The 47,864-nt window shown below is 64.4% G+C and carries 42 protein-coding genes, 2 pseudogenes and 2 riboswitches; of the genes and pseudogenes, 14 read left to right on the top strand and 30 right to left on the bottom strand.

Going from position 1 to position 47,864, the window contains the following annotated elements:
* Positions 1-205 precede the first annotated feature (205 nt).
* From dmpG to M5G11_RS12805, 4 genes are read right to left on the bottom strand one after another with little or no spacing between them, the layout of a single operon-like run.
* Positions 206-1,204, bottom strand: a complete 999-nt coding sequence (gene dmpG, locus M5G11_RS12820; protein WP_273913476.1) for a 4-hydroxy-2-oxovalerate aldolase — start codon at positions 1,202-1,204, stop codon at positions 206-208.
* A 13-nt stretch (positions 1,205-1,217) separates the two neighbouring features.
* Entirely contained in the window at positions 1,218-2,126 is a 909-nt protein-coding gene (locus tag M5G11_RS12815) for an acetaldehyde dehydrogenase (acetylating) (protein ID WP_273913477.1), read from the bottom strand.
* A gap of 15 nt (positions 2,127-2,141) precedes the next feature.
* The gene (locus M5G11_RS12810; RefSeq protein WP_273913478.1) at positions 2,142-2,933 is read right to left on the bottom strand and encodes a fumarylacetoacetate hydrolase family protein; all 792 of its coding nucleotides are present in this window, start codon (positions 2,931-2,933) and stop codon (positions 2,142-2,144) included.
* The gene (locus M5G11_RS12805) at positions 2,930-3,757 is read right to left on the bottom strand and encodes an alpha/beta fold hydrolase (protein ID WP_273913479.1); all 828 of its coding nucleotides are present in this window, start codon (positions 3,755-3,757) and stop codon (positions 2,930-2,932) included. The genes M5G11_RS12810 and M5G11_RS12805 overlap by 4 nt, the downstream gene beginning before the upstream one ends.
* A 154-nt stretch (positions 3,758-3,911) precedes the next feature.
* On the opposite strand from M5G11_RS12805, the gene M5G11_RS12800 reads away from it, so the two are divergent.
* Positions 3,912-4,685, top strand: coding sequence for an SDR family oxidoreductase (locus M5G11_RS12800; RefSeq protein ID WP_273913480.1), 774 nt, complete (start codon positions 3,912-3,914; stop codon positions 4,683-4,685).
* Positions 4,682-5,161 (top strand): SRPBCC family protein, encoded by a 480-nt coding sequence (locus M5G11_RS12795; RefSeq protein WP_273913481.1) that lies wholly within the window; start codon positions 4,682-4,684, stop codon positions 5,159-5,161. The genes M5G11_RS12800 and M5G11_RS12795 overlap by 4 nt, the downstream gene beginning before the upstream one ends.
* 169 nt (positions 5,162-5,330) lie before the next feature.
* On the opposite strand, the gene M5G11_RS12790 is transcribed toward M5G11_RS12795, so the two are convergent.
* From M5G11_RS12790 to M5G11_RS12715, 16 genes are all read right to left on the bottom strand, one after another.
* The gene (locus tag M5G11_RS12790) at positions 5,331-5,717 is read right to left on the bottom strand and encodes a steroid Delta-isomerase (RefSeq protein ID WP_273913482.1); all 387 of its coding nucleotides are present in this window, start codon (positions 5,715-5,717) and stop codon (positions 5,331-5,333) included.
* A gap of 2 nt (positions 5,718-5,719) precedes the next feature.
* Positions 5,720-6,922 (bottom strand): acetyl-CoA C-acyltransferase, encoded by a 1,203-nt coding sequence (locus tag M5G11_RS12785; protein WP_273913483.1) that lies wholly within the window; start codon positions 6,920-6,922, stop codon positions 5,720-5,722.
* A 24-nt stretch (positions 6,923-6,946) separates the two neighbouring features.
* Entirely contained in the window at positions 6,947-7,405 is a 459-nt protein-coding gene (locus M5G11_RS12780; RefSeq protein WP_273913484.1) for a MaoC family dehydratase, read from the bottom strand.
* 2 nt (positions 7,406-7,407) lie between these two features.
* Positions 7,408-8,190 (bottom strand): SDR family oxidoreductase, encoded by a 783-nt coding sequence (locus M5G11_RS12775; protein WP_273913485.1) that lies wholly within the window; start codon positions 8,188-8,190, stop codon positions 7,408-7,410.
* 17 nt (positions 8,191-8,207) lie between these two features.
* Positions 8,208-9,401 (bottom strand): acyl-CoA dehydrogenase family protein, encoded by a 1,194-nt coding sequence (locus M5G11_RS12770; RefSeq protein ID WP_273913486.1) that lies wholly within the window; start codon positions 9,399-9,401, stop codon positions 8,208-8,210.
* The gene (locus M5G11_RS12765; RefSeq protein WP_273913487.1) at positions 9,398-10,570 is read right to left on the bottom strand and encodes an acyl-CoA dehydrogenase family protein; all 1,173 of its coding nucleotides are present in this window, start codon (positions 10,568-10,570) and stop codon (positions 9,398-9,400) included. The genes M5G11_RS12770 and M5G11_RS12765 overlap by 4 nt, the downstream gene beginning before the upstream one ends.
* 1,203 nt (positions 10,571-11,773) lie before the next feature.
* Positions 11,774-12,649, bottom strand: coding sequence for an SDR family oxidoreductase (locus M5G11_RS12760; protein ID WP_273913488.1), 876 nt, complete (start codon positions 12,647-12,649; stop codon positions 11,774-11,776).
* 23 nt (positions 12,650-12,672) lie between these two features.
* Positions 12,673-13,821 carry an acetyl-CoA C-acetyltransferase gene (locus M5G11_RS12755; protein ID WP_273913489.1) on the bottom strand — a complete coding sequence of 383 codons (1,149 nt, stop codon included), beginning with the start codon at positions 13,819-13,821 and terminating at the stop codon, positions 12,673-12,675.
* A 22-nt stretch (positions 13,822-13,843) separates the two neighbouring features.
* Complete coding sequence (locus M5G11_RS12750; RefSeq protein ID WP_273913490.1) at positions 13,844-14,899, bottom strand: acyl-CoA dehydrogenase family protein; 1,056 nt, start codon at positions 14,897-14,899, stop codon at positions 13,844-13,846.
* A 10-nt stretch (positions 14,900-14,909) separates the two neighbouring features.
* A complete protein-coding gene (locus M5G11_RS12745; RefSeq protein WP_273913491.1) occupies positions 14,910-16,076 on the bottom strand; it encodes an acyl-CoA dehydrogenase family protein in 1,167 nt (388 codons plus the stop codon).
* 10 nt (positions 16,077-16,086) lie between these two features.
* Positions 16,087-16,842, bottom strand: coding sequence for an enoyl-CoA hydratase family protein (locus M5G11_RS12740; RefSeq protein ID WP_273913492.1), 756 nt, complete (start codon positions 16,840-16,842; stop codon positions 16,087-16,089).
* The gene (locus M5G11_RS12735) at positions 16,829-17,923 is read right to left on the bottom strand and encodes an NAD(P)H-dependent flavin oxidoreductase (protein WP_273913493.1); all 1,095 of its coding nucleotides are present in this window, start codon (positions 17,921-17,923) and stop codon (positions 16,829-16,831) included. The genes M5G11_RS12740 and M5G11_RS12735 overlap by 14 nt, the downstream gene beginning before the upstream one ends.
* A 2-nt stretch (positions 17,924-17,925) precedes the next feature.
* Positions 17,926-18,798 (bottom strand): enoyl-CoA hydratase, encoded by an 873-nt coding sequence (locus tag M5G11_RS12730; protein ID WP_273913494.1) that lies wholly within the window; start codon positions 18,796-18,798, stop codon positions 17,926-17,928.
* A gap of 39 nt (positions 18,799-18,837) precedes the next feature.
* Positions 18,838-19,641: a CoA-transferase subunit beta gene (locus M5G11_RS12725; protein WP_273913495.1), complete on the bottom strand. Its 804-nt coding sequence runs from the start codon at positions 19,639-19,641 to the stop codon at positions 18,838-18,840.
* Between the two features lie 12 nt (positions 19,642-19,653).
* Positions 19,654-20,535, bottom strand: a complete 882-nt coding sequence (locus M5G11_RS12720) for a CoA transferase subunit A (protein WP_273913496.1) — start codon at positions 20,533-20,535, stop codon at positions 19,654-19,656.
* A gap of 11 nt (positions 20,536-20,546) precedes the next feature.
* Positions 20,547-21,446, bottom strand: coding sequence for a VOC family protein (locus M5G11_RS12715; protein ID WP_273913497.1), 900 nt, complete (start codon positions 21,444-21,446; stop codon positions 20,547-20,549).
* 100 nt (positions 21,447-21,546) lie between these two features.
* On the opposite strand from M5G11_RS12715, the gene M5G11_RS12710 reads away from it, so the two are divergent.
* Positions 21,547-21,762: a hypothetical protein gene (locus tag M5G11_RS12710; RefSeq protein ID WP_273913498.1), complete on the top strand. Its 216-nt coding sequence runs from the start codon at positions 21,547-21,549 to the stop codon at positions 21,760-21,762.
* 421 nt (positions 21,763-22,183) lie between these two features.
* Here M5G11_RS12710 and M5G11_RS12705 read toward each other — a convergent pair whose 3' ends face one another.
* From M5G11_RS12705 to M5G11_RS12695, 3 genes are all read right to left on the bottom strand, one after another.
* Positions 22,184-23,308 (bottom strand): LLM class flavin-dependent oxidoreductase, encoded by a 1,125-nt coding sequence (locus tag M5G11_RS12705; protein WP_273913499.1) that lies wholly within the window; start codon positions 23,306-23,308, stop codon positions 22,184-22,186.
* Positions 23,309-23,437: 129 nt separating this feature from the next.
* Positions 23,438-24,622 carry an acyl-CoA dehydrogenase family protein gene (locus tag M5G11_RS12700; protein WP_273913500.1) on the bottom strand — a complete coding sequence of 395 codons (1,185 nt, stop codon included), beginning with the start codon at positions 24,620-24,622 and terminating at the stop codon, positions 23,438-23,440.
* 168 nt (positions 24,623-24,790) lie between these two features.
* Positions 24,791-26,116 carry a sigma-54 dependent transcriptional regulator gene (locus M5G11_RS12695; protein ID WP_273913501.1) on the bottom strand — a complete coding sequence of 442 codons (1,326 nt, stop codon included), beginning with the start codon at positions 26,114-26,116 and terminating at the stop codon, positions 24,791-24,793.
* 326 nt (positions 26,117-26,442) lie between these two features.
* On the opposite strand from M5G11_RS12695, the gene M5G11_RS12690 reads away from it, so the two are divergent.
* Positions 26,443-26,709 (top strand): hypothetical protein, encoded by a 267-nt coding sequence (locus M5G11_RS12690; RefSeq protein ID WP_273913502.1) that lies wholly within the window; start codon positions 26,443-26,445, stop codon positions 26,707-26,709.
* A gap of 115 nt (positions 26,710-26,824) precedes the next feature.
* Here the strand turns inward: M5G11_RS12690 and M5G11_RS12685 are convergent, their stop codons facing one another.
* Genes M5G11_RS12685 through cobW form a run of 4 tightly spaced genes read right to left on the bottom strand, consistent with a single transcriptional unit; the run spans position 26,825 to position 33,335 of the window.
* On the bottom strand, positions 26,825-27,457 hold the full coding sequence (locus tag M5G11_RS12685; RefSeq protein WP_273913503.1) for a vWA domain-containing protein: 633 nt from the start codon (positions 27,455-27,457) through the stop codon (positions 26,825-26,827).
* Between the two features lie 32 nt (positions 27,458-27,489).
* The gene (locus M5G11_RS12680; protein ID WP_273913504.1) at positions 27,490-28,497 is read right to left on the bottom strand and encodes a magnesium chelatase ATPase subunit I; all 1,008 of its coding nucleotides are present in this window, start codon (positions 28,495-28,497) and stop codon (positions 27,490-27,492) included.
* A 2-nt stretch (positions 28,498-28,499) separates the two neighbouring features.
* Complete coding sequence (cobN, locus tag M5G11_RS12675; RefSeq protein ID WP_273913505.1) at positions 28,500-32,261, bottom strand: cobaltochelatase subunit CobN; 3,762 nt, start codon at positions 32,259-32,261, stop codon at positions 28,500-28,502.
* A gap of 3 nt (positions 32,262-32,264) precedes the next feature.
* Positions 32,265-33,335 carry a cobalamin biosynthesis protein CobW gene (gene cobW, locus M5G11_RS12670; RefSeq protein ID WP_273913506.1) on the bottom strand — a complete coding sequence of 357 codons (1,071 nt, stop codon included), beginning with the start codon at positions 33,333-33,335 and terminating at the stop codon, positions 32,265-32,267.
* Positions 33,336-33,433: 98 nt separating this feature from the next.
* A riboswitch (cobalamin riboswitch) is annotated at positions 33,434-33,631 on the bottom strand.
* Positions 33,632-33,687: 56 nt separating this feature from the next.
* Positions 33,688-33,913: riboswitch (cobalamin riboswitch) on the top strand.
* 99 nt (positions 33,914-34,012) lie between these two features.
* On the opposite strand from cobW, the gene M5G11_RS12665 reads away from it, so the two are divergent.
* The 8 genes from M5G11_RS12665 to M5G11_RS12630 all read left to right on the top strand — a co-directional run bounded on the left by M5G11_RS12665 (position 34,013) and on the right by M5G11_RS12630 (position 43,149).
* Positions 34,013-34,198, top strand: a complete 186-nt coding sequence (locus M5G11_RS12665; RefSeq protein ID WP_273913507.1) for a CbtB domain-containing protein — start codon at positions 34,013-34,015, stop codon at positions 34,196-34,198.
* Between the two features lie 11 nt (positions 34,199-34,209).
* Positions 34,210-34,896, top strand: coding sequence for a CbtA family protein (locus M5G11_RS12660; protein ID WP_273913508.1), 687 nt, complete (start codon positions 34,210-34,212; stop codon positions 34,894-34,896).
* The gene (locus M5G11_RS12655) at positions 34,896-35,321 is read left to right on the top strand and encodes a cobalamin biosynthesis protein (RefSeq protein WP_273913509.1); all 426 of its coding nucleotides are present in this window, start codon (positions 34,896-34,898) and stop codon (positions 35,319-35,321) included. Before M5G11_RS12660 ends, M5G11_RS12655 begins: the two co-directional genes overlap by 1 nt.
* Positions 35,322-35,348: 27 nt before the next feature.
* Positions 35,349-36,095, top strand: a complete 747-nt coding sequence (cobM, locus tag M5G11_RS12650) for a precorrin-4 C(11)-methyltransferase (RefSeq protein ID WP_273913510.1) — start codon at positions 35,349-35,351, stop codon at positions 36,093-36,095.
* Positions 36,096-36,164: 69 nt separating this feature from the next.
* Positions 36,165-36,410: a DUF1272 domain-containing protein gene (locus M5G11_RS12645; RefSeq protein ID WP_273913511.1), complete on the top strand. Its 246-nt coding sequence runs from the start codon at positions 36,165-36,167 to the stop codon at positions 36,408-36,410.
* A 349-nt stretch (positions 36,411-36,759) separates the two neighbouring features.
* Positions 36,760-38,994: a FepA family TonB-dependent siderophore receptor gene (locus tag M5G11_RS12640; protein ID WP_273913512.1), complete on the top strand. Its 2,235-nt coding sequence runs from the start codon at positions 36,760-36,762 to the stop codon at positions 38,992-38,994.
* A gap of 248 nt (positions 38,995-39,242) precedes the next feature.
* Positions 39,243-39,857, top strand: coding sequence for a response regulator transcription factor (locus tag M5G11_RS12635; protein ID WP_273913513.1), 615 nt, complete (start codon positions 39,243-39,245; stop codon positions 39,855-39,857).
* A gap of 7 nt (positions 39,858-39,864) precedes the next feature.
* Entirely contained in the window at positions 39,865-43,149 is a 3,285-nt protein-coding gene (locus M5G11_RS12630; RefSeq protein ID WP_273913514.1) for a transporter substrate-binding domain-containing protein, read from the top strand.
* Here M5G11_RS12630 and M5G11_RS27600 read toward each other — a convergent pair.
* From M5G11_RS27600 to gntR, 3 genes and pseudogenes are all read right to left on the bottom strand, one after another.
* A pseudogene (locus tag M5G11_RS27600) lies at positions 43,146-43,565 on the bottom strand (methyl-accepting chemotaxis protein); the annotation flags it as partial. The gene M5G11_RS12630 and the pseudogene M5G11_RS27600 overlap by 4 nt on opposite strands.
* Before the next feature lie 117 nt (positions 43,566-43,682).
* A pseudogene (locus tag M5G11_RS27595) lies at positions 43,683-44,465 on the bottom strand (PAS domain-containing protein); the annotation flags it as partial.
* Positions 44,466-44,555: 90 nt separating this feature from the next.
* The gene (gene gntR / locus M5G11_RS12615; RefSeq protein ID WP_273913515.1) at positions 44,556-45,575 is read right to left on the bottom strand and encodes an HTH-type transcriptional regulator GntR; all 1,020 of its coding nucleotides are present in this window, start codon (positions 45,573-45,575) and stop codon (positions 44,556-44,558) included.
* 207 nt (positions 45,576-45,782) lie between these two features.
* Between gntR and M5G11_RS12610 the strand changes: the two genes are divergently transcribed.
* Together M5G11_RS12610 and M5G11_RS12605 are read left to right on the top strand one after the other, a co-directional pair.
* A complete protein-coding gene (locus tag M5G11_RS12610) occupies positions 45,783-46,322 on the top strand; it encodes a gluconokinase (protein ID WP_273913516.1) in 540 nt (179 codons plus the stop codon).
* Between the two features lie 100 nt (positions 46,323-46,422).
* Complete coding sequence (locus M5G11_RS12605) at positions 46,423-47,775, top strand: GntP family permease (protein WP_273913517.1); 1,353 nt, start codon at positions 46,423-46,425, stop codon at positions 47,773-47,775.
* Positions 47,776-47,864: the final 89 nt, after the last annotated feature.

Below are 47,864 nucleotides of genomic sequence, written 5' to 3'. Positions count from 1 at the left end.
TTGTGATTTAGAATTTTCGCATTGATCTTAGCTTGGCCAATTGGGCGCCATCATAGCGCCCGAAGAAGGTGTCCAAAATCATTAGGCCAGTTCAGCCTTGCCGGCGATGGAGCGCGCAGCGGTCCCGATTGGCAAGGCTTTGCTGGCAAGGCCAGCTCCCACAAACGGTCCCGATTCCCCACAAATAGAGGGTGTTCCGCCACCGTCAGGTTGGATAAATCCCCCGCGCCCGCGACCAGGTCAGCGCCAGGTCCTCGATCATGTCTTCCTGCCCGCCCACCGTCCCGCGGCGTCCCAGTTCCACCAGCAACTCACGGGCAGACACGCCATATTTCAGCTCCGCTCGCTTGGCAAACAACAGGAACGAGCTATAAACCCCCGCATACCCCAAGGTCAACGCATCGCGGTCCAGGCGGATCGGATGGTCCATCATCGGCACCACCAGGTCTTCGGCCACATCCATGATCCGGTACAAATCCACACCACTGTGCACGCCCATGCGTTCAAGCACCGCGACGAACACCTCCAGCGGCGTATTGCCCGCCCCCGCCCCCAACCCGGCCACCGAACCATCAATACGCACCGCGCCAGCCTCAATGGCCGCCAGCGAGTTGGCAATCGCCATGCCCAGGTTGTGGTGGCCATGGAAACCCACCTCGGTGCCCGCACTCAACCCCGCGCGCAACACCCCGATCTTCTCGCTGACCTCACCCGGCAGCATGTAGCCCGCCGAGTCGGTGCAATAGATGCAATTGGCGCCATAGCTTTCCATCAACCGCGCCTGCTCCAGCAGCTTCTCGGCGCTGACCTTGTGCGCCATCATCAGGAAGCCGACCGTATCCAGGCCCATCTTCGCCGCCATGCCGATATGCTGCCCCGACACATCCGCCTCGGTGCAATGGGTCGCCACGCGAATGGTCGAGACGCCATGCTCATGGGCCATGCGTAGATGGTCCAGGGTGCCGATGCCCGGCAGCAGCAACGCCGACACCTTGGCCTGCTTGAGCAGGGGGATCACCGCCGCGAAGTACTCTTCGTCACTGTGCGCCGGCAAGCCGTAGTTCAACGAAGCTCCGCCCAGGCCGTCACCATGGGTGATTTCAATCAGCGGCACACCCGCCGCGTCCAGGCCAGTGGCCACCGCGACCATCTCGTCCAGGCTGATCTGATGACGCTTGGCATGCATGCCGTCGCGCAGGTTCATGGCGGTTATCCCCTCAGCGGACAGGCAATTGCAAAGAGCCCTTGAAGGCTTCTTCGGCGAACATTTCGGCAGTGCGCAAGCCTGCCGCAGTCATGATGTCGAGGTTGCCGGCTGCCTTGGGCAGGAAGTCCCCCAGCCCTTCGACCTCGACAAAGATCGACACCTTGCGCCCATCAAACACCGGGCCGTTGATCAGCTTGTAGCCAGGCACATAGCGCTGCACCTCCCGGACCATGCTCAGCACCGAGGCGCGGATCGCCTCCTGGTCGGGCTCGTCGTCAGTCAGGCAGTGGATGGTGTCGCGCATCATCAGCGGCGGCTCGGCCGGGTTGATCACGATGATCGCCTTACCGCGCCGCGCCCCGCCGATCTGCTCCACCGCGCCGGCCGTGGTGCGGGTGAACTCGTCGATGTTCTGCCGGGTGCCGGGGCCTACCGAGCCCGAGGACACCGTGGCAACGATCTCGGCATAACCCACCGACTGGATGCGCGACACCGCCGCGACCATCGGGATGGTCGCCTGGCCGCCGCAGGTCACCATGTTGACGTTCATCGCCAGGGTGGCCGCATGCTGTTTCAGATTGACCGGCGGCACGCAGAACGGGCCGATGGCCGCCGGCGTGAGGTCGATCATGATCACCCCTGCCGCGTTGAGCTTGCGGCTGTTCTCGGCATGCACATAGGCGGAGGTGGCATCGAAGGCGATGCGGATATCGTCGTCCAACACATGCGGCATCAGCCCGTCGACGCCCTCGGCCGTGGTCTTGATGCCCATCTCGCGGGCACGCTTGAGCCCTTCAGACTCGGGGTCGACGCCGACCATCCAGACCGGGTCGATCCACTCCGAACGGCAGATTTTCATCAGCAGGTCAGTGCCGATATTGCCCGGCCCGATGATCGCAGCCCTCAGTTTCTTCTTCATTTGTTACCTCGCGGATCAGGCACGGAACGACACCCGGGCACTGCCCAGGCCATCGATGGTCAGGGAGAAGTGATCGCCGGCCTGGGCAGGCTCCAGCGGCACCAGCGAGCCGGAGAGAATGATTTCCCCAGCCTTGAACGGAATGCCGAAGGCGCCCAGGGTGTTGGCCAGCCAGGCCACCGCCGTCAGCGGGTTGCCCTGCACGGCCGAGCCCAGGCCTTCACTGATGGGTTCACCATTCTTGAACACCTGCATGCGCAGGTTGGGCAGGTCGAGCTCGCGCGGGTCGACCTGGGCGTCACCCAGCACGAACACGCCGCAGGAGGCGTTGTCGGCCACGGTGTCCTGGATGCGGATGCGCCAGTCATGGATGCGTGAATCGACAATCTCGAAACACGGCATCACGTATTCAGTGGCCGCCAGCACATCGGCTTCGGTAACGCCGGGGCCGACCAGGTCATGCTTGAGCTTGAAGGCGATTTCGCCTTCGGCACGCGGTTGGATCAGGCGGTTCTGCGCCAGGGAGATCTGCGCGTCATCGGCGAAGGCCATGGCCTCGGTGATGAAACCGAAGTCCGGCTGGTGCACATCCAACATGCGCTGCACGGCGGCCGAGGTGACACCAATCTTCTTGCCGACGATGCGATCACCCGCCGCTACCCGGCGTTCGATGCTGTACAGCGAGATATGGTAGGCGTCCTCGATGCTGATCTGCGCCCAGCGCTCGGTCAGTGGCGCCAGGGTGCGCCCGCTGAGCAGTGCCTGGTACAACTCCTCGCCATAGTGGCGACGCAATTGCTCGCTCATGCGCGTGCCTCTGCGAGGAACGCCAGGCATTCGCGGTTGAACAGTACGCGGTGCTCGACCATCACCCAGTGCCCACACTCGCTGAGCATGACGAAACGGATCCGGCTGCATGCCTCAAGCATGGTCTGTGCACCCGAGGCCGGGCAGAACTTGTCGTTCATGCCCCAGAAGCCAAGAATCGGGCATTGCAGTTCGCCCAGCCGCGCGGCCAGGTTGGGCACTTGCATGCTGGTGAGTACGCAGGTGGGTTGCTGCTGGACCACCGCTACGCGCTCTTCGATGGTTTCATCGCTGATCAACGTCGGGTCGAACAGCTGCAGGCTGAGCAGGCGGCGCATGCCGGCGGCGTCCTTGAGCTCGCCTGCCGCAAAGGCTGCGCCCATCTTCTGGATGCCTTCCATTTGCAGGTAGTACTGCTCCTTTTCCATCAGGCCACCGGGGGCCATCAGGATCAGCCGGCTGACCCGCTGTGGCTGGTCCAGGGCCAGCTTGATGGCTATCGCCCCGCCCAGGGAGTTGCCGACCAGCACGCAGCGCTGGATATCCAGGGTATCGAGCAGGCCGCTCAGGGCATTGACGAAGAAATCCAGGCTGTAGACCGTTTCGGGCTTGGATGAAGCGCCGTAGCCCGGCAGGTCCGGGACAATCGCGCGGTAGCCGGCCTCGGCAAACTGCGGGTAGTTCAGCTTGAAGTTGCTGTGCCCGCTGGCCCCGGGGCCGCTGCCGTGGATGAACACCACCGCCTCGCCTGTGCCAACGTCCTGGTAATGCAGCTGCAAACCCTCGGGCAGCGTGACCACGTGCCCTTGCGCGGATGCGCCCATGAGGTGTTCTCCCGGTGTGTTGTGGTACCGGGATTATTCAGCGGGGCCTGCGGGGCAACATCGTCCGACAGGACTACTAGTCCCTTTGGACGTTGGCCCTGGCCCGGCGCCTGCCTAGCATCGCGCTCATTAACCTGACGAACACGAGGCGCGCATGCACGACCCTATGGATTTTCGCGGCAAGGTGGTACTGGTCACCGGGGGTGGCAAGGGTGTCGGGCGCGGTATCAGCCGGCGCTTTCTGGAGTGTGGCGCTGAAGTGGTGATCTGCGGGCGCCAGGCGCCGGCCACCCTGCCGGCAGCAGCGGGCCGCGAAGCGACGTTCCTGCCCTGCGACGTGCGCGAGTTCGACCAGGCCCGGCAGTTGATCGAGGCGCTGATTGAAGGCTTCGGACGGCTCGACGTGCTGGTCAACAATGCCGGCGGCGCGCCGTATGCCGAGGCCGCCAGTGCCTCGCCGCGCTTCAGCGAGTCGATCATCCGCCTCAACCTGCTGGCCCCGTTGAACCTGTGTCAGCTGGCCAACCGGGTAATGCAGGGGCAGCCGGAGGGCGGCGCGATCATCAATATCTGCAGCGTCAGCGCCACGCGCCCCTCCCCCGGTACGGCGGCCTATGGCGCGGCCAAGGCGGGCCTGCTCAACCTGGGCCGTTCGCTGGCGGTGGAGTGGGCGCCCAAGGTGCGGGTCAATGCGGTCACGGCGGGGTTGATCCTCACCGAGCAGGCGGCGTTGCACTATGGCGATGACAACGAGCTGGCCCAAGTGGCGGCGACCATTCCGTTGCAGCGCCTGGCGACCCCGGAAGACATCGGGGACACCTGTGTGTACCTGGCCTCGCCACTGGCGGCCTATGTCAGTGGTGCAGACATTGCGGTGCATGGCGGTGGCGAGCGGCCGGCGTTTCTTGATGCGGGGAAAGCCCAATGAAGGTTGCCAGCCACAGTGTCGTGGTTGCGCTGAGCCCGGCGCAGGCGTGGAAGAAACTCAAGGACCTGAGCCTGGCGCCGCACTATGTGCCGGGGCTCACCGGGCTGCGCTTGCACCCGGGTGTGCGCGAGGGTGTCGGGGCGAGTCGGCGGGTGTTTCGCAAGGGTGGGCAGTGGCTCGATGAGAGCGTGGTGCAGTGGCAGGATGGCGAGGGCTTTGTGCTGGTGTTGCACAAGGCCAGTGGTGGCGCGCCGCTGCCGTTTCGCCAGGCGAGCTTTCACTACAGCCTGAAGGCGCAGGGGCAAGGGACACGGATCACTACCAGCCTGCATTACCGGCTGCGCGGTGGGTGGTTGGTGGAGCGCTTGTTGCGCGCAAGCTTTGCCAGGGTGGTCCGGCAGATTGGCGAGAACCTGGGGGCCTATTACGAGAGTGGGCAGACCCAGAATGTCGATTACCTGAACGCCAACAGCTGAAACGGTGACTGCTGCGCAGTCAATCGCCGGCAAGGCCGGCTCCCACAGAAATCACCAGCACTGCTGACACTGTGGGAGCAACTGCCTTGCACAACGTTGTAGCCGCTGCCGACAGGCTGCGCTGGAGCCCGTGAGGGGTCCCAAAGGCGGCGCGCAGCCTTGCGGCGGGCTAACAAACGCTCAGGTTCACCTCACTCCAATACGCCTTCATGCTCACAATCCGGCCCTGCCCATCAAAGCTCATCACATCGATCACATCCAACGCACACGGCTGCCCTGCCCACTGCATCTGCACCCGAAACGGCACCGCCCCGCTGCCATTGTGCGTCGCGCGCACCGGCCCGGTCTGCACCGCCGTTACCTTCCCCGCCCCCAGCCCCTGGCGGTAGAAATCGGCAATCTCGCCAGCCCCCTTCAGCGGCGCATTGCCCACCGGGTCTTCGACCGTCGCATCCTCGGCATACATCCCGAGAATCCCGTCAATGTCCCCGGCATCCACCAACTCGACATAGCGCGCCATCGCAGCCTGGATATTCTTCGGCGAAAATACGTCCATGCTCACGCCACCTCGAACAATGCGGCGGCGCCCATGCCACCGCCAATGCACATGCTCACGACCACATAGCGCAAACCACGTCGCTTACCCTCGATCAAGGCATGCCCGACCATCCGTGCACCCGACATCCCGAACGGATGCCCAATGGCAATCGCCCCGCCATTGACGTTCAAACGCTCATTGTCGATGCCCAGGGTATCGCGGCAATACACCACCTGGCAGGCGAACGCCTCGTTGATCTCCCACAAGCCGATATCCGCCACCGTCAAACCATGGCGCTTGAGCAGCTTGGGGATCGCATACACCGGGCCGATACCCATTTCGTCGGCGTTGCAGCCCGCCACCGTGATCCCGCGATAGATCCCCAGTGGCGCTAGCCCACGTTGCTCGGCCATGCGCGCACTCATCAGCACCGAGGCCGACGCGCCATCAGACAGCTGCGAGGCATTGCCCGCAGTAATGCTGCGCCCCGTGCCGCTCCACTGGCCGCCCGGCCATACCGGCTCCAACGCTGACAGGCTTTCCAGGGTGGTATCGGCGCGATTGCATTCATCCTGCAGCAGGGTCACGGTCTCGTAGCGGGTTTCGCCGCTGGCCTTGTCGAACAGCGCCTTGCGCATGGCCAGCGGTGCCAGTTCCCGGTCAAACAACCCGGCTGCCTGCGCCAAGGCCGTACGCTGCTGGCTCTGCACGCTGTAGAGGTCCTGCTCCAGCCGCGAAATGCCGTAACGCTGAGCAACCACCTCACCGGTTTCAATCATCGGGATATAGGCGCGCGGGTCGTGCTCCAGCACCGCGCTGGACTGGTTGCGGTAGAGGTTCTTGTGCTTGTTCTGCACCAGCGAAATGGACTCCAGGCCCCCGGCGACGGCAATCTCCAGGTCACCACAGAGGATGCCCTGCGCCGCCACGGCAATGCTCATCAGCCCCGACGCGCACTGGCGCTCGACTGCCATGCCGGACACCGACGTCGGCAACCCCGCCGCCGTCGCGCACAAGCGCCCCAGGTTGTAGGACTGGGTGCCCTGCTGGGCCGCTGCGCCGATGATCACATCGTCCACTTCTGCCGGGTCGATGCCTGCGCGGCGCACCGCCTCGCGCACCACATGCCCGCCCAACGCCGGCGCTTCAGTGTCGTTGAAGGCACCGCGAAAGGCCTTGCCGATCGGGGTGCGCGCAGTAGAAACAATTACCGCTTCTTTCATGTTCGAATCCTCGAATGCCTGCACTCAGGCGGGGTAATAGCGGCTGATGGTGTCGGCCACGCAGCCTGGGCGGTCCTGGCCTTCAATCTGCACGGTGACGCGGATTACCGCCTGCACCGCACCGTTGAGCGTTTCGGTACTGACCAACGTCGCACTGCCGCGCACCTGCGAGCCCACCGGCACCACGGCCGGAAAGCGCACTTTTTCGCAGCCGTAATTGACGCCCATGGCAATGCCACGCACGTCGACGATCTGCGGCAGGAACAGGTTGACCAGCGCCAGGCTCAGGTAACCGTGGGCAATGCAGGCACCGAACGGCCCGCTGGCCGCGCGCTGCGGGTCGACGTGTATCCACTGGTGATCACCACTGGCCTCGGCGAACAGGTCGATGCGCGGCTGCTCGATGTGCAGCCAGTCGCTGACCCCCAGTTCTTCGCCAACGGCGTCATGCAGGGCCAGCGGTGTCGCGAACACACGGGTCATGTTCAGGCCCTCTGGCTGGAGACCGACAGCACTTCGCCGGTCATGTACGAGCTGTAGTCGCTGGCCAGGAACATCATCACGTTGGCCACCTCCCAGACTTCGGCGGCGCGGCCGAAGGCTTCGTTGGCCGCCAATTGCTCAAGCACCGCCTGCGGCGCCGAGCGGGCGAGGAAGTCATGCAGGGCAATGCTTGGGCTGACCGCGTTGATGCGGATGCCATGGCTGGCCGCCTCCACCGCCGCACAGCGGGTCAAGGCCATGACCCCGGCCTTGGCCGCCGCGTAATGCGACTGCTCCTTCTGCGCCCGCCAGCCCAGCACCGAGGCGTTGTTGACGATGGCCCCGGCGCGGCGCTCCATCATGTGCGGCAGCATGGCGCGGGTCATGCGCATGGTGCCGGTGAGGGTCACGTCGAGTACCCGCTGCCATTCCGTGTCCGGCATGTCCACCAGCGCGCGGGAGCCGCCCAGGCCTGCGTTGTTGATCAGCACGTCGACCCCTTGCAGGTCGCGCTCGGCACAGGCCACCAGGCGCTGCACCTGGGTTTCGTCGGTGACGTTGCACAGCTCGCCGAACACCTGCTCGAGCCCCGTGGCCTCGCGAATTTTCGCCACTGCTTCACGCACGCGACCTTCGTGGATATCGCTGATCATCAGCGCCCGGCAGCCTTCCTCGGCTGCGCGCATTGCCGCCGAAAAACCAATACCGGAACCGGCAGCCGCGGTAATCAATACCGACTTGCCGCGCAGCAGGCCGTGGCCCGCTACATAGTGGGGGGTAGACATCGAATGACTCCTTGCGATCAGGGGCGCAGGCGCGGTTCCCGGGGCATGCCCAGGGCGCGCTCGGCGATGATGTTGCGCTGGATCTCGTTGCTGCCGCCGTACAGGGTGTCGGCGCGGCTGAACAGATACAGCGATTGCAGCCGGGTCAGCTGATACGGCGCGGCCTCGAGCAGTTCCGCCTCGGGGCCCAGCACGTCCATGGCCAGCTTGCCGAGGGCGGCGTGCCAGCTGGACCAGAACAGCTTGTAGATGGTCGCTTCCTTGCGCAGGGAACCGTCCTGCGCACCGGACAGCATGCGCAGCGAGTTGTAGCGCATCACCCGCAGCCCGCACCACGCCTCGGCCAGGCGCTGGCGCAGGACCGGGTCACGGGCGGCGCCGTTGGCCTTGGCCACGGCGATGATCTCGTTCAGTTCGTTGTGGAACTGCATCTGCTGGCCCAGGGTCGAGACCCCGCGTTCAAAACCCAGCAGCGCCATGGCGATCTTCCAGCCATCGCCGGGCTGGCCGATGATGTTGCTGGCGTCGGTGCGGGCGTCGTCAAAGAACACTTCGTTGAATTCCGAGGTGCCGGTCAATTGCTCGATCGGGCGCACGCTGATGCCGGGCTGGGCCATTGGCACCAGCAGGAACGACAGGCCACGGTGCCCGACGCTGCCGGGTTCGGTGCGGGCGATGACGAAGCACCAGTCCGATTCGTGCGCCAGCGAGGTCCAGACTTTCTGGCCGTTGATCAGCCAGTTGTCTCCTTGTTCATTGAGGCTCGCGCGGGTCTTGACGTTGGCCAGGTCAGAGCCTGCGCCCGGCTCGGAATAGCCTTGGCACCAGAAGTCCGTGCCATTGACGATGCCCGGCAGGAAGCGGCGTTGCTGCTCGGTACTGCCAAACGCGGCAATCGTCGGGCCGGCCAGCCCTTCACCGATATGTCCCATGCGGCCGGGGCCGCCGGCGCGGGCGTATTCTTCGTGGAAGATCACCTGCTGGTTGATCGACAGGCCTTTGCCACCGTGTTCCGGCGCCCAGCCCACGCAGGTCCAGCCGCCTTCGGCGAGCTTGCGTTCCCAGGCTTTGCGTTCGTGCGGGTACATATGCTCGTCGCCCGGGCCACCGCGAAAGCGCAGGGTTTCGAACTCACCGCACAGGTTGGCGGCCATCCAGTCGGCCACTTGCTGGCGAAACTGCTCGTCCTGCTCGCTGAAACTGATCTTCATGGCTGCTCCCCGATAATCAGGCTGGCGATCCGTTCCAGGTGCCAGGCGGGCGCGCCGAGGTAGCTTTCACTGGCGCGGGCGCGTTTGAAATACAAATGCGGGTCGTACTCCCAGGTGAAGCCGACACCGCCATGCAGCTGGATCGACTCCTGCGCACAGTGGAAGTACGCCTGCGAGCACTGCGCCTTGGCCAATGCGGCGGCCAGCGGCAGTTCGCGGGCGACTTGGGCATCGCCCTCCGGGTCGAGCACTTCCTGGGCGACGCAGGCGGCGTAGTAGCTCGCCGAGCGCGCGCACTCGACCTGCAACATCATGTCGGCGGCGCGGTGTTTGATGGCCTGGAAGCTGGCGATGGGGCGGCCGAACTGCTGGCGTTCCTGCATATAGGCCACGCTCAGGTCGAGTGACTGTTGCGCGCCACCCGTCTGCTCCGCAGCCAGGCCGATGCAGGCCAGTTGCAGCACTGGCTCCAGCGCCTGCCAGCCCTCACCGGCCTGGCCCAGCAGCGCGTCGGGGCCGAGGTACACGCGGTTGAAGTGCAGGCGCGCGAGGCGGCGGGTCTGGTCCATGGTGGGTAACCATTGGCGTTCGATGCCGGGGTTGGCGGCTTCGACGACGAACAGGCTGATGCCCTCCTCCCCGTGGCTAGCGGGGGTGCGGGCGGCGATGATCAGCAGGTCGGCGGTGTCGCCATCGATCACCTGGCCGTACAGGCCGTCCAGCACGAAACCGTCGCCTTCCTTGCTCACGGTCGCCTGGATGTCGTCGGCGCCCCAGCCGCTGCCGCGGGTGTAGGCCAGGGTGGCGGTCAGGCTGCCTTCGGCGATGCGTGGCAGCCAGTGGCTTTTTTGCGTTGGATTGGCGTGCAACAGCAAGGCTGGCGTTGCCAGGCAGGCGGTGGCGAAGAATGGCGAACAGAGCAGGCGGCGGCCCATCTGTTCGAGCAGCAGGGTCAGTTCGACAAAGCCCAGGCCCAAGCCGCCGTAGGTTTCGGGGATATGCAGCGCGGGCCAGCACATCTCGTTGCACAGCCGTTGCCAGAGGTTTTCATCGTAGCCGCGTGCGCTGCTCATGGCGGCGCGGGTGGCGTTGCTGGTGCAGACATCGGCGAGAAAGCCTTCTGCCGAGCTGCGGATCATTTCCTGTTCGTCGCTGAATGCAAATTCCATCGCGGCGCCTTTTACTCGATTGGCGAAGATGGCGACGAGTGTGGCGGGATGTGCGCGGGGCGGAATCGTTGGCTTTGCCTAGTCTGAATAGCCGATGTGCTGGGGGGCTTCCTATCTCTGTGGGAGCCGGTCTTGCCGGCGATGAGGCCGGTACAGTCAACACAGCACCTGTGATTGCTGCGCAATCAATCGCTGGCAAAGCCAGCTCCCACCCTGATCAGCAGCGCCCCCCGATCTAGTGTGGGAGCCGGCCTTGCCGGCGATGCAGCCTGCGCAGTCAACACAGCACCTGTGATTGCTGCGCAATCAATCGCTGGCAAAGCCAGCTCCCACCCTGATCAGCAGCGCCCCCGATCTAGTGTGGGAGCCGGCCTTGCCGGCGATGCGGCCGGTACAGTCAACACAGCACCTGTGATTGCTGCGCAATCAATCGTTGGCAAAGCCAGCGCCCACCCGGATCAGCAGCGCCCCCCGATCTGGTGTGGGAGCCGGCCTTGCCGGCGATGCAGCCGGCGCAGTCAACACAGCACCTGTGATTGCCGCGCAATCAATCGCTGGCAAAGCCAGCTCCCAGCCTGATCAGCAGCCCCCCCGATCTGGTGTGGGAGCCGGCCTTGCCGGCGATGCAGCCGGCGCAGTCAACACAGCACCTGTGATTGCCGCGCAATCAATCGCTGGCAAAGCCAGCGCCCACCCTGATCAGCAGCGCCCCCGATCTAGTGTGGGAGCCGGCCTTGCCGGCGATGCGGCCGGTACAGTCAACACAGCACCTGTGATTGCTGCGCAATCAATCGCTGGCAAAGCCAGCGCCCACCCTGATCAGCAGCGCCCCCCGATCTGGTGTGGGAGCCGGCCTTGCCGGCGATGCGGCCGGTACAGTCAACACAGCACCTGTGATTGCTGCGCAATCAATCGCTGGCAAAGCCAGCGCCCACCCTGATCAGCAGCGCCCCCGATCTAGTGTGGGAGCCGGCCTTGCCGGCGATGAGGCCGGTACAGTCAACACAGCACCTGTGATTGCTGCGCAATCAATCGCTGGCAAAGCCAGCGCCCACCCTGATCAGCAGCGCCCCCCGATCTGGTGTGGGAGCCGGCCTTGCCGGCGATGCAGCCGGCGCAGTCAACACAGCACCGGTGATTGCTGCGCAATCAATCGCTGGCAAAGCCAGCGCCCACCCTGATCAGCAGCGCCCACGATTTCCTTCAACTGCCGTACACCTTCTGCGCCGGCACCACCTGCCCGAGCAACTGCTCCACCGCAGCCCCCACCTCAGCCACCGCCCAGCGCCCCTGGTTATCCACCTGCGGCCCGCGCCGCCAGCCGTCGGCAATCGACACCTTGCCGCCCTCGACCTCGAACATCTGCCCAGTCACCGCCTGCGAGGCTGTCGACCCCAGCCACACCACCAATGGCGCCACATTCTCCGGGGCAAAGTAGTCAAAGCCCTGGTCCGGCTGCTTCATCACCTCGGCAAACACGTCCTCGGTCATCCCTGTGCGCGCCGCCGGCGCCAAGGCATTCACGGTGATACCGTAACGCCCAAGCTCCGCCGCCTGCACCAGGGTCAATGCGGCAATCCCGCCCTTGGCCGCCGCATAATTGGACTGCCCGATAGAACCCTGCAATCCGGCCCCGGAACTGGTGTTGATGATCCGCGCCGCCACCGCCAGCCCACCCTTGGCCTGCTCGCGCCAATAACGCACGGCATGGCTGGACAGGCAAAAGTGCCCCTTCAGGTGCACCGCGATCACCGCATCCCAATCCGCCTCGGTGAGGCTGGCGAACATCCGGTCCCGGCAGATGCCAGCGTTGTTCACCAGCACATCCAACCCACCAAAGGTCTCCACCGCCTGACGCACGATCAGCCCCGCGTCGTCATAACGGGTGATGTCGTTGCTGTTGGCCACCGCCACCCCGCCCAGCGCCTCGATCTGCGCAACCACCGCCTGCGCGGCCTCGCGGTTGATGTCGTTGACCACGACCCTGGCCCCTTCGGCCGCAAACGCCTGCGCATAAGCGCGGCCCAAGCCACCACCGGCGCCGGTAATGACCACTACTCGATTCTCACATTGGCGCATCGCCGCTCTCCTGCCCCGGTTGCTCACAACCGCTCGATAATGGTCACGTTGGCCTGCCCGCCGCCTTCGCACATGGTTTGCAAGCCATAACGGCCGCCACTGCGCTCCAGTTCATGCAGCAAGCTGCACATCAAGCGCGTGCCGGTTGCACCCAGCGGATGGCCCAAGGCAATCGCGCCGCCGTTGACGTTGGTCTGCTCATGGGGGTAGCCGGTTTCCTTCAGCCAGGCCATGGCCACCGAGGCGAACGCCTCGTTGATCTCCACCCGGTCGATGTCCGCCAGCGTCATTCCCGCACGCTTGAGCGCATGGGCGGTGGCCGGGATTGGCGCGGTGAGCATCCACACCGGATCGTCCCCGCGCACACTCAGGTGATGAATCCGTGCCCGCGGGGTCAGGCCATAACGGCGCAGCGCCGCTTCAGAGACGATCAACAGCGCGCTGGCGGCATCGCAGGTCTGGCTGGACACCGCCGCCGTGACCCGGTCGCAGCCGAACAGGTAATCCAGTTCGGCCATCTTCTCCAGGCTGGTATGGCGCGGCGTTTCGTCGTGCTCGACACCGGCCAACGGTACGATCTCCCGGGCAAAGCGGCCCTGCTCGATGGCCCGCAAGGCACGCTGGTGCGACTCAAGTGAATAGGCTTCCAGATCCGCCCGGCTCAAACCCCAATGCTCGGCAATGCGCTGCGCCGAGCGGAACTGCGTCGGCGGCTGCGCGCCATAGCGGCGCACCCAGCCTTCAGAGCCACTGAACGGATCAGTGAAACCCAGCGGCTCGGCAGCAGTCATTGCCGAGGAAATCGGGATCTGCGTCATGGTCTGCACACCGCCGGCAACCACTACATCCTGCGTGCCGCTCATCACCGCCTGGGCGGCAAAGTGCACGGCCTGCTGCGACGAGCCGCACTGGCGGTCGATGGTGGTGCCCGGCACGGCGTCCGACAGGCCCGCGGCCAGCCAGCTGGTGCGGGCAATGTCCCCGGCCAGCGGGCCGATGGTGTCGACGCAACCAAAAATCACGTCGTCGTATTCATGATCGGCAATGCCATTGCGCTCGACCAGCGCGCGCAACACGTGCGCGCCCAGGTCTGCACCATGGATGTGGCTCAAGCCACCCTTGCGCCGCCCGGTGGGCGTGCGCAGGGCATCGACAATATAGGCTTCAGGCATGGTCTCTCTCGCAAAGGAACAATCAGAACGTGGTGCCGGCGCCAATCGCCAGCTGGCCGTCGAACAGCGCCGCCCGCACCCGCGCCTTGTGCAGGCCGCGATCGCCCCAAACCTTGTCCAGGGCCCAGGCGCGTTTCATGAACAGGTGCAGGTCGACTTCCCAGGTGTACCCCATGGCGCCATGCACCTGAATTGCATGCTTGGCCGCCAGGGCCGCGGCTTCGGCGCAGGCAAGCTTGGCGTGCGACACCGGCACCGCCTGGCCGGGCTGGCCGTGGGCAACCGCGTAAGCGGCGCGATACAACGGCCCCTTGGCGAACTCGATCTGCACCGCGACATTGGCCATCAGGTGCTTGACCGCCTGGAACGAACCGACCGGCTTGCCGAACTGTTTGCGCTCGAAGGTGTAGTCCACCGCCAGGTCGACCATGCGCTTGGCCAGCCCAAGCAGTTGCGCTGCATTGGCCAGCGCCCCGCGATTGCACGCGGCCGCCCACAGTCGCCGCCCCTGTTCGCCTTCAGCCACACAGGTGGCGGCGCTCGGCGCCCATTCGACCTGGAACAGTTGCCGGCTCGGGTCGACCGAGGCGTTGTGGGTCAGCCCCACTGCTGCGCGCTCCACGGCATGCACCTCATCGCCATAGGGCAACAGCAGCAAGTCCGCGACATGTGCATCACTGACCAGCGGGTTGCCCGGCTCGCCGATGGCCAGGCGCGCAGTGCCTTCGGCCACCCGCGCCAGCCAGTGGTGCTTGAGCGCAGCATGGCGCTCATCCAGCCCGACCAGCAGCGGCACGCCCACCAGCATGGTTTCCACCAGCGGCTCCGGCAGCCCGGCATAGCCGCATTCCTGGGCCAGCAGGATGAAATCCAGCTCATCCATGCCCATGCCGCCGTGTATCTCCGGCACGGTCATGGCGCTAAGGCCGAGTTCCACCAGTTGCGCCCAGAGCGCATCGCAACGCCCGCCGTCGACCAGCCACAGCTCGCGCAGGCGTTCTGGGGTCACTTCATTGAGCAGAAAGCTGCGGATGTTGTCCTGAAACAGCAATTGATCGCTGCTGAAACTAAAGTCCATGGTCTGCTCCTCAGGCGCGGGGCATGCCGAGCATGCGCTCGGCAATGATGTTGCGCTGGATCTCGTTGGTGCCGGCATAGATCGGCCCGGCCTGGGCGAACAGGAAACCGTCCAGCCACTGCCCGACATCCCCCGCCGCCGGTGCCCCGGGCAGCAACTCGCCGCGCAGGCCGAGGATGCTCAGGGCGGTTTCGTGCAGGCGCTGGTCCAGCTCCGACCAGAAGATCTTGTTGGTCGAGGACTCCGGCCCGATCTTGCCGCCCTTCTCCAGCTGCGAGGCGCACAGGTAGGTCGCCAGGGTGTAGGCCTCGGCATCCAGCCAGGCACGCATCACCGCCTCGCCGATGGCCGGGTCGCGGTCGGCCGACTCGCGGTTGTGCTGGTACAACTGCACCAGGCGCCGCGCTGTTTCCTGGTAGCGGGCAGGCGAGCGCAGCATCAGGCCACGCTCGAAGCCGGCCGTGGACATCGCCACATGCCAGCCCATGCCCTCGCCGCCCAGGGCGTTCTCCACCGGCACCTTGACGTCGTCGAAGAAGATCTCGGCAAACCCCGGCAAGCCGTTCAGTTGCTCGATGGGACGCACGGTAATGCCCGGGGAATCCAGCGGCAGCAGGATGAACGTCAGGCCGTGATGGCGCTGCGAGTTGGGGTCGGTGCGGAAGATACCGAACACCCAATCGGCCCACACGGCGCGGGTCGACCAGGTTTTCTGGCCGTTGATCACATAGTGATCGCCCACCCGCTCGGCCCGCGAGCGGATCGCCGCCATGTCGGAGCCGGCACCCGGCTCTGACCAGGCCTGGGCCCAGATGTCGGTGCCGGTGGCCATGCGTGGCAAAAAGCGTGCTTTCTGCGCGTCGCTGCCGTACTCCATCAGGGTCGGGCCGAGCAGGAAGATGCCGTTCTGGTTGACCCGCGCCGGCGCGCCGGCACGGTAGTACTCTTCTTCGAAAATCAGCCACTCGATCAGGTCGCAGCCGCGCCCGCCGAGGGCGGTGGGCCAGGTGACCATGCCCCAGCGCCCTTCATTGAGGCGCGCCTCCCAGGCGCGGTGCTCGGCAAAGCCTTGCTCGGTGTCGAATGATTGCAACGGCCGGGCTGGGACATTGGCTTCAAGCCACGCCCGCGCCTCGGCGCGAAAGGCCTGTTGGGCCGCGGTGTACGTCAGGTCCATGGGCATCCCTTCAACCGGAGAATTGGGCATCGCGCTTGCCGACAAAGGCATCGCGCGCTTCCTGAGAGTCCTGGGTGCGGTAGGCTTCGAGGGTGAAGCCCTGCTCCCAGCGGTATTTGTCTTCCAGATTGCCGTCTTCGATGCCGTTCAAGGCTTCCTTGGCCAGGCGGATCATCGCCGGGCTTTTCTCGGCAATCTGCCGGGCAATGGTCAAGGCCGTCTCGCGCAGGTCTTCACGCTTGACCACCCGCTCCACCGCGCCCAAACGCCAGGCTTCGGCGGCATCGATCATTTCACCGGTGAAGTACATGTGGCGCACCTTCTGTACCGGGAACAGTCGCTGCAAATGCGCGCCGCCGCCCATGGCGCCACGGTCGACTTCCGGCACGCCGAAACGCGCGCATTCGGCCGCCACGAGGATGTCCGCCGCGCCACAAATGCCGATCCCGCCACCCAGCACGAAGCCATGCACGGCAACGATCACTGGTTTCGGGTTGCGGTGGACAGCCTTGAAACTGTCGTAATTGCCCTTGTTGACCGCGACGATCAGGTTGCCGTCGGCGGCCAGTTCCTTGATGTCGACGCCGGCGCAAAAGCCCCGGCCTTCGGCCCGGATAACGATCACCCGCACCGCCGCATCGTCGCCCAGCGCCTCAAGGGTGCTGGCGATGGCGGCCCAGCCCTGGCAGTCGAAGGCATTCACCGGCGGGCGGTTGAAGACCATCTCCGCCACGCCATTGTCGATACTCACGCTAAACGGTTTCATGCCTTTCCCCTTCTTGCGAAATTCGGCGACACAGCTCGCCCAGGCGCGTTTCGGCCTGTTCGACGATCTGCTCGATCAGTTCGGCGCAGCTCGGCAGGCTGTCGATGCTGGCGGCAATCTGCCCGGCGGGCAGCACGCCCTCGGCCGGCAGGCCTTCAACCATGGCCTTCTGGATGACCATCGGCGCGTTGGCCGCCATCAGGCTTTGCGCCGCCGTCAGTTCGCCGCTGCGGCGCATGCTCAGGGCGCTGCCAAGCAGCTGCGACAGGCTCGCGCCGCTCAGCCGGCGATAGGCCAGGCCGCTCCTGAAGGCCAGCAGCCAGCGCTTGAAACCGGCGCTGGCTTCCAGCTCATCGAGCAGTTCATTGCGGATCATGCGTTGCGGCATACCGTCGATGGCGCGGCTGACGATCACGGCAGCCGGGTCCTTGACCGCCAGATAACGCGCCAGGGTGGCGGCCGGCACCGGGCTTTCGGCGCTCATCAGAAAGCGCGTGCCCATGGCGATACCGGCCGCGCCATAGGCCAGCGCCGAGACCAGGCCATGGCCATCCTTGAAGCCACCCGCCGCCACCACCGGCACATCGAGTGCTTCAACGACCTGCGACAGCAGCAAGGCAGTCGGCACCGAACCGGTGTGCCCACCGCCCTCGCCGCCCTGCACGGTGACCGCATCGGCGCCCATCTCCACGGCCTTCTGCGCATGCTTGAGCGCGCCCACCGTGGGCATGCAGACCACCCCGGCGTCCTTGAGCCGGGCGATCATCTGTTTGCCCGGCGAGCGGCTGTAGCTCACTGCCTTGACCTGATGGCGCAGTACCAGCTCGACGATCTCGGCGGCATTGGCCTGGTACATGTGGAAATTGACCCCGAACGGCTGGTCGGTGAGGCGGCGGGTTTGCAGGATCGCCGCTTCCATCTGCGCCGGCTCGATGGTCGCGCCGGCGAGGAAGCCGAAGCCACCGGCATTGCCCGTGGCCGCCACCAGCGTCGGGTCGGCCACCCAGCCCATGGCAGTCTGGATGATCGGGTAGCGGCAGCCGAGCAGTTCGGTCAGCGGCGTCTTGAGTGACACGGCCATGCTCACGCCCCCTCCTGATTGCGTTGGGCGCGCGCCATGCTGCGTGCGTCCTGGCCGCCCAGGCGGTCGCCAGACACCAGCTCGTTGTGCGCATGGGCGAAGTGATGCAGGCCGAACACCATGTCCATGGTCGCGCGCTTGCCCATCAAGTCTTCGGCGTTGTTCACCGCCTGCTTGCTCAGTTGCAGGCCCAGGCGCGGCATCTGCGCGATGCGTTCGGCCATGGCCAGGGTGTCCTGCTCCAGCGTTTCACGGGGCACCACGCGGTTGACCATGCCCATCTGATAGGCCCGTGGCGCCGGCATCGGCTGGCCCATGAAGAGCATTTCCTTGGCCATGCGCGGGTTCAGCTCGTGCACGTGGGCGAAGTATTCGACGCCGGGAATGCCCATGCGTACCACCGGGTCGGTGAAATAGGCGTCTTCACTGGCGACGATCAGGTCGCACACCCAGGCCAGCATCAGCCCCCCGGCAATGCACGCGCCCTGGACCATGGCGATGGTCGGCTTGGGGATCTCCCGCCAGCGCCGACACATGCCCAGGTACACCTCCTGCTCGCGGGCATAGAGGAACTCGCCGCCGGGCTTGTCGACATGGTCGTACCACAGGCTGACCCGCTCGAAACTCTGGTCGACGTCCCGCCCGGGCGTGCCGATGTCATGGCCCGCGGAAAAGTGCCGGCCAGCACCGCGCAGCACGATCACCTTGACCGTGTCGTCATCGCAGGCGCGGCGAAACGCGGCATCCAGCGCATAGGTCATCCGCGAGTTCTGGGCGTTGTGGTACTCGGGGCGGTTCATGGTGACCAGGGCCACCTCGCCGCGTACCTCGTACAGCACCACCTCGGCCTCGCTGTTGTTGGGTTGTTCACTCATCGATTACTGCTCCGGCTGGGCGGGCTGGGCGAACCGGGCTCAGCGCGCGGTGCGCTGGCCGGGTGGGTTGTCTTTCAACTGGCTGGCACGCAGGTTGTGCGGGTCCAGGCGCTGGATCAGGCGCAACTGGGCGGCATCCGGGGCCGCCGTGGTCGGGCAGTTGTCCGCCACGTGCAGGGCAAAGCCGGTGTTGTCCAGCACCTCGTCCAGGCTCACCCCGGGGTGCAGCGAGCGCACCCGCATCTGCCGCTGTGGCCCGAGGAAGTCGAGCACGCACAGGTCGGTGACGATCAGGCGGATGTCGATGTCGTCCAGCGACCAGCCACGGGCCAGGCGCGCCGGGTTGTAGCCGACCGAGCTGACCATATCGACTTCGCCTTCAACGAAGACCCGGCGGTTGTGGCTGGGCACGAAGAACGAGTTGGCGTGGCTGATCGAGTTGCCGGGGAAGCCGCGCACCCCGAGCATCTGCGCCTTGGGCTTGGCGTAGTCGCCGATGCAGGAAATGTTCGCCTGGCCAAAGCGGTCGATCTGGATAGGCCCGACCAGGGCATGGCGGCGCCCGCCCCAGACGTTGTCGAAGATCCGCGAAAAGCCCATCCAGCTGTCGCGCTTGACCTGGTAGCCGTTGCGCGCGCCGAGCGGCACCGGCTCGGCGACCATGTAGGCTTCGGAATCGGTCATCAACAGCTGCGGGTTGCTGCTGAGCATGCTCAGCGAGGCGGCCAGCCGCGGGATCACCCCGATGCCGGTGGCCAGCACCTCGCCGTCGTTGCGCCAAGCTTCGGCGGCGGCGCAGATCAGCAGCTCGGCGAGGCTGTAGGGGGTTGCTGGTGTAGTCATCTCGAACCTCGCTCAGAAAACCGGCAGGGGCAGCTGGCGAATCGCGGCCAGGCCACCGATCCGTTCCAGGTACTGTTCATGGGTGCAGGTGACGAACTGCGCGACGTAGTCCGGCCAGCCTTGCTCGGCCTGGGCCGAGGCGACATAGGTCTTGAAGTGGGCGACATCGAAGCCGTACAGCGGCGCGCAGGACGACGGGTGCGCCCCGCCCGGCACGTGGGCCACCGCCGTGGTCAGGTTGCGTTCCCAGAACACCTGGTGCGCGCGTTCCGGCGCGCTGTGGAAGTAGTCGCCCTCGACCAGTTGGTCGCAGGTCACGTAGGTGTGGCGGGCGGCCCGTACGAACAGGTCGTCCATGTAGTGGTCCGGCCCGCTGATCTGGCATACGCCACGCGTATCGGCGCGGTCGACGTGGACCAGCGCGGCGTCCAGCGCAAGGGCGGGCATGGCGACCCAGTCCTTGCCATCGGCATACGGCGAGCTGACCAGCTTGATCTGCGGGTTGTGGCGCAGCACGTCGGTGCCCAGGCCAACCGCGGTCGGCAGGAATGGCACGCCCATGGCCGCTGCGCGCAGGCCGAGCAGGAGCATGCCTTCATCGATTTCCATGATCTCGATCGAGGCTTCTTGCCGGGCTTTGCGGAAGTACGGCTCAAGCGGGATGAAGTCCAGTGAAACGAAGGCGAACACCAGCTTTTTGACCTTGCCGGCGGCGCACAGCATGCCGACGTCGGCACCGCCGTAGGCGACGATGGTCAGGTCCTTGAGCTCTGAGCGCAGGATCTCGCGGATCAGCGCCATGGGCTTGCGTCGTGGGCCCCAGCCGCCGATGCCGAGGGTCATGCCGTCGCGCAGCTGGGCGACCATCTGGGCCGTGGTCATCTGTTTGTTCATGGTTGGTGTACTCATTGGCGACCCACGCTGAAGTCGTGGCCCCACTGGCTGACCACGGTGCTTTCGAAGGGGGTGTGGCGGTCCCAGTCGACTACCAGGCCATCGCAGCCGTATTCGAGGTCAAAGCCGGAGGGGGTCTTCATGTAGAACGAAACCATCTGGTCGTTGGTGTGCTGGCCGAGGGTGGCGGTCAGCTTGATGCCGTTGGCGTGCATGCGGTCCAGGCCGCGGCCGACTTCCTCGAGGTCGTGTACCTCGACCATCATGTGCACGCAGCCGTGCGGCATCGGGCATTCAAAGATCGCCAGCGAGTGGTGGCGGCCGTTGTTGCAGTGCAGGAAGTGGATGCGTTTTTCCGGTTCGGCCGGGTCGGGGGTGAAGCGTACTTTCATCAGGTCGGACAGGCCGAAGCCGAGCACGCGCTCGTAGAAGTCGCGGCAGCGCTCGAAGGTGGGGGCTGGCAGGACCACATGGCCCATGCCCAGGTCGTTGGTGACGAAGCCTTTGACGCCGATGGGCGATGCGAAGCGGGCGAAGTCCTGGCGTGGGCCCCAGAACAGTTCGTGGCGGTTGCCGTCGGGGTCCTGGAAATGCGCGAGTTCCTGCACCTGGCGCTGGCTGGCCTGGGCGGCGCTGCCGCGCTCGATGGCGATGTCGGCGTGTTGCAGTTCGCTCAGCGCCTGTTCGAAGGCGGCCTTGCCGGGCAGTTCCCAGCCGCAGGAGCCGAAGCTGTCGCGGTCGCTGTGCTGGACGAGGATGCGGTAGGTGCGGTCGTCCATTTTCAGGTAGAGCTGTTCGGTGTTGCCGGGGGCATCGCTGACCATCATGCCGAGGACCTGGCTGGCGTAGTGACGCCATTGCGCCAGGTCGGTGGATAGCAGCGTGACGTAACCCAGACCGCGGATGTCCATGCGTGTTCTCCTCGCGTTGATCGGAAGGCTGATGGAGGAGGATTTAAGCGGGTTCGGCGAGGGGCAACATCGTCCGATGGGACTAGCGGGAGAGGCTTGCATGGCAGGCAATATCTGCCTGGGTGCCGGTGCGGGCCAAATCGCCGGCAATGCCGGCTCCCACAGGGATCGAATTGCGCGGCTGAATCTGTGGGAACTGGCCTTGCCAGCGATCAAGTGCGCAGCACTTGCCGGGCAAGCACTATCTATCCGGGTGCCAGTACGGACCATATCGCCGGCAATGCCGGCTCCCACAGGGATCGCCCTGCACCGCTGAATCTGTGGGAACTGGCCTTGCCAGCGATCAAGTGCGCAGCACTTGCCGGGCAAGCACTATCTATCCGGGTGCCAGTACGGACCATATCGCCGGCAATGCCGGCTCCCACAGGGACCGAATTGCGCCGCTGAATCTGTGGGAACTGGCCTTGCCAGCGATCAAGTGCGCAGCACTTGCCGGGCAAGCAATATCTATTCGGGTGCCAGTACGGGCCATATCGCCGGCAATGCCGGCTCCCACAGGGATCGAATTGCGCCGCTGAAACTGTGGGAGCTGGCCTTGCCAGCGATCAAGTGCGCAGCACTTGCCGGGCAAGCACTATCTATCCGGGTGCCAGTACGGACCATATCGCCGGCAATGCCGGCTCCCACAGGGATCAAACTGCACCGCTGAATCTGTGGGAACTGGCCTTGCCATACCGTTATTGCTTGTTGCGGAAATGCGGGATCACTTTCTCGCCAATATTGCGCAACGTCTCCAGTTGCGCCCACTGCGGCACCGTACCCATCTGGCAGATGAACAAGATCTCGTCCGCCCCGGCGTCCACCAGCCGCTGCACATAACCAATGCAGTCCTCGACCGTGCCATAGGCATGGTTGGGGTTCATCATCGCCATGGTCGGGTCGGAGAAGTCGACACTCACCTCCTCCGATGCAAAGCGCGACTTGATCACGCTCTGCCCGTTACCATCGACAAAGGTGTCATCCTTCCACTTCTCCGGGTCCGGACGCTCACCACCGCCATACCAATACCCCAGCGACTCCATGAAGTAGCGCTGGCCACGAATGCCAATGCGCCGAGCCAGGGCGTTGTCTTCCAGCACAATCGCCGGGCACAACGCAGCAACATGCCGGTTCGGACGGAAGCCCACCTGCTGCTTCTCATCGCGCGAATCCCAGGCCGCGTGGTACACCTCGACCTTCTTGGCAATCTCTTCCGGGCCACCAAAGCCCAGCACCAACGCGCCCATGCCACGACCACCGGTATTTTTCAGCGACTCGGTATTGGTGCACGCCAGGTACATCGGCGGGTGCGGGTCCTGGTACGGCTTGGGATGGATCGGACGCTTGGGGATCTGCACGAAATCGCCATGGTGCTCGATCTCGTCCTGCACGAAGATCTTCGGAATCAGGTACATCGCCTCGTCAATCTGCGGCTGCAAGGTCGCCAGGTCATAGCCAAAAGTACCCGCCTCCTGCTGCGTGCCCCCCTTGCCCACACCAAAATGCACCCGGCCCTTGGACAGCAGGTCCAGGGTGGCAATACGTTCGGCCACCTTGACCGGGTGGTTCATTGCCGGCGGCAGGCACACCACGCCATGGCCGATACCGATGCGCTCGGTCTTGCCGGCAACGAAGGCCAGCACGGTTTCTGGCGCGGACATGTGCGAGTAATTGCTCAGCGCCGTGTGCTCCACGCACCAGAAGGTGTCAAAACCCAACTTGTCGGCCAGCACGGCCTGCTCGACGGTTTCGTCGAAAATCCGCCGGTCGCCTTCGCGGCTGGAGTCCACGGTTTGCGCTTCGTAAATCAATGAGAATTTCATGCTTGATCCTTGTTCTGTTATCGACTCGGCCGGCACACGAAGCCCACGCCTTGCCGCCATGCTCCGGGATCGCCGGGCCGCTCGAATCACGCAAACGGACTAGCCGGTTTTGACGGCCCGGCAATCGTTTCAGAGGAAGAAGTCGCTGCTGTCCTGGCCCATGCTCACCCCACCGAGGTTCCAGGCGTACTTGGCCGGGTTGTTGGCAACGTGGGCACGGCCGGTGTGGATGTCGCGGAAGGCGCGGTTGATCGCATGGCTGCGGAAAATGGTCGAGGCGCCGCTGTTGAACATCAGCTCGGCCACCGCCTTGGCGCACTTGTCGGCCACCAGGGCCGAGTCGTAGCGCATCTTCACCCGCGCCTGCATGTCCAGCGGCTCAGCCTGTTGCGCGGCGGCGAACATGCGCTCGAAGTTGCGCAACAGCACGGTCTTGCATTCATCGACGCAGACCATGGCGTTGGCCAGCGCGGTCTGTGCGGCGGGGTCCTGGAGCATCTTGCGCCCGTCGTTGACGCCGACGCGCGCGCGGTTGTGCGTGACGAACTGGTCCACCGCGCCCTGCAAGGCGCCAATCGCGGCAGACGAAACCGCACGCACGAAAATCTGCCCGAACGGCAGGCGGAACAACGGCGCGGTATTGACCGCGTTGCCCGGGCTGTTCTGCATGAAGCCGTCCAGCGCGCGGTGGGTGCGGTATTCGGGGACGAAGGCACTTTCCACCAGCACGTCATGCGAGCCGGTGGCTTCCAAGCCCATGACGTTCCAGTTGTCGAGGATCTGGTAGTCGCTGCGCGGCACCAGGAAGGTCCGGTAGTCCGGCGCCCCGCCCGCCTCTGCCGGCGGCACCAGGGCGCCGAGGAAGGCCCACTGGCAATGCTTGCTGCCCGAGGAGAAGCCCCAGCGCCCGCTGAGGCGGAAACCACCGTCGACCCGCTCGACCTTGCCCACCGGCATATACGACGAGGAGATCAGCACACTCGAGTCGTCACCCCAGACATCCTGCGCGGCGCGGTCGTCGAACAGCGCCAGTTGCCAGTTATGGATGGCGATGACGCCCAGCACCCAGGCCGAGGACATGCAGCCCTCGGCAAGGGTCATCTGCACGTCGAAGAAGTCTTTGGGCTCCAGTTCATAGCCACCCCAGCGGGCGGGTTGGAGGATGCGGAAGAAGCCGGCTTCGTGGAAGGCCTGCAAGGTTTCGGCGGGCAGTTGGCCGAGTTGTGCGGCCTGCGGGGCGCATTCACGCAGGACCGGCACCAGTTCGCGGGCGCGCTGGGCCAGACGCTGGCGTATCAGGTCTTGATTGGGCATCTTGGTGGTTCTCCTCTGATCACCCCGTCCGCCGGGGCGCGCGTGCTGCGAGGCGTCCAGCCGCCTCCATCGCGCATTCAAGCAAGCCGAAGCTGGCTCGACATACCTCAAACGGACCATGTGATCGAGGAACTCACGGCAGGTGACTACTCTCCCTGCCCATACCCCCTAGCGAATCTGATGCTTGTGCAACAACCGGTAAAACGTCGGCCTGGAAACCCCCAGCACCTTGGCGGCAATACTCAGATTGTCGCTGTGCCGATTAAGCACATCGCACAGCGCCTGCCGTTCGGCGCGGTGCTTGTAGTCTTCGAGCGTGCCCATGGGCGCGGCTTCGCTGATCTGCCCTTGCAGGCCCAGGTCCTGCGCCTCGATCTGCCGCCCTTCGGCCAGCACCAGGCCACGCCGCACCCGGTTGGCCAGCTCGCGCACATTGCCGGGCCAGTCATGCTTGCCCATGGCCATCAAGGCGTCTTCACTGAAGGTGCGCGGTCGCCGCCCGGTCTCCAGGCTGTAGAAGCGCGAAAAGTGGCTGGCCAGCATCGACAGGTCGCCATGCCGGTCACGCAGGGGCGCCGTCACCACCTGCAATACATTGAGCCGATAATACAGGTCTTCTCGAAAACGTCCGGTGGTGATGGCGCTTTCCAGGTCCACGTGGGTCGCCGCCAGCACCCGCACATCCACCGCGATCGGCTGGCTGCCACCGACCCGCTCGATATGCTTTTCCTGGAGAAAACGCAGCAAGTTGGCCTGCAACTCCAGCGGCAGGTCGCCAATTTCGTCGAGGAACAGCGTGCCGCCATTGGCCGCTTCAATGCGCCCGACCTTGCGCTGGTGCGCTCCGGTAAACGCGCCTTTCTCATGCCCGAACAGCTCGGACTGGATCAGGTGCTCGGGAATCGCCCCGCAGTTGATCGCCACGAATGGCTTTTCATTACGTTGCGACTGGCGGTGCAAGGTGCGCGCAACCAACTCCTTGCCGGTGCCGCTCTCGCCGCGAATCAACACCGGCGACTCGGTCGGCGCCAGCTTGCTGAGCAGTTTGCGCAATTCGCGAATGGGCCGGCTTTCCCCCAGCAGCTCGTGCTCCGGCTCATCGACATGCACCGTACCCTTGCCACGCAGCCGCGCCATGCCGAAGGCCCGGCCCAGGGTGACCTGCACCCGCGAGACGTCAAACGGCAAGGTGTGGAAGTCGAAAAACCACTCGCAGACGAAATCACCGACGTTCTGCGTGCGCAGTTCCTGCGGGCTGAGCACGGCGATCCACTCGGTGCCGCTGCGACTGATCAGGTCCTTGACCGCATCGGGGTGCTGCAGGTGTGACGCCTGCAAACGCAGCAGGCCAACGTCACAGGGATACTCCAGGGCAGTCGCCAGGGTGCAGCTGTGCACATCCCAGCCGACACTGCGCAGGCCAGGCAACAGGCGGTGGCAGTCGTCGCAGGGGTCGACGATCAATAGGCGGCGGTTCGGTACGGGTTCAAGCATGACCTTTTCCTTGGCGCCAATTATTGGAAAAGTTAGTAGAAACAGCATGTTGGCGAGCCCGTTTGTAACAGTAGCAACGAACTTGGCGACGCCCACTACCGTCTGTCTGTAAAGACTGGGGTGGATCAGCAGGCCTGGGAATTTTCCTGTTAATTCAACGTCAGAGGCGCAGGGAAAAACAGCATTTTTCCGACGTTCGAAAAAATATTTTGCAGTACTGTGTGACTCGACCCCAACTATCGGGCATCAGTACAAGTAACTCACCGCAGTGGCGTAGCCCGCGCGGTAACTTTTTCAATGTTTGGGACCACAGAGAGACCGAACCCATGAATGCTCCGCTGCGTGTCAACGAAGCACTGCTGATTGCCGACCACGCCTTCGAACCTTTCCAGTGTGTTGCCTGGGATGCGCCTAATGGCACTGGCGAAATCAGCCTGTCCGTGATTGACCGAACCAGCACCCGCATTGGCAGCAAGCAAGTGCCAAGCAGCACCTACTCAGACCCTGCACAATGGGCCCACCTGATCGAGGAAGTGCGTGCGGAGTTGAGCCAGAAAGGCTACGACTTGCAACCGTGGACAATGCCGAAGTAACTTTCCCGGCAAACTTTGTCACATAAAAAAGTGCACCTCAGGGTGCATTTTTTGTTGCCGGTAACATTAGCGGATGGCGCACTGCGACATTAGGCCGCACAGTAAGCCGGTGAACTTAACAGCCGGCGAAGTGTTGCAGATGGCGATAGTCCGCGCCTAATTCCTCGGCCAATTGCTGGGCCCGGCCCAGGCGAATCGGTGAACTTTCCATGTCGACCAGCAGGCTCTGGCAAGGCATTGGCGCCAATCTTTCCCAGGCTTTTAGCCGACCATCGGTCAACACCAGGCAGCGTTGCTGCTCATCCGGATAGCGCTTTTGCCGCTCAAGTAGCCACTGCCGCGCCTGCTCGAGGGCGGCCAGCAACGGCGTGCCGCCGCCTGCGCCCAATTCTGCCAGCCAGGGTTGCAACGCGGCAGACGCCTTGAGGCCATGCCGTTGCCAACGCGGCGCGTTGCCGCTCGCGGTCAGCAGCGCCAGGCGCGCGCGGGCGCGGTAGGCCTGGTCGAAGAACTCGGCCAGCAGACCCTTGGCCTGGCTCAATGCCTGATGGCGCCGGGTAGAGGCAGATGCGTCGACAATGACCAGCCACAGCTCACCTGTCGACGCCTTGCGCTGTACCCAACTGAGGTCGCTGCGGCTGCGCGGTCGGCCCTTGAGCAACGTGGCCGGCCAGGCCACCTTGCCCTGGCTTGCATTACGTGCACGACCGCGCGTGCCTTGCTCCTGATTCCCCGCCTTGGGCCGCACATCCGCCCCCTGGCGCGAGCGTGGGCGGATGTTCAGGGCTTTTTTGGCCAGCTCGGCACCTCGCGCCGGGCACCGACCGCGACAGCTTGCGCGGCCATCTCGCCCCACTGCCCCGCTGCATCACCAGGTGCCTGCGCCGGCTGGCCGGCCTGCCCGCTCGGTGGCTGCTGCGACGATGGGCCTTGCGCAGGCGCCTGGCGCCGGTGACGCAAGGCAAACTCGGCCACCGCTTCGATGTCCTCGCCTTCTATCTGTGCGGCGCCGCGCCAAGCGGCATGCGCCCGCGCAGCGCGCAACCAGACCAGGTCGGCGCGCAGCCCATCGACACCGGCTGCAAAACAGCGCTCGGTAATCTGCGCCAGTGCAGCATCATCCAGAGGAATCTGCGCCAGGCGGTTGCGCGCCGCCTGGCACTGGCTGCGCAATGCCGCCTGGGCCGGGGCCCATTGCGCGCAGAACGATTCCGGGTCGGCATCGAAATCCAGGCGCCGGCGGATGATCTGGCCACGTGCCTGCGGCAAGGGTTGCCCATGCAACGCCACATTCAGGCCAAAGCGGTCGAGCAATTGCGGACGCAGCTCGCCTTCTTCCGGGTTCATCGTGCCGATCAGCACGAAGCGCGCATTGTGCCGATGGGAAATACCGTCGCGCTCGACCCGGTTGGTGCCGCTGGCGGCGACATCCAGCAAGAGATCGACCAGGTGATCCGGCAGCAGGTTGACCTCATCGACGTAGAGCACGCCGCCGTCGGCCTTGGCCAGTACACCGGGTGAAAACTGTGCCCGGCCCTGCCCCAGCGCGACATCCAGGTCCAGGGTGCCGACCAGGCGCTCTTCGCTCGCGCCCAATGGCAAGGTGACAAACGGCCCCTCGCCGAGCAGGTCGGCCAGGCCACGGGCCAGCGTACTCTTGGCCATGCCGCGCGGGCCTTCGATCAGTACGCCACCGATCTTCGGGTCGATGGCCGTCAGGCACAGGGCCAGCTTCAGCTCATCGGCACCTACCACGGCGGCCAGCGGGAAATGCATTGGTTCGCTCATGCTCAAGTCTCTTCTTCACCGTCCAGCAACTGCTCTTCGAGGGCCTGGCGGTACTCGCCCGGCTCCTGCCAAAGCCCGCGCTGCTGGGCCTCGAGCAAGCGCTCGGTGATATCGCGCAACGCCTCGGGGTTGTGCTGGCGGATAAAGTCGCGGGTCTGGGCGTCCAACACGTACGCCTGCGCCAGCGACTGGTAATGATGGTCATCAATCAGGTGCGTGGTGGCATCAAAGGCAAACAGGTTGTCCACCGTCGCAGCCAGCTCGAATGCACCTTTATAGCCATGGCGCTTGACCCCGTCGATCCATTTGGGGTTCAGGGCGCGCGCGCGCATGACCCGGTTCAGTTCTTCCTTGAGGGTGCGGATGCGCGGCCGATCCGGCTGGCTGTGGTCACCGTGGTAACTGGCCACTGGTGAGCCACCAAGGCTTTCCACGGCCGCAAGCATGCCGCCCTGGAACTGATAGTAGTCGTTGGAATCGAGCAGATCGTGCTCGTGGTTGTCCTGGTTCTGCACCACGGCCTGTACCTGGCTCAGGCGCCGGGCGAAATGTTCGCGGGCTTCGGTGCCCTCGTCGGCGCCGCCATAGGCGTAGCCGCCGTGGTTGAGATAGACCTCGGCGAGGTCTTCACGGCTGTGCCACAGGCGCCCGTCGATGGCATTCTGAATGCCTGCACCGTAGGCGCCCGGCTTGGAGCCGAAAATCCGCCAACCGGCCTGACGCTCTGCCTGTTCGGCGTCCAGGCCGCTTTCCAGCAACGTGGCGCGTTCACTGCGTACCTTGGCGGCCAGCGGGTTGAGGTCGTCGGGCTCATCCAGTGCGGCCACCGCCTGCACGGCGGCGTCGAACAGCTTGATCAGGTTGCCGAAGGCATCGCGGAAGAACCCCGAGACCCGCAGGGTGACGTCTACCCGCGGCCGATCAAGCAGGCTCAGCGGCAGAATCTCGAAATCGTCGACCCGCTGGCTGCCGTTGGCCCACACCGGGCGAACCCCGAGCAAGGCCATGGCCTGGGCGATGTCGTCGCCGCCGGTGCGCATGGTCGCCGTGCCCCAGACCGAAAGCCCCAGTTGGCGCAGATGATCGCCATGGTCTTGCAGGTGACGCTCAAGAATCAGGTTGGCCGAAGCAAAGCCGATGCGCCAGGCCGTGGCCGTCGGCAGGTTGCGCACATCCACGGTATAGAAGTTGCGCCCGGTGGGCAGCACGTCCAGCCGCCCCCGGCTCGGCGCACCGCTGGGGCCAGCCGGGACGAAGCGCCCGTCCAGCGCCGCCAGCAGGCCCTGCATCTCGCTCGGGCCGCAACTGTCGAGTTGGGGCGCGACCTGTTGCTGCAGCGCAGTAAGGATCGCCTGGACGTCCACCCACTGCGCGACTTCAGGCAAGGGCTCAGCACCGCTCAGGCTGTGCTCGATCAAGCAAGCAGCGTAAAGCTCCAAACGCTCGCGGGTGTCCCCGGCGGTGCGCCAGGGATCAGCGCTGATGGACTGCAGCACGGCCGGGCACGGCCCTTGCCACGCTGCCCCCAGGTCGCAATCGAGCGGATCGATCCCCAACGTCATCGCCCGCGCCAATGCCCGCAACAGGCTGGCATTGGCCCCGCGACCGTCGCCACGCTCGACGCGCAGCAAGGCCAGCAAGGTGTCGATGCGCAGCCGCCCCGCCGGCGACTCGCCAAAGATGTGTAGGCCGTCGCGAATCTGCGATTCCTTCAGGTCGCACAGGTAGGTGTCCAGGCGTGGCAGCCAGATCGCGGCATCATCCAGCGCACCTTCAAGCTGCAGTTCGCGGTCGATATGGTTGTCGCGCACAAGTTCGAGAATATCGCGCTGCAACTCGCGCGCCCGGCGCGGGTCAAGCAGCTGGGCTTCGTAGTATTCGTCGGCCAGCACTTCAAGGTGACGCAGCGGCCCATAGGTTTCGGCGCGGGTCAGCGGCGGCATCAGGTGGTCGATGATCACCGCCTGGGTGCGACGCTTGGCCTGTGCGCCCTCCCCGGGGTCATTGACGATAAACGGATAGATGTTCGGCAGCGGGCCGAGCAAGGCGTCCGGCCAGCACTCGGCGGACAAGCCGACGCCCTTGCCCGGCAGCCATTCGAGGTTGCCGTGCTTGCCCACGTGAATCAGCGCGTCAGCGGCAAAGGCGTGGCGCAGCCAGAAGTAGAACGCCAGGTAACCGTGCGGCGGAACCAGGTCGGGGTCGTGATAGACCGCGCTTGGGTCCACCTGATAGCCGCGAGCAGGCTGGATGCCGACGAACGTCAGGCCGAAACGCAGGCCGGCGATCATCATTCGTCCGTTGCGGCACATCGGGTCCTGCTCCGGCGCGCCCCAGCGTTCACGCACGGCCTGCTGGTTGGCTTCGGGCAGGCTGGCAAAGGCGCGCAGGTAATCGTCCATCGCCATGCTTTGCGCACACGGGCGCTGATCCAGGCTGTCGAGGTCGTTGCTCACGCCGCCCAGCAGCGCCTGGATCAAGGCTGTGCCCGACTCGGGCAACGGCGCCAGCGGGTAACCCTGCTGCTGCATCGCGCGCAGGATGTTCAGCGCGGCGGCGGGCGTATCCAGGCCAACGCCATTGCCAATGCGCCCATCGCGGGTCGGGTAGTTGGCCAGGATCAGCGCAACGCGCTTCTCCGGGTTCGCCAGGCGCCCCAGCTCGCACCAGCGCCGCGCCAGCTCGGCAACGAAGTCCATGCGTTCCAGTTGCGGCCGGTAGCAGACCACGTCGGACTGGCTGCGCTCACTGTGCCAGGCCAGGTCCTTGAAACTGATCGGCCGGGTGATGATGCGCCCGTCCAGTTCCGGCAAGGCGATGTGCATGGCCAGGTCGCGGGCGCCCAGGCCCTGTTCGCTGGCCTGCCAGCCCGGTTCGTTGTCTTGCGCGCAGATGGCCTGCAACACCGGGATGTCCCGGCGGAACGGGCGCAGGTGCGGCTGTTGCGGGCTGGACTGGGCAAAACCGGTGGTATTGATGATGAGCTCGGCCTGGACTTCGTCCAGCCACTGCTCGACCTGCTCCAGGCAGGCCGCTTCCTTGAGGCTGGCCACGGCAATCGGCAAGGGATTGAGCCCGGCGCCCTGCAAACGCTCGCAGAACGCATCGATAAAGGCGGTGTTGGCGGCTTGGAGGTGCGAGCGATAGAACAGAATCGGGACGACCGCCTCCCCGCTCAGCCATTGCCCGAACCAGTCGGCCAGTTGTGCCGACGGCCGTTGCGGGTGGTAGACGCTGGTGCGCGGCAACTGCTGCGGCTCGTGCCACGGGTAGTCACGCCCCAGCCACTGGCTGGCCAGGCAATTGAACAGCGCCAGCGCGTTGGCCTTGCCGCCCTCGCGCAGGAAGCGCCAAAGGCGCTCGGCCTGCTCGGCTGGCACTGTGCTCAGGCTGCTCAGTTCCGGGTCCGGGCGGTCATCGCCCGGCACCAGGATCAGTTGCACGCCACGTGCAGCCAGCTCGACCAGTTGCTCCACGCCATAACGCCAGTAACCCACGCCGCCGTGCAGCGACACCAGGATGACCTTGGCGTGACGCAGTACCTGGTCGACGTACAAGTCGACCGAGGCATGGTTCTGCACCTGCATCGGGTTGGCCAGGCGTACGCTGGGGTAATCCTCGGGCAACTGCTGGGCCGTTTCGGCCAGCAGTGCCAGGTGGGAGTCACCGCTGCAGAGGATCACCAGTTCGGCGGGGGTTTGGCCGAGGTCGGCAATACTGTCGTCCGGCACAAAGCCGCCGGGCTGGGTCCGCAGCAAGTGCATGGGTCAGCCGCCCAGGGCCGCGCGCAGGCGTGCTTCCAGTTCTTCGGCGTTCAGCTCCTGGCCGATCAGCACCAGGCGCGTGGTGCGCGGCTCTTCGGCGCGCCAGGCGCGGTCGAAGTGTTTGTCGAAGCGGGTACCCACGCCCTGGATCAACAGGCGCATCGGCTTGCCCGGGATGGCCGCGAAGCCTTTGACACGCAGGATGCCGTGCTGCACGACCAGTTGGGTCAGGGCATCCATCAGCAGGCTTTCGTCAGCTTCAGGCAACTCGATGGAGATCGAGTCGAAGGCGTCGTGGTCATGATCGTCATGGTCGTCGTCGCCGTCATGGTGCGAATCGTGGTGGGTGCGACGGCCATCGATATGCACTTCCGACTCGGCGCCCAGGCCCAGCAGCACGTCCAGCGGCAGGCGGCCATTGCTGGCTTCGATCACCTTGACCGCAGGCGGCAGTTCTTCCTGCACTTCGGCACGTACCGCAGCCAGGGCGTCGGCGGCGATCAGGTCGGCTTTGTTCAGTATCACCAGGTCGGCACTGGCCAACTGGTCGGCGAACAGCTCATGCAGCGGCGACTCGTGGTCCAGGTTCGGGTCCTGCTTGCGCTGGGCATCGACCTGGTCGGGGAAGGCGGCGAAGGTGCCGGCGGCAACGGCCGGGCTGTCGACCACGGTGATGACCGCATCGACCGTGCAGGCATTGCGGATTTCCGGCCATTGGAAGGCCTGCACCAGCGGTTTTGGCAGGGCCAGGCCACTGGTTTCGATGAGGATATGGTCCAGGTCGCCGCGACGGGCCACCAGTTCACGCATCACCGGGAAGAATTCTTCCTGCACCGTGCAGCACAGGCAGCCATTGGCCAGCTCGTAGACCCGGCCGCTGGCTTCTTCTTCGGTGCAGCCGATGCTGCATTGCTTGAGGATTTCACCGTCGATGCCCAGCTCGCCGAATTCATTGACGATGACCGCGATGCGCCGGCCCTGGGCGTTGTCGAGCATGTGCCGGAGCAAGGTGGTTTTGCCCGAACCGAGGAAGCCGGTAACGATGGTGACGGGGAGTTTGGCCAGTGTTTTCATGTCGATGCCCTTGGCAGGATGGCGGGCATGCAGGACGAGAGCCACAGGTGCCATGCAGCCTGGGCGCATTCGCCACCGGATCACCCCGCCCGGTTGAAAGTCGGAAACTGTTCGAGGCAGGTCTCCTGGCTTGCGTTGTGCCGGCCTGGGCCAGCAGCAGCGACGCCTTCCCGCACCAGGTGCAGTGGCTGTGTCGATGCGTTCAACGCTTACAGTTGCGGGGGCAGCCGCGGAGTGCACCGCGTTCCCATCTTAGCTTCGGCGTGGGCCGAAGAACCTCGAAGCGGCTAGGCTACGCAGTGGCCCCGGACAGGTCAACCGCTGTATTGACGGATGCCGGCGCCCGTGATTTCCTAGCCGGATTCGTTTGGGTGCCTTTTTACAAGGTGAAACGGGAAACCGGTACGTCGTGCGCTTCTTTTGCAGAGGCCGACCAATCCGGTGCTGCCCCCGCAACGGTAAGCGAGGAAAGCGTCTAGACCACTGTGCCAGCAGTCCGGCATGGGAAGGTGACGCCTCGGCTGAGCACACTGCCAGCCCTCGCCAGCCCGGAGACCGGCCCAACGCTGACTTTGACATACCCGCGGTGGGCGGGCGCTGTTGCAACCCCTGGGCGATCATCGTGCAGGGGTTTCCTGCGCTTGCCTGTTGCCGAACAACACCAAGAGGAAAGCGCCATGCCGATCATCTCCACCAGTCACTCGACAGTGACCTCCAGCAGCCTCAGCCAACGCATTGCCGTCGCCGTCGGCGCATCGCTACTGGGCCTGTGCCTGGTGTATTTCGCCGGGTTCTCGCACATCGAGGCCGTGCACAACGCGGCGCACGATACCCGTCACAGCGCTGCCTTCCCTTGCCACTGAGACCTGCCCCGATGATCACGCGCATTGCCCGCACCGCCGGTTTCACCGGCCTGCTTGCCGCCCTGTTGCTGACCCTGCTGCAAAGCTTCTGGGTCGCACCGCTGATTCTGCAGGCGGAAACCTATGAGAACAGCGCGCCGGTTGCCGAGGCCCATGAACATGCGGCCGGCACCGCCGAGCACCATCACGACGCTGAAGCCTGGTCGCCGGAAGATGGCTGGCAGCGCGTGCTGTCGACCACCGGCGGCAACCTGGTGGTGGCAGTCGGCTTCGCCCTGATCCTGGCGGCGCTCTACACCCTGCGCGCCCCCGGACGCACGGCCACCGGCGCACTCTGGGGCCTGGCCGGCTTCGCCGTGTTCTGCCTCGCGCCGACCCTGGGCTTGCCGCCGGAGCTGCCGGGCACGGCGGCTGCCGACCTGGCCCAGCGCCAGGCCTGGTGGGCAGGTACGGCTGCGGCCACCGCTGTCGGCCTGGCGCTGATGGTGTTTGCCCACAACTGGGTACTCAAGGCCGTGGGCGTCGCCCTGCTGGTAGTCCCCCATGTGATCGGCGCACCGCAACCGCAAGTGCACGAAAGCCTGGCGCCAGAAGCGCTGGAAACACAGTTCAAAGTGGCTTCGCTGTTGACCAACGCTGCGTTCTGGGTGGCCATGGGCCTGATCAGCGCCTGGCTGTATCGCCGCCAGCAGGCCTGATGCAGGGTCCAATCGAGCGATTGCAGCTGTTTGTCGGGCTGGGCTGCCGGCGTGGCTGCCCAGCCTCGACACTGAATGACTTGCTGAGACAGACGTTCCAGGCGCACGCCCTGCCCCTGGATGCCCTCGCCGGCCTAGCCAGCATCGCGCTCAAGCACGATGAGCCAGGGCTGCATGCACTGGCACGCCAACTTGGCGTGCCGCTGCTGTTCTTCCCACTGGAGCAACTCGCGCCCTTCGAGCCACGGCTGAGTCATCGCTCCGCCGCCTCCTTCAAGCACACCGGGTGTCATGGGGTCGCTGAAAGCGCCGCCCTGGCCCTGGCCGAGCACCACGCGGCCGGCAGCGCCAAGCTTCTACTACCGCGCACCCTGAGCGCCGATGCCAGCCTGGCAGTGGCCTGGGCGCCGCCCTTTGGCGGATAATCCGCCGACTCTTTCCAAGGATTTAGCATGACTGTCTATTTCATCGGTGCCGGCCCCGGCGATCCGGAGCTGATCACCGTCAAGGGCCAGCGCCTGATTCATCGCTGCCCGGTGATCATCTACGCCGGCTCGCTGGTGCCCGCCGCCGTGCTCGAAGGCCACCGTGCCGAGACCGTCATCAACAGTGCCGAGCTGCATCTGGCGCAAATCATCGAGGCAATCCAGGCCGCCCATGCCAACGGCCAGGACGTGGCGCGGGTGCACAGCGGCGATCCCAGCCTGTATGGCGCCATCGGCGAGCAGATCCGCTACCTGCGCGAGCTGGGCATCCCCTACGAGATCGTCCCCGGCGTCACGGCAGCGGCGGCCAGTGCCGCCCTGCTTGGCTGTGAGCTGACCCTGCCGGACATCGCCCAGAGCGTGATCCTCACGCGCTACGCCGACAAGTCACCGATGCCGGCAGGCGAGTCGCTGGCAAGCCTGGCCAGCCACGGCACCACCCTGGCGATTCACCTGGGGGTCAAGCACCTGGAGAAGATCGTCGAGGAACTACGCCCGCACTATGGCGACGACTGCCCGATTGCCGTGGTGCACCGGGCAACCTGGCCGGATCAGGACTGGGTGCTCGGCATCCTGGACGACATCGTCGCGCAGGTACAGGCCAAGGGCTTTCGGCGCACCGCGCTGATCCTGGTCGGGCGCGTGCTGGGCAGCGACAATTTTGCCGAATCTGCGCTCTATCGCGCCGGGCACGCTCACCTCTATCGCCCCTGAAGGCATTGCATCGCGGGGCTGACCGTCGCACAGTGAGCGCTCGTTCATACCCCCCACGAGGATGTGCCCATGCTTGCGTTACGCCCGTTCTGTGAATGCTGCGCCACACCGCTGCCAGGTGACAGCCGTGATGCGCTGATCTGCTCGTTCGAATGCACCTTTTGCCGTGACTGCAGCGAGCAGACGCTCAAAGGACGCTGCCCCAACTGTGGCGGTGAACTGGTAGCGCGACCTGCGCGGGTGGGTGATGCACTGAGCCGAAATCCGGCCTCGACAGAGCGCATCGTCAAGGCACAAGGCTGCACTCAGCATTGAGGGCAACGACCCTCTCGTGGCGAGCGAGAGGGATACCCAATATCAGACAATCAGCTTCACATAGTGATCATAAGCCGTTGTTTTTATTTATTTTTATAAATCATAGCCTTCAATAGAATTCACATTAACTAAATTACATTACAAAAATTACATAAATCTCTGTTTTATAAGGATTTTCAACAAATACACCTTCTTCAAACTTCCCTTCCAACAGCTCTAGCCCCGCACTCTCCCTTAATATTTTATTTTTCCGCCAAAGCCTTTACATGTTAATGATAATACCTATCATTCTCGCCTTTCTTGAGCAGGCTCCCCTTAGCCCTGTTCATTTTCTCAGGAGAGATATGACATGGTGTCGCGCTTCAACCTAAGCCATCTGACCCTCGCTGTGCTGGCCATGACTGGCGCCTCTGCCCTCTCTGCCGCAACGCTGGAAATCGACCCGGACAAGGTCCCGGTGCAAACCACCGACCTGCCCGTCGATGGCAGCCGCCAGGCGATCCAGCTGGAAAATACCCGTGTACTGGGGACTGCCGAAGAAGAACTGAAACAGGCCCCCGGCGTATCGATCATCACCGCCGAAGACATCAAGAAACGCCCCCCGGTCAACGACCTCTCCGACATCATCCGTCGCGAACCCGGGGTGAACCTGACCGGCAACAGCAGCAGCGGCGCCCGTGGCAACAACCGCCAGATCGACCTGCGCGGCATGGGCCCGGAAAACACCCTGATCCTGATCGACGGCAAACCTTCTACGTCCCGCAACGCCGTGCGTTATGGCTGGAGTGGCGACCGTGACACCCGTGGTGAAACCAACTGGGTACCGGCCGAAGCGGTCGAGCGCATCGAGATCCTGCGGGGCCCGGCGGCCACCCGCTATGGCTCCGGGGCGATGGGCGGCGTGGTCAATATCATCACCAAGCGCCCGAGCGAGGAGCTCAAAGGCTCGGTCACCCTGTACACCGTGCTTCCCGAGGACGACGCTGAAGGCGTGGGCAAACGCGCCAACTTCAGCCTCAGCGGGCCGATCACCGATGACCTGATCTTCCGTGTGTACGGCAGCGCCAACAAGACCGACGCCGACGACCAGAAGATCAACGCCGACCACCAGGCCTTCGAGGAATCGCTGATGGCCGGGCGCGAAGGTGTGCGCAACAAGGACATCAACGGCCTGCTGAGCTGGCGGATCAACCCGGAACATACGCTGGACCTGGAGTCCAGCTACAGTCGCCAGGGCAACATCTTTGCCGGCGACACCATGCTCAATGCCGGCGGCGCGTTCGTCGAGAGCCAGGTGGGCAAGGAAACCAACATCATGCAGCGCTCAGCCTTTGCGCTCACCCACCATGGTGACTTCGACTGGGGCAGCTCGATGGCCTCGCTGTCTTATGACCTGACCCGCAACAATCGCCTCAACGAAGGCCTGGCCGGTTGGGGCGAAGGTGCCCCGAGCGATGGCGCCGGTCGCTTCGAATCGCGCCTGCGCAATACCCGGGCAACCGGCGAGCTGGATATTCCGCTGAGTTTTGGCACCGAACAGGTGCTGACCGTCGGGGCTGAGTACCTCTATGAGTCGCTCAACGACCCTGGTTCGCTGCGCCCGCAAGGCTTTGACCCGGCAGGTTTCGACCGTTCGCAAACCAAGAGCACGGCCCGCAGCCACGCCCTGTTTGTCGAGGACAACATCGAACTCGGTAGCGACACCATCGTCACCCCAGGCTTGCGCTACGATCACCACGACCGCTTTGGCGACAACTTCAGCCCCAGCCTGAACGCCTCACACCAGATCACCGACGCCTTGAGCATCAAGGGCGGTATTGCCCGAGCCTACAAGACGCCCAACCTGTACCAGGCCAACCCTAACTACCTGCTGTACAGCCGAGGCGCCGGCTGCAACTCCGGTGAAGTCAACATCGGCGGTTGCTACCTGCTGGGCAACGAAGACCTGAAGCCGGAAATCAGCGTCAACAAGGAACTCGGCCTGGCCTTCGACCAAGGCACCTGGCGCACCAGCGCTACCTACTTCCGCAACGACTACAAGAACAAGATCGACGCCGGTAACGAGGCGTTGTTCCGCCTGCCAAACGGGCGCCGGATCCTGCAGTGGGAAAACAAGGGCAAGGCCGTGGTCGAGGGCGTCGAGGGCAACCTGTTCATCGCCCTGCTGCCGAGCCTGGACTGGAACACCAACGTCACCTACATGATCAACTCCGAGGACAAGGAAACCGGCGAGCCACTGAGCATCATCCCCAAGTACACGGTGAACACCACGCTGGACTGGGATGCCACCGACAAGCTGTCGTTCCAGGTCAACGGCACCTACTACGGCAAGCAGGAGGCCCCGACCTACAACGCCCGGGCCAACGAAACCCTGGACCGCAAGGTGCAGAAGGACGTCGACCCATACGGCCTGGTCGGCATCAGCAGCGGCTATGCATTCAACAAGAACCTCAGCGTGCGCATCGGCATCAACAACCTGTTCGACAAGCGCCTGTACCGCGAAGGCAACTCGGATGAAGCCGGCGCTCTGACCTACAACGAAGCCGGCCGCGCCTACTTCGCCTCGATGACTACCTCTTTCTGACCCCGCCTACAGATCCGTCCCTTCATTGAAGAGGCGGATCTGCACTCCGCCAATCGGCGCCATCCGACAGATCACTTCCTATATTTGTAGGAAATTTCATCAGCACCTTCCGTTTAGTTCAACACGCCTATACTTCGCGTATTCATGCAACCTGATTCGACGTATCGTGGCTGCCCTGCCGGTTTCTGCTGACAGGCCGGTTCCTGAATGACTCAGGAGAAATCACTCCCCTGGCAAAGAATTGCACGATGCACAAAGTCCTGATCGTCGACGACCACACCACTATCCTGTTCGCCATCCGCATGTTGCTTGAGCGCGACAACTATCACGTCGTGGGCGAGGCCAGAGACGGCTCCGAAGCCGTCGAGATGGCCCGTAGGCTCCAGCCCGACGTGGTCATTCTTGATCTCGGCCTGCCAAAACTGGATGGCCTGAGCGTGCTCGAACGGCTGCATACCCTGCCGTCGGCGCCACGCATCATGGTCCTCACTGGCCGCCCACCCCGCTTGTTTGCCCGACGCTGCATCGAATCCGGCGCCTCGGCCTTCGTGCGCAAGGATGAAGACCTGGACATCCTGCGCTCGGCCCTCAAGGCCGTGCTGGCCGGTTATTCCTACCTGCCTGACGCCTCGCGTATCAATGACCGCTCAAGCTCGGAGCTGGAACGCATGGACAAGCTGTCCAACCGTGAGTTCGAGGTGATGCGCCAGTTGGCCAAAGGCGCCTCCAACAACGAGATTGCCGAAACGATGATCCTCAGTGCCAAGACCATCAGCACCTACAAGTCGCGGATCATGGAGAAGCTGCAGGTGGAGTCGCTGGTGCAACTGCTTGACCTTGCCAACCGTCACTCGGTGAACTGATGCAACGATGATCACGCGCGCGCTGATTGCCTGGCTGCTGGGAGGCCTGCTCGGTTCAACCCTGCTGGTGGCCCAGGCGCAGGACCCGGTCAGCCCCCGGACCCTGCTGGCGCGCTCAGTCAGCAGTGGCGCTGCGCCCGAACTGTCGGCCGCTGATCGGCAGTGGCTGCACAACAAGCAGGTGCTGCGCCTCGGCACATCCGCGCCGGACTATCCGCCTTTCGATATCAATATCAGCCAGGATGATTACGAGGGCCTGACCGCCGATTACGCCGGCCTGGTCAGCGAACAACTGAAGATCCCCGTCCAGGTCTTTCGCTATGCCAACCGTAACCAGGCGATTGCCGCCCTGATCGACGGCAAGATCGACCTGCTGGGTAGTGCCAATGGCTACGAGGCCGCCGACGATCGCCTGGCCCTGAGCCAGGCCTACGCCGACGACCAACCGGTGGTCGTCACCCCGTTCGGCAAGCCGCATGCAGACGACCTTGCCGGCCAGCGCCTGGCGATGGTCTATCACTACCTGCCGCACCCGCAGATCAAGCGCCTGTACCCCCGCGCCGACCTTCAGCTCTATCCTTCGACCATGGCCGCGTTGTCCGCCGTCGCCTTGGGCCAGGCCGATACGTTCATTGGCGATGCGGTGAGTGTCGACTACCTGGTCGGCAAGAACTATCGCGACAGCCTGCAGATTGCCCACTACATCAGGCCCTTGCGTTCCTCATTCGCGTTTGCCCTGTCGCGCAACGAGCCAACCCTGCTGCGCCTGCTCAACCTGGCGCTGCAAAGCATTACCGACAGCGACCGGATGAACATCGCCCGGCGCTGGAGCGGTGGCATCAGCAATATCCTGCTGGATCGCACCACGCTGTCCCTGACGCCTGCGGAGCAGGAGTGGATTCGCCAGCACCCAACCCAGCGCGTGGTGATCAACAAATACTTCGCGCCCGTGAGCTTCATCGATGACAACCAGCGTTTTCGCGGCATTACCATCGACCTGCTGGCGCAGATCAGCCGGCGCAGCGGCCTGAAATTCCAGATCATCGAGACCGACTCGGTACCCGCCATGGTCAGCCAGGTGGAAAGCGCCAAGGCCGACATCGTCGGCGCCCTCAACTATGGCGCCGAGCGTGCAAGAACCCTCAATTTCACCCGGCCCTACCTGGCCAACCCGCGCGTGCTGGTCACCGGCATGCGTAACAATGCCGTGCATGGCCCGGAGCAGTTGAACGGCAAGCGCCTGGCACTGATCCGCGGCACCCCGGCCATTGACGCCCTGCGCCAACGCTACCCGGACATCAGCCTGATCGAGCTCGACGACCCGCTTGCCGTGATGGAGTACGTCGCCCAGGGCCGCGCTGACGTGGGGCTCAGTTCGCTGATCAATGCCACCTACTTTACCGATCACCTGTTCAAGGGCCGCCTGCACATTGCCGCGCCGCTGGATGATGTGCCGGCCCTGGCAGCCTTCGCCACCGCACGTGAATCGACCGTACTGCACGGCATTCTGGAAAAGACCCTGCTGAGCATCCCGCCGGACGAAATGACCCAACTGATCAACCGCTGGCGGGTCAATGCGTTCATGAGCGATACGCCTTGGCGCAATTACCGCTCGCTGATCCTGCAGATCCTGGTAGTGGCGGGCTTGCTGATTGGCGCCATTGCCTTCTGGAACGGCTATTTGCGCAAGCTCATCCGCCAGCGTGCCGAGGCCGAGCAGGCCTTGCAGAAGCAACTGGAGATCAGCAAGCACCTGCTCGAAGCGCTGCAATTGGCCAAGGAACAGGCGGACACCGCCAACAACGCGAAAAGTACCTTTCTCGCCACCATGAGCCATGAAATCCGTACGCCGATGAATGCAGTGATCGGCTTGCTGGAGCTGGCCCTGCAGGATGCCGAGCGCGGCCAGATCGATCCTGCCGCCTTGAAGGTGGCATACGACTCGGCCAATGGCTTGCTGGAACTGATTGGCGACGTGCTCGATATTGCCCGCATCGAAGCCGGGCACATGCACCTGGTGCCTGAGGCCACCGACCTTGAAGCGCTGATCACGGCTACTGCCGGCGTGTTCGACAGCAGTGCACGGCTCAAAGGCCTGATCCTGCGCCTGGATCTGGACCCGCTGCCCACCCTGGTGCAGGTCGACCCCCTGCGTTTCAGGCAAGTGCTGTCGAACCTGGTGAGCAATGCGATCAAGTTTACCGAGCGCGGGCAAGTGGCGATCACCCTGCGCAGTCAGGCGCCCGCCAGCAATCGACGCATCGAGATCAGCCTGACAGTGCAGGATACCGGCATCGGCATCAGCGCTCTTGACCAGTCCCGCCTGTTTCAGCCATTCGCCCAGGCCGAGCATCCCACCGCGCAGCAAGGCAGTGGCCTGGGCCTGATGATCAGTCGCACGCTGTGCGAAATGATGGGCGGCCAGCTCACCTTGGCCAGCACGCCGGGGTCCGGCACCCAGGTCACCTTGCAGCTCACGCTGGATCAGGCCGCCGCAAAATCCCTGCCCGCGCCGGCTACCCAAGCGCCGCCAGCACTCGACAGCCCGGCGCTGAACATACTGGTGGTCGATGACTACCCGGCCAACCTGCTCCTGCTGGAGAAACAGTTGCATGTGCTCGGCCACCGGGTGCAGCAGGCGCGCGATGGCGCATCGGCGCTCAAGGCCTGGCAAGCCGACACCTTCGAGGTGGTGATTACCGACTGCAATATGCCGGGTATGGACGGGCATGCGCTGACGCGCCTGATCCGTGCAGAAGAAACCAAGCACGAGCAAAAACCCTGCGTAATCCTCGGCCTGACCGCCAATGCCCAGCTGGAAGAGCAGACTCGCTGCCTGGCCTCCGGCATGAATGCGTGCCTGTTCAAGCCGATCGGGCTGAGCGAACTGCGCCTGCACCTGTCAGCGATCAAACCGCCCAGTACGAGTACCGCAGTGCTTGCCCAGACACGCTCGGGCTTCGACCTCGATAGCCTGCGCCACCTGACCCTGGGTGACCCCAAGTTGATTCAACGCCTGCTTGGCGAATTGATGGTCAGCAATGCCGAGGACCTCGAGGCATTGCGCGCCTTGGGTGCGCAGCCCGCACGCCCCGCAGTACGCGCAGTCGCCCACCGGATCAAGGGCGGCGCCAGGATGCTCAAGGCCAGCGGCCTGGTCGCCCAGTGCGATGCGCTGGAGCAAGCCAGTGTCGGTGATGCGCCAAACGAGGCCGTGGTCGCGCTGGTGCGGGCGCTGGAGGACAGCCTGGAAGAACTCCAGCAGCACCTGGCGAGCTCAAGAACGTCCTAGTGCAGTTGCAGCGTCGAGTTGATCTGGCTGATGGCGTCCACCACATGCTGTGAGCCCTGCTGAATCTCCAGGATCACCTCACCCGCCTCATTGGCCAGCTCCACGCCCAGGCCTGTTCGCGTCAGGCTCGACTGCATGCTCGCTACCGCCGTCAATGACAGGTCATGGTTCTGGCGCACCACCTCGACGATTTCCAGGGTCGCCTTGCTGGTGCGTGCCGCCAGGTTGCGCACCTCGTCGGCGACCACCGCGAACCCGCGTCCATGTTCACCCGCGCGGGCGGCCTCAATGGCAGCATTGAGCGCTAAAAGGTTGGTCTGGTCGGCAATGCTGCGGATGGTCTGGACGATCTGGCCGATCAGCTCGGACTGCTTGCTGACCGCATCGATGCTGCGGGCAGCCTCGTTGAGGTCGCGGGAGATCTCTTCGATCACCTGCACGGTTTGCTGCACCACCTCCGAGCCTTTGCGCGCGCAGGCATCGTTCTGCACCGAGGTGGCGTGGGCGGATTCGGCAGCGGTCTGCTGGGTGGAAACCTGCTGGGTGATGTCGCTGGCGAACTTCACCACCTTGTACAGGCGGCCCTTGGTGTCGAAGATCGGGTTGTAGGATGCTTCCAGGTAGACCATCTGGCCCAGTTTGTTGATCCGTTCGAAGCGGTGCGAGTGGTATTCGCCGCGATTGAGCGATGCCCAGAAGGCCTTGTACGCCGAGGATTCGGCTTCGCTGCGGTGGCAGAACAGGCTGTGGTGCTGGCCGATCACCTCGTCGAGCCGGTAATGCATGGTATTGAGGAAGTTCTCGTTGGCGCGGATCACCCGGCCTTCCGGGGTGAACTCGATCATCGCCATGGAGCGACTGATGGCGTTGATCAGGCTTTCGCTTTCGTGCTCGTCGCGCACCCGCTGGCTGATGTCGGACGCCACCTTGATCACGCTGGTGACCTGCTGGGCAGCGCCCAGCACCGGCATGTAGCTGGCCTCCAGCCAGACCTCCCGCCCTGCCCGGTCAACCCGCGCAAAGGTGCCGGTGCGCGGCTCGCCGCGCGCCAGGTCGCGCCATAGCTGGCGGTACTCATCGCCTTTGGTGTATGCCTCTTCGCAGAAGATCTTGTGGTGTTTGCCACGGATCTCCTCAAGGTTGTAGCCCATTGCCGTGCAGAAGTTTTCGTTGGCGTTGAGGATGATCCCGTCCGGGGTGAACTCGATCATGGCCATGGAACGGCTGATCGCTTCCAATTTTGCCTGGGTGCCGGACAGCGCCTGATGACTGCGTTCGATTTCAGCCAGATCGGATTTGTGATGGAAGTCAAACATTTCGTTACAACTCCATGGGCGGGATTTGCTGAGCATAGAACGCCGCAAGCACCCTGCAAGCGATATGACATCACCGCCCATCGCCTGTAATCAGCTGCTTTCGCGCACTACCAGCTCAAATCCCAGGTCCTGGGAGCGGGTTTGCACGACTTTGCCATCCAAGCGTGCCAGCAGGGCTTGCGCCGCCTGTCGGCCGACAGCCGCACGCGGTGTGCGGATGGAGGTCAGGCGCGGCACCAGGTGCGCGGAGGCCGGCAAGTCGTTGAAACCGACCATCGCCACCTGCCCCGGAACGTCGATGCCCTGGCGCAATGCCTGAAGAATCGCGCCCTGCGCCAGGTCGTCGTTGCAGAAGAAGATCCCGTCAACGTCGCCATGCCCGGCAATCAACTGGCTGAACAGCTCACCACCCAGGCCGATCGACGATGGCTGCGGCGCGAGCATTTCCAGCGCCGGGTCGTACAGGCCGGCTTCTGCCAGGGCTTGGCGGAAGCCTTCGGCGCGCTGCATCACCCGGGGGTCAAGCTGGGCGGCGACAAACCCCAGCCGACGCCGGCCACGCTCGATCAGGTGCTGCGCCGCCGCGCGGCCCGCCTGCTGCTGGGAGAAGCCCACCGACATGGCGTCCGCCGGCCCGCCCAGTTCCATCATGTGCACACAGGGCACGCCGCTGGCCGCGAGCATCTGCTGCGCGGCCTCGGTGCGATCGAAACCGGTCAGCAGGATGCCGCAGGGCTGGTAGGCCAGGTAGTTGCGAATCAGGTTCTCTTCCTCGGCGACGTCGTAGTGGAAGTTGCCGATCAGCACTTCCAGGCCGCGCGGGCGCATCACGTCGTGGATCGCTTCGAGGGTGTCGATGAACAGCTGGTTGGACAGCGACGGAATCAGCACCACCACCGACTGGCTCTGCGCCGAGGCCAGCGCACGCGCCGCCGGGTTGGCCACATAGCCGAGCGCAGTGGCGGCATCCTTGACCTTTTGCACCAGTTCCGGCGCAACGGTGCAGACGCCGCGCAAGGCACGCGAAGCGGTGATCGGGGAAACCCCGGAGAGCCTGGCGACTTCAGCCAGGGTGGGACGACCGGTGGTGCGGGAGCCAATACGGGACATGGGGATTTTTATTTTTCGACTTGCAAAGAGAAGGGAACGGGCACTAAGGTAGCGCTGTCTCAGACGTCAGGCAATGCATAACTGCAGGTGTACGGCGATGAGCGTGCAAACTGCTTCTACAAAACCAATAAGACCCGGGTGGATAGCCACCGAGGCATTCGCAGCCTCGGCCAAAGACAGCGCTATCTTGCCCTGCAGGAGGTACCGATGAACTATCCCCTGTCCGCCATTGTGGTGATGGGTGTGGCTGGATGCGGCAAGAGCTGCGTCGGTTCCGCCATTGCCGATCATAGTGGCGGCCGCCTGATCGAAGGCGATGCCTTTCACCCCAAGGCCAACATCGACAAGATGAGCGCCGGCATTCCCCTCAATGACGATGACCGCGCCGGCTGGCTGATCCGCCTGGGCCAGGAGCTGCAAGCGACGATCAAGGCCGGTGAACGGCCGATCCTCACCTGTTCGGCACTCAAGCGCCGTTACCGCGATGCCCTGCGCCACGCCGTGCCGGACCTGGGTTTCGTGTTCCTCGAACTCACCCCTGAAGAAGCCGAGCGCCGCGTGCTCGCCCGCCCCGGCCACTTCATGCCCGCCAGCCTGATCGACAGCCAATTCGCCGCGCTCGAAGCCCCGCATGGCGAACCGCTGACCCTGGCGCTGGACGCCACCCTGGCCATCGATGCGCTGGCCGTGCAGGTGGATAACTGGCTAAAGCCTTGCGGTGACCCGGTACTGGCGCGAACTGCCTGATTTCACGGCAGTTTTCCGGCTCACCAAAGATAGCGCTGTCTCACCCGTACTACGCTGTAACTGCTCCGCCCACAACAATGACAATATGAGGCACTGAACCATGTTTGGTTTGGCAACTGATACCTACCTTCTGCTCGATGCACTGGTCACCATCGTCGGCCTGGTGCTGCTGATCACCCACTTCAAGGTCCACCCTTTCGTTGCCCTGACCCTCGCGGCAGGCTTTCTCGGCCTGACCTCCGGCATGCCGGTGGTCAAGGTGATGAAGTCGTTCCAGGACGGCTTCGGCGGGGTGCTCGGTTTTGTCGGTATCGTGCTCGCCCTGGGCACCATGCTCGGCAAGCTGATGGCCGACTCCGGCGGCGCCGACCAGATCGCCCAGACGCTGATCCGCGCCTTCGGCAAGAAGAACGTGCACTGGGCAATGATGTTTGCCGCCTTCCTGGTGGGTATTCCGCTGTTCTTCGAGATCGGCTTCGTCCTGCTGATCCCGCTGGTGTTCATCGTTGCCCGGCGCTCCGGGGTATCGCTGATCAAGATCGGCATACCACTGCTGGCCGGCCTCTCGGTGGTGCACGGGCTGGTGCCGCCGCACCCGGGGCCGCTGCTGGCCATCGGCATCTTCAACGCCGACATCGGCAAGACCATCTTCTATGGGCTGATCGTCGCGCTGCCGACGGCAATCATCGCCGGCCCGCTGTATGGCAACTTCATCTCGCGCTATATCCCGGGCACACCTTCGCAGGAGCTGATGGACCAGATTGCCAAGGAGTCCGACCAGAAGAACCTGCCAAGCTTCAGCATCACTCTGATCACCGTGCTCTTGCCGGTGTTCCTGATGCTGCTCAAGACCTTCGCCGACGTGGTGCTGCCGCCCGAACACATCTTCCGCCAATGGATGGACCTGATCGGCCACCCGATCACCGCCCTGCTCGCGGCGCTGTTGCTGGCGTTCTACACCTTTGGCGCGGCGCGCGGGTTCTCCCGCCAGCAAATCATGAAACTGCTCGACCAGAGCCTGGCGCCGACGGCGGCGATCATCCTGATTGTGGGTGCGGGTGGCGGCTTCAAGCAGATGCTGGTGGATACCGGGGTAGGCAACGTGATTGGCCAGATGGCCGTGCAGGCGCAGATTTCGCCGATCATGCTGGCCTGGCTGGTAGCAGCGGTGATTCGCATTGCCACCGGTTCAGCGACGGTTGCGACGATTACCGGGGCGGGGATCGTTGCACCGGTGATCGGCATGATGCCGGGGGTAAACCGCGAGTTGCTGGTGTTGGCGACCGGTGCCGGCTCGTTGATCCTGTCGCACGTGAACGATGCCGGCTTCTGGCTGGTGAAGCAGTACTTCAACATGACCGTGGCCGAGACCTTCAAGACCTGGAGCATGATGGAAACCATCCTCTCGGTGGTCGGGATCATCTTCATCATGCTGCTGTCGATGGTGGTCTGAACAGCATCGCGGGACGAGCCCGCTCCCACAAGGGTTGCAGTGCCACCGCCGCCCCTGTGGGAGCGGGCTTGAACTGGTCAAGTAATTTT

The sequence above is a fragment of the Pseudomonas fontis genome (assembly GCF_028656955.1).
GTDB classification, from domain to species: Bacteria; Pseudomonadota; Gammaproteobacteria; order Pseudomonadales; family Pseudomonadaceae; genus Aquipseudomonas; species Aquipseudomonas fontis.
This window is presented reverse-complemented; position numbering and strand designations above follow the sequence as displayed.

Bases quoted from the DNA above. Each gene is read 5' to 3' on its own strand.
- dmpG (WP_273913476.1), bottom strand. From the start codon at position 1,204: ATGAACCTGCGCGACGGCATGCATGCCAAGCGTCATCAGATCAGCCTG.
- M5G11_RS12815 (WP_273913477.1), bottom strand. From the start codon at position 2,126: ATGAAGAAGAAACTGAGGGCTGCGATCATCGGGCCGGGCAATATCGGC.
- M5G11_RS12810 (WP_273913478.1), bottom strand. From the start codon at position 2,933: ATGAGCGAGCAATTGCGTCGCCACTATGGCGAGGAGTTGTACCAGGCA.
- M5G11_RS12805 (WP_273913479.1), bottom strand. From the start codon at position 3,757: ATGGGCGCATCCGCGCAAGGGCACGTGGTCACGCTGCCCGAGGGTTTG.
- M5G11_RS12800 (WP_273913480.1), top strand. From the start codon at position 3,912: ATGCACGACCCTATGGATTTTCGCGGCAAGGTGGTACTGGTCACCGGG.
- M5G11_RS12795 (WP_273913481.1), top strand. From the start codon at position 4,682: ATGAAGGTTGCCAGCCACAGTGTCGTGGTTGCGCTGAGCCCGGCGCAG.
- M5G11_RS12790 (WP_273913482.1), bottom strand. From the start codon at position 5,717: ATGGACGTATTTTCGCCGAAGAATATCCAGGCTGCGATGGCGCGCTAT.
- M5G11_RS12785 (WP_273913483.1), bottom strand. From the start codon at position 6,922: ATGAAAGAAGCGGTAATTGTTTCTACTGCGCGCACCCCGATCGGCAAG.
- M5G11_RS12780 (WP_273913484.1), bottom strand. From the start codon at position 7,405: ATGACCCGTGTGTTCGCGACACCGCTGGCCCTGCATGACGCCGTTGGC.
- M5G11_RS12775 (WP_273913485.1), bottom strand. From the start codon at position 8,190: ATGTCTACCCCCCACTATGTAGCGGGCCACGGCCTGCTGCGCGGCAAG.
- M5G11_RS12770 (WP_273913486.1), bottom strand. From the start codon at position 9,401: ATGAAGATCAGTTTCAGCGAGCAGGACGAGCAGTTTCGCCAGCAAGTG.
- M5G11_RS12765 (WP_273913487.1), bottom strand. From the start codon at position 10,570: ATGGAATTTGCATTCAGCGACGAACAGGAAATGATCCGCAGCTCGGCA.
- M5G11_RS12760 (WP_273913488.1), bottom strand. From the start codon at position 12,649: ATGCGCCAATGTGAGAATCGAGTAGTGGTCATTACCGGCGCCGGTGGT.
- M5G11_RS12755 (WP_273913489.1), bottom strand. From the start codon at position 13,821: ATGCCTGAAGCCTATATTGTCGATGCCCTGCGCACGCCCACCGGGCGG.
- M5G11_RS12750 (WP_273913490.1), bottom strand. From the start codon at position 14,899: ATGGACTTTAGTTTCAGCAGCGATCAATTGCTGTTTCAGGACAACATC.
- M5G11_RS12745 (WP_273913491.1), bottom strand. From the start codon at position 16,076: ATGGACCTGACGTACACCGCGGCCCAACAGGCCTTTCGCGCCGAGGCG.
- M5G11_RS12740 (WP_273913492.1), bottom strand. From the start codon at position 16,842: ATGAAACCGTTTAGCGTGAGTATCGACAATGGCGTGGCGGAGATGGTC.
- M5G11_RS12735 (WP_273913493.1), bottom strand. From the start codon at position 17,923: ATGGCCGTGTCACTCAAGACGCCGCTGACCGAACTGCTCGGCTGCCGC.
- M5G11_RS12730 (WP_273913494.1), bottom strand. From the start codon at position 18,798: ATGAGTGAACAACCCAACAACAGCGAGGCCGAGGTGGTGCTGTACGAG.
- M5G11_RS12725 (WP_273913495.1), bottom strand. From the start codon at position 19,641: ATGACTACACCAGCAACCCCCTACAGCCTCGCCGAGCTGCTGATCTGC.
- M5G11_RS12720 (WP_273913496.1), bottom strand. From the start codon at position 20,535: ATGAACAAACAGATGACCACGGCCCAGATGGTCGCCCAGCTGCGCGAC.
- M5G11_RS12715 (WP_273913497.1), bottom strand. From the start codon at position 21,446: ATGGACATCCGCGGTCTGGGTTACGTCACGCTGCTATCCACCGACCTG.
- M5G11_RS12710 (WP_273913498.1), top strand. From the start codon at position 21,547: ATGGCAGGCAATATCTGCCTGGGTGCCGGTGCGGGCCAAATCGCCGGC.
- M5G11_RS12705 (WP_273913499.1), bottom strand. From the start codon at position 23,308: ATGAAATTCTCATTGATTTACGAAGCGCAAACCGTGGACTCCAGCCGC.
- M5G11_RS12700 (WP_273913500.1), bottom strand. From the start codon at position 24,622: ATGCCCAATCAAGACCTGATACGCCAGCGTCTGGCCCAGCGCGCCCGC.
- M5G11_RS12695 (WP_273913501.1), bottom strand. From the start codon at position 26,116: ATGCTTGAACCCGTACCGAACCGCCGCCTATTGATCGTCGACCCCTGC.
- M5G11_RS12690 (WP_273913502.1), top strand. From the start codon at position 26,443: ATGAATGCTCCGCTGCGTGTCAACGAAGCACTGCTGATTGCCGACCAC.
- M5G11_RS12680 (WP_273913504.1), bottom strand. From the start codon at position 28,497: ATGAGCGAACCAATGCATTTCCCGCTGGCCGCCGTGGTAGGTGCCGAT.
- cobN (WP_273913505.1), bottom strand. From the start codon at position 32,261: ATGCACTTGCTGCGGACCCAGCCCGGCGGCTTTGTGCCGGACGACAGT.
- cobW (WP_273913506.1), bottom strand. From the start codon at position 33,335: ATGAAAACACTGGCCAAACTCCCCGTCACCATCGTTACCGGCTTCCTC.
- M5G11_RS12665 (WP_273913507.1), top strand. From the start codon at position 34,013: ATGCCGATCATCTCCACCAGTCACTCGACAGTGACCTCCAGCAGCCTC.
- M5G11_RS12660 (WP_273913508.1), top strand. From the start codon at position 34,210: ATGATCACGCGCATTGCCCGCACCGCCGGTTTCACCGGCCTGCTTGCC.
- M5G11_RS12655 (WP_273913509.1), top strand. From the start codon at position 34,896: ATGCAGGGTCCAATCGAGCGATTGCAGCTGTTTGTCGGGCTGGGCTGC.
- cobM (WP_273913510.1), top strand. From the start codon at position 35,349: ATGACTGTCTATTTCATCGGTGCCGGCCCCGGCGATCCGGAGCTGATC.
- M5G11_RS12645 (WP_273913511.1), top strand. From the start codon at position 36,165: ATGCTTGCGTTACGCCCGTTCTGTGAATGCTGCGCCACACCGCTGCCA.
- M5G11_RS12640 (WP_273913512.1), top strand. From the start codon at position 36,760: ATGGTGTCGCGCTTCAACCTAAGCCATCTGACCCTCGCTGTGCTGGCC.
- M5G11_RS12635 (WP_273913513.1), top strand. From the start codon at position 39,243: ATGCACAAAGTCCTGATCGTCGACGACCACACCACTATCCTGTTCGCC.
- M5G11_RS12630 (WP_273913514.1), top strand. From the start codon at position 39,865: ATGATCACGCGCGCGCTGATTGCCTGGCTGCTGGGAGGCCTGCTCGGT.
- gntR (WP_273913515.1), bottom strand. From the start codon at position 45,575: ATGTCCCGTATTGGCTCCCGCACCACCGGTCGTCCCACCCTGGCTGAA.
- M5G11_RS12610 (WP_273913516.1), top strand. From the start codon at position 45,783: ATGAACTATCCCCTGTCCGCCATTGTGGTGATGGGTGTGGCTGGATGC.
- M5G11_RS12605 (WP_273913517.1), top strand. From the start codon at position 46,423: ATGTTTGGTTTGGCAACTGATACCTACCTTCTGCTCGATGCACTGGTC.